The following is a 55,910-nucleotide window of genomic DNA, read 5'->3' as shown; positions in this document are numbered from 1 at the left end:
ACTTACCGGCGCTGCGTGTTCCGTTAGGAACGGGCGCTGCCCCGGCCTCTCATTACTGCTGTAACGGGCTTACCCGTCCGGTTCTACTGACGCCCCCTGCCCTGCGGGCGGGGTGGCGCGTTCTTCCGGAAGCTCACCGGTGATAGCCGGGTCATAGCCACTCCCGAGTCTACTATTGCGGCAGCGCCAGTGCCATTCAGGCGGCCCCTTGCCTAGACTCGATTCATGGCAGCTTCCGCGGCACCCGGGACGGGGCGGCGCACTGCCCGGATCTGCAGGTGGCTGTTCGTTCCCGTCGCCGCTCCGGTTGCCCTGGTGTCCACGTTCCGTGCCCTGCCTGTGGAGTGGCCCGTCCTTGCCGTGCAACTGGTGGCCTTTACGCCGTGGCTGGCCGCGCCCGCCGCCGCGGCAACGCTCCTGGCGTTCCTGGGGCGGAGCCGCCCGCAGCAGGTCCTCGCGGCCGTGCTGCTGGGATGCCAGGTGTTCTGGCTTTTCCCGCTGGACGCCAGGGAACCGGCCGCTGAAGCAGCCGGCACGCCGGTCAGCCTGGTTGCCATGACCATCAATGCCGAGGTGGGCCGGGCGGATGCCGACGGGATCGTGGCGCTTGTCCGCGGCCGGCATGTGGAACTGCTGGCGGTGGAGGAGTTCACGCCGGAACTGGAAGGCAGGCTCACGGCGGCGGGACTGGATGCGCTGCTGCCCTACCGGATTTCCCATGCCCGGGACGGCGCCGGCGGCAGCGCCATCTACTCCGCGCGCAACCTCACGGCGTCAGGCGTCATCCCGGACACCCGCTTCAGCATGCCTGTTGCCCGCCTCGACCTCGGCGACGGCAATGGCGCGGCACTGCGTGTCGTTGCCGTGCACGCCCTGGCGCCTGCCGGCGACGCCGTGGACCAATGGCGCAGCGACCTCGATTCGGTGGCCGGGGCAGACAATGGCTCCGGGCCGCTGTTGCTGGCCGGGGACTTCAACGCGACGTACGACCACCGGGAGTTCCGGGCACTCCTGGCGGGGACCGGCGGCCGCCGCGCCCTCGTGGACGTGGCGGCCTCGCAGGGCAGCAGACTGGTGCCCACCTGGCCGATGCGGGACTACCGGCTGCCGGGCATAGCCCTCGACCATCTGGTCACCAGCCCCGACATCAGCAGCTCCGGATACTCAGTGCACCGGATCGAAGGCACCGACCACGCAGCCGTGGTGGCCGCCTTGCAGATCCACGTCCCCTAGCCCTTCCTGATGAGCTTGTGGGTGGCGGCCTGCGCCACGGGCCGGATCACGATCTGGTCCAGGTTGACGTGGTGGGGCGCGGTGACAGCGTAGCGGACCACGTCTGCCACGTCCTCCGCCGTCAGCGGCTCCGCCACGCCCTGGTAGACCTTCTCCGCGGCCTGCGCATTGCCCAGCCGGTTGAGGGCGAACTCCTCGGTCTGGACCAGGCCCGGCGCCACCTCAATGACGCGGATGTTGTTCTCCGCCTCCTCCAGGCGGAGCGCGTTGGTCATGGCGTGCTGGGCGAACTTGGCTGCGTTGTAGCCGCCGCCGCCTTCGTAGGCGTCCAGGCCGGCAGTGGAGGTGAGGTTGAGCACCGTCCCCTTGCCGTTGGCCCGCAGCATGGGCAGGAAGGCGCGGGTCAGCTTCATGGTGCCCAGGACGTTGACGCGGTACATCCACTCCCAGTCCTCCGTGCTGGCGTCTCCCACCTTGTCGGCACCGCGGGCACCGCCGGCGATGTTGATGAGCGTGTCAATCCCACCCGCCGCGGTGACCTGGGCAAGGAGCCGGGACACGTCGTCGTCCTCTGCAATGTCGGCAGGAATGGCGACGGCGCCCGTCCCGCTTTCGAGCGCAGCGAGGCGTTCAGCCCGGCGCGCCACGGCGAACACCGTCCATCCGCCGGCGCGCAGCGCGCGGACCGTTGCCTCCCCGATTCCGCTGCTCGCCCCGGTCACCAGTGCTGCCTTGTTCTGCAAGTCCTCAGTCATGGCACCACCCTAACGGTGTCAGCCGGCGCGGCGTCCCCGGACGTAGTCGAGCAGGACACGCGCGTGGTTGGCCTCCGTGTCCCGGGCTGCGTACAGCAGGGTCACACGCCGATGGCCGGCGGCGAGTTCCAACAGGGTTTCCACGGCGGGATTGGAGTCCAGTTCCTGCGTGTAGCGTTCGCTGAAATCGGCAAAACGTTCGGGCCGGTGGTTGAACTCCTTGCGGAGCCCGGTGGAAGGCGCCACGTCCTTCAGCCACAGGTCGACGGCGGCGCCGGCCTTCGTGAGGCCCCGCGGCCAGAGCCGGTCCACCAGCACCCGGCAGCCGTCGTCGTCCTCCGGCGGCTCGTAGATGCGCTTGACGGCAAAGGTTCCCCGCAACTCTCCCATGGGCGCATGCTACCCGTCCCCAGCCCCTCCCGGGCGCTGGTTCGGCGGGACGGAAGCGGACATGAAAGAATTACCCAATGGCTGAAGACACGCAGGGTACAGACACGCCCACCACCGCCCCCATCAACGTTCCGGACAAGCCGGCCCTCGAAGGCCTCGAGACATCGCTCACCCAGCGCTGGCTGGCCGAGGGAACCTACAAGTTCAACCCCGACACCACCCGGGAGCAGGTCTACTCGATCGACACTCCCCCGCCCACCGCATCGGGGTCGCTGCATGTGGGGCACATGTTTTCCTTCACCCAGACGGACGTCCAGGCGCGCTACATGCGCATGACCGGCAAGAACGTCTTCTACCCCATGGGCTGGGACGACAACGGCCTGCCGACGGAGCGTCGTGTCCAGAACTACTACGGTGTCCGCTGCGATCCCGCCATCCCCTACAACGCCGACTACCGGCCGCCGGCCCAGCCGGCCAAGAACCAGCGTGACTTCGACGTCGTTTCCCGCCAGAACTTCATTGAGCTGTGCGAGGAACTCGCTGTCGAGGACGAAAAGGTCTTCGAGAACCTGTTCCAGACCCTGGGCCTGTCCGTGGACTGGGACCTGACCTACCGCACCATTGATGACACTTCCCGCGCGGTGTCCCAGCGTGCCTTCCTGGCCAACCTGGCCGCCGGCGACGCGTACATGGCCGAGGCACCCACGCTGTGGGACGTCACCTTCCGCACGGCGGTTGCGCAGGCCGAGCTGGAGGACCGCGAAGTGCCCGGCGCGTACTACCGGTACCCCTTCTTCACCGAAGAAGGCGACAAGGTCTTTATCGAGACCACGCGTCCGGAACTGCTGGCCGCGTGTGCCGCGCTGGTGGCAAACCCCGACGACGAGCGGTACCAGCCGCTGTTCGGCAAGACCGTGCGGTCCCCGCTGTTCGACGTCGAGCTGGAGGTCAAGGCCCACCCGCTGGCCAAGGCCGATAAGGGCTCCGGCATCGCGATGGTCTGTACCTTCGGTGACCTGACCGACGTCACCTGGTGGCGGGAACTCCAGCTGCCCACCCGGGCCATCATGGGCCGCGACGGCCGCATCATCGCCGAGACCCCGGAGTGGATCACCACCGCGGCAGGCAAGGAAGCGTACGCCGCAATTGCCGGCAAGACGGCTTTCTCGGCGAAAGAGGCCGTGGTGGAGCTGCTCAAGGAAGCGGACCTGCTGGACGGCGAACCGAAGAAGATCACCCACCCGGTCAACTTCTTCGAAAAGGGCGACAAGCCCCTGGAAGTGGTCACGTCCCGCCAGTGGTACATCCGCAACGGCGGCCGCGACGAGGACCGCCGCGAACGCCTCATCGGCCGCGGCAAGGAGATCGACTTCCACCCGTCGTTCATGCGCTCCCGCTACGAGAACTGGATCGCCGGCCTGAACGGTGACTGGCTGGTCTCCCGCCAGCGGTTCTTCGGCGTGCCCATCCCCGTCTGGTACCCGCTCGATGCGCAGGGAAACCCGGACTACGACAACCCCATCCTGCCTTCCGACGAACTGCTGCCCGTGGACCCCGCGGCGGATGCCGCCCCGGGCTTCGACGAAACCCAGCGGGACCAGCCCAACGGCTTCACAGGTGACGCCGACGTCCTGGATACCTGGGCAACGTCCTCACTGACCCCGCAGATCGTCGGCGGCTGGAGCCGGGACGAGGACCTGTTCGGCAAGGTCTTCCCGTTCGACCTCCGACCCCAGGGCCATGACATCATCCGCACCTGGCTGTTCTCGTCCGCGGTACGTGCCGATGCCCTGCAGGACTGCGCTCCCTGGAAGCACGCTGCCATCTCGGGCTGGATCCTGGACCCGGACCGGAAGAAGATGTCCAAGTCCAAGGGCAACGTGGTGGTCCCCACGGATGTGCTGAACGAGTTCGGTTCGGACGCGGTCCGCTACTGGGCCGCCTCGGCACGGCTTGGTGCCGACACCGCCTACGAGATCGCCCAGATGAAGATCGGCCGCCGCTTGGCCATCAAGCTGCTGAACGCGTCCAAGTTCGTGCTGAACCTCGGTGCCACCGAGAACTCAGTGCTTTCCGGTGATCTTTCCGTCCTGACCAACCCCTTGGACCGTGCGCTGCTGGCGCAGTTGGCCGACGTCGTGGCACAGTCCACCAAGGCGTTCGACAACTACGACTACGCCCGCGCCCTGCAGCTCACGGAAACCTTCTTCTGGCAGTTCACTGACGACTACGTTGAGCTGATCAAGGACCGTGCCTACGGCGCCGCCGGCGAAGCGGAGCAGGCATCCGTGCTGGCTGCCCTGGCGACCACCCTGGACACCTTGCTGCGGCTCTTCGCCCCGTTCCTGCCCTTCGCCACCGAAGAAGTCTGGAGCTGGTGGCGGACTGGCTCCGTGCACCGTGCCGCATGGCCGGCTGCGCTGGCGATTCCCGGCGGGGACACCACCATGCTCGCGACGGTGGGCGTTGCGCTCAGCGGTGTCCGCAAGGCCAAGTCCGAGGCCAAGGTCAAGCAGCGCACCGAAGTGTTGTCCGCCACCATCACCGCACCGGAGGGGCTTACCGCCCAGCTGCAGGCCGGGCTGGCCGACCTGAAGGCAGCCTCCAACGCCAGGGACATCACCCTGGTGGTTGGCGACGGCGACCTGGCCGTGACCGACGTCGCCCTGGCCCCGAGCGACGAGCCGGCGAAGGCCTGATACCGGCGAAGCCCTGATGCCGGAGGGCCCCCAAGCATGTGGGAGCCCCGGGCATGTGGGATCAGGGCAAAGGGGAAGCCCCATCAGCGTTTTGCCGTTGGTGGGGCTTCGACTTTTCGGCCATCCGGTGACGTGCTCTGATGGTCTGGCAGGATCCGCTGATTTTCAGGTCTTACTACCCCGTCACTGGTAGCTTGCATTCAACTTTGCCGATGGCTGCGTCAAACTACATATCACTGAATCTTTGGTTCCTGCGTCCCGCTTCTTTCGAAGTGGGTAAGAACCATTCTGGCCCTGCCCCGCGGCACGCGCAAGGGCCCCGGGGAAACTACAAACGCGTAGTTCCCCCGGGGCCCTTGGTGTGCTTCCGGCAGCCGCAGCGCGGCTGCTCACCCGAATTCCGGGCGCTCTGTGCGGCTCCTCTTCAGCTCGAAAAAGTGCGGGTAGGCCGCAATGGCGGTGGTCGCGTCCCACAGCCTTCCGGCCTCCTCGCCGCGGGGAATGCGGGTGAGGACGGGCCCGAAGAACGCTGTTCCGTTGAAGGCCACCACAGGCGTTCCAACATCCTGGCCGACCAGGGAGATGCCTTCCCCGTGGCTGGCGCGAAGCTTGTCGTCATACGCGTCCGTGGCGGCTGCCTCGGCGAGTGATGCCGGCAGGCCGCACTCCGCAAGCGCCTTGGTAATCACCAGGGAGCGGTCCTTTTCGCCCCCGTCATGGATCAGGGTCCCCATGGCGTCGTAGAGAGCCTTGACGGTTTGGTTGCTGTGCTCCTGCTGTGCAGCGATGATCACGCGGACCATGCCCCAGGCGTCATCCATGGACTTCCGGTAGTCAGGGTCCAGGTCGCGCCCCTCATTGAGGACGGCCAGGCTCATGACGTGCCACTCCGTCTCGATGTCGCGGACGGATTCCACCTCGCCGATCCAGCGGGAGGTGATCCAGGCAAAGGGGCACAGGGGGTCGAACCAAAAATCGGCCTTGTTTCCGGCAGGTGCGGTCATGGAGGTCCTCCTCTGATGGTGGCCGCCCTCATGGGGGCGGTCCTGGTGGGCGGGCAGCGCGATGTCAGGCCGCCGGGACCGGGCAGCCGCTGCGGGGGGCGACGGCAGCCGCTGCGGGCAGCGACGCCGGTCAGGCCGACTTACGGCGCTTGGTCTCGTGCGGGATCATGGTGGGTTCGGCACCTCGGAGCACAACGTCCTCGGTGATGACCACGCTGGCTACATCCTCGCGGCTCGGCAAATCGAACATGACGGGAAGCAGGACTTCCTCAAGGATGGCACGGAGACCACGGGCACCGGTGCCCCGTTCGAGGGCTTGGTCGGCAATGGCATCAAGGGCGGCGGGATCGAACACCAGCTCGACGCCGTCGATCTGGAACATCTTCTGGTACTGCTTGACCAGCGCGTTCTTGGGCGTGGAGAGGATCTGGATCAGTGCGTCACGGTCCAGGTTCGACACGGTGGTGATCACGGGGAGCCGGCCGATAAATTCGGGGATCAGGCCGAACTTGAGCAGGTCCTCCGGCATGACCTCGCCGTAGGAGTCCACCTTCTTGCTGGCCTCGTTGAGCGGGGCACCGAAGCCGATGCCCTTGCGGCCCGAGCGGGAGCCGATGATTTCCTCGAGCCCGGCAAAGGCGCCTGCGACGATGAACAGGACGTTCGTGGTGTCGATCTGGATAAATTCCTGGTGCGGGTGTTTCCTGCCCCCCTGCGGCGGAACCGACGCAACCGTGCCTTCCAGGATTTTCAGGAGGGCCTGCTGGACGCCCTCGCCTGAGACGTCCCTGGTGATGGAAGGGTTCTCGCTCTTCCGGGAGATCTTGTCGATCTCGTCAATGTAGATGATGCCCTGCTCGGCCTTCTTGACGTCGTAGTCCGCGGCCTGGATGAGCTTGAGCAGGATGTTCTCCACATCCTCGCCCACATAGCCGGCCTCGGTCAGGGCAGTGGCATCAGCCACGGCGAACGGAACGTTGAGGCGCCGGGCGAGGGTCTGGGCGAGGTAGGTCTTGCCGCACCCGGTGGGGCCGATCAGGAGGATGTTCGACTTGGCGATCTCGACGTCGTCGTGGTGGCCGCCGTCGCCCAGGCTGCCGGACTTCGGTGCATGGCCGGCCTGGATGCGCTTGTAATGGTTATAGACGGCGACGGCGAGGGACCGCTTGGCGGGTTCCTGGCCGATGACGTATTCCTGCAGGAAGTCGAAGATTTCGCGGGGCTTGGGAAGTTCGAAGCTTCCGAGGTCAGCTACTTCCGCGAGTTCCTCTTCGATGATTTCGTTGCACAGCTCGATGCATTCATCGCAGATGTAGACTCCCGGCCCGGCAATGAGCTTGCGCACCTGCTTCTGGCTCTTTCCGCAGAAAGAGCACTTCAGCAGATCCGTGCTCTCGCCAATCCGAGCCATATGTGAACCCCTTAGTATCCTGCTGCCATGCAGCCTTGCACCGTTGCTGAAATCGTTGCCGGCCAGCGGGACCGGTTTGTGACATCTTCCACTCTAGGTCACATTCGCTCCCAAGGGTGGAAAGAAAAGGCCGGTGCGGCCAAATGAACTGGGCCGCACCGGCTTTCCGTACTGCTACCTCGTGATTGCCTGGGGCTTGATCTTCCGTGAATCCAGGACCTGGTCGATAAGGCCATAGGCCTGGGCCTCGTCCGCGGTGAGGATCTTGTCACGCTCGATGTCGTTGTTGACCTGCTCCGACGTGCGCCCGGAGTGCTGGGCCAGCGTGTCCTCGAGCCAGGAACGCATCCGCATGACCTCGGCGGCCTGGATCTCCAGGTCGGAGGCCTGGCCGCCCTGGCCGCCGGAGAGAGCCGGCTGGTGGATCAGGACACGGGCGTTGGGGAGGGCGAGGCGTTTGCCCGGAGTACCCGCGGCCAGCAGCACTGCAGCGGCGCTGGCGGCCTGGCCCAGGCAGACTGTCTGGATTTCGGGCCGGATGTACTGCATGGTGTCGTAGATCGCGGTCATCGCGGTGAACGAACCGCCCGGGGAGTTGATGTACAGCGTGATGTCCCGGTCCGGGTCGGTGGACTCGAGGACCAGCAGCTGGGCCATGATGTCGTCGGCTGAGGCGTCGTCCACCTGCACGCCGAGGAAGATGATGCGGTCCTCGAAGAGCTTGGTGTACGGGTCCTGGCGCTTGAAGCCGTAGGGCGTGCGCTCCTCGAACTGCGGCAGGACGTAGCGGCTGGATGGAAGATTGCCGGCGGACCACCCGAAGTTGTAGTTCATTGTGTTTGCTCCTGATCGAAAGGGTTCTGGTTGCCGGTTAGTTCTGGGACGCTGATTCGCCGGAGGACCCGTTGGAGGTTCCGCCGCCGCCCGACACGGAGCCGGCGTGCGCGGCGATCTTGTCGAAGAAGCCGTATTCAAGGGCCTCGGTGGCCGTGAACCACTTGTCGCGGTCGTTGTCCTTGAGGATGGTCTCCACGGTCTGTCCGGTCTGCTCTGCCGTCAGCTCCGCCATGACCTTTTTCATGTGCAGGATGAGCTCCGCCTGGATCTTGATGTCGGAGGCGGTACCGCCGATGCCGCCCGAGGGCTGGTGCATCAGGACGCGGGCGTTGGGGGTGGCGTAGCGCTTGCCCTTGGTGCCGGAAGACAGCAGGAACTGGCCCATGGATGCGGCCAGGCCGGTAGCAACGGTCACGACGTCATTGGGGATGAACTGCATGGTGTCGTAGATCGCCATGCCGGCCGTGACCGAGCCGCCGGGAGAGTTGATGTAGAGGTAGATGTCCTTTTCCGGGTTCTCGGCAGAGAGGAGCAGCAGCTGTGAGCAGATCGCGTTGGCGTTGTCGTCCCGCACCTCCGAGCCGAGCCAGATGATCCGCTCCTTGAGGAGGCGGTTGTAAATGTAGTTGTCCTGGGCTGCAGGATCGACAGTCGCCATCCGGGGGGCCTCCTGGTGCTGTGACATGTTTACTTACCTCTCGCTGGTGACGGTGACATCACTGAAAATCACTACTTGGACACTAACCGGTTTCACCGACATTTTGTTCGCGTCCCAGCGGCTGTTCGCTGACGGCGCACGATGATCAGACCCCGCGCCGCCAGGCCCCGCCAAACGGCAACGGCCCCCGGATCACGGGGATCCGGGGGCCGTTGCTCTGGCGTGGTAAGGACTAGGCCTTGGCTGCTGCAGTGTCCTCGGCCTCGGCAGCTTCGGCCTCAGCCTCGACAGCTTCGGGAGCCTCTGCAGCCGGACCTTCTTCACCGGCGGGGCGGACGAAGTCGCTGAGGTCAACGGCGTTGCCCTCGGAGTCGGTCACCGTGGCCTGGCCCAGCACGACTGCCAGGGCCTTGCGGCGGCGGACCTCGGACACCATCATGGGGACCTGGCCGCTCTGGTCGATGATCTGGGCGAACTGGTTCGGGTCCATGCCGTACTGGCTGGCCGTGCTGACGATGTAGTCGATCAGCTCGTTCTGGCTGACGTTGACTTCTTCCTTCTCCGCGATGGCGTCGAGGATGATTTCGTTCTGGAAGGCGCGGGCCGTGTTGGCACGGACCTCTTCGCGGTGCTCTTCGGTGTCGTGCTCGCCCTCGCCGTGGCCGTTGCCCTCCTGGAAGTGGGCTTCGAGCTGCTCTTCGACGACGGAGTCCGGAACGGGCACCTCAACCAGCTCGACGAGCTTGTCCAGGACCTTGTCGCGGGCTTCAACGCCCTGCTCAACGATCTTGGAGCTGGCTGCCTGCTTGGCCAGGTCTTCGCGGAGTTCGGCGATCGTGTCGAACTCGGAGGCCAGCTGGGCGAAGTCATCGTTCGCTTCGGGCAGTTCGCGTTCCTTGACGGCCTTCACGACGACCTTGACCTGCGCGGCTTCGCCGGCGTGCTCGCCACCTACGAGGGTGGTGTCGAAGATGGCGTCCTCGTCGGCGCTGAGGCCGGTGACGGCTTCGTCCATGCCTTCGAGCATGGTGCCTGCGCCCACCTGGTAGGAGAGGCCGGAGGCCGAGTCAACTTCTTCGCCGTCGATGCTGGCGGTGATGTCGATGGTGAGGAAATCACCTTCGGCAGCCGGGCGGTCAACGGACTTCAGGGTGCCGAAGCGGCCACGCAGTTCGTCCAGGGCCTTGTCGACGTCGGCCTCGGAGGACTCGGCGGCGGCCACCTGGACCTCGATGCCGGCGTAGTCCGGAAGTTCGATCTCGGGGCGGACGTCCACCTCGGCGGCGAACTTCAGGCCGCCGTCGGTGGCGGAGGGGTCCGGAACCTCGGTGATCTCCACCTCGGGACGGCTCAGCGGGCGGATGCCGGATTCCTGCACGGCAGCCTGGTACCAGCCGTTGAGGCCGTCGTTGATGGCGGTCTCCAGGACGTAGCCGCGGCCGACGCGCTGGTCGATGAGCTTGGCGGGGACCTTGCCCTTGCGGAACCCGGGAACCTGGATCTGCGAAGCAACAGTCTTGTAGGCCGAGTCGATGCTGGGCTTCAGTTCCTCAAAGGGGACCTCAACATTGAGCTTGACCCGCGTGGGGGTGAGGTTCTCGACAGCGCTCTTCACGGTCTAAGTACTCCTGGGTTGTGGGATGGGGTTCTGCAAACGCAATATGTCCGGAACCGAAGGGTCCGGGCCGCAGAGTCGGGGTGACAGGATTTGAACCTGCGACTTCCTGCTCCCAAAGCAGGCGCTCTAGCCAAGCTGAGCTACACCCCGTTAGTGCACAGGCAAGTCTACGGTGATACGCGTCGCGATTGCACATTTGACACGTAGGCCATGGATTAGGTTTAGTTGTATCCGGCTTGGACAGCCAGCCCGAAGTTTCCGCCAAGACGGATCTTCCTTCGGGGACGTAGCTTAATGGTAAAGCCTCAGTCTTCCAAACTGATTACGCGGGTTCGATTCCCGTCGTCCCCTCCAGTTACCCAGAAGGCCCCCTCGATCGAGGGGGCCTTCTGTCTTTTACCTGGCTAATCCGGCGACTGGCAGGTTGGGCACCAGTAGAGGTTGCGTCCGGCAAGGTCCGCCATCAGCAGGATGGTCCGGCAGACGCGGCAGGGCAGCCCGTGCCGCTTGTAGACGAAGTGGGCGTCGTCGCGTCCCGGGAAGCCTGCGTTCCTGGGCGGGACGGGCAGCCCCGCAGCGGCCGCTTTGGCGGCCGTGGTGCCGTCGAAGGCCCAGTACTTGGGCGGCGTGGTGATGATGCGCCCGTCCGCTACGCCGTCGTTCATGACGGCGGCAATGTCGCGCCAGAGCCTGCGCGCCACACCCTCCGGTACCGCGGCACCGGGCAGCCAGGGATCCAGCCGACGGCGGAACAGGACTTCCGCGCGGTAGACGTTCCCGACGCCGGCAATCACCTTCTGGTCCATCAGCAGTGCGGCCAGCGGGGTTTTCTTGCCTTGGAGATTGGCTGCGAACCGGCCGGCGTCACCGCGCAGGTTGCGCAGCGGGTCCGGCCCCAGGCGGGCCAGGACGGCCTCTGCCTCGGCAGTGGTGATGGTTTCGCACGTGGTGGCGCCGCGCAGGTCCGCCCACCCGTGGGTTCCGGCGAGCCTGACCCGCACCGCCCCCACGGGTGCCGGCGGGCCGGCGTAAGGTGCGTTCCCGCCGTCGTCCCCGCCAGCAAAGGACTCCTGCTCCCCCAGCCGGCGCGGGGCGCCGATACTCGAGGCGCCGGCGAAGGTGCTGTCCCCGCCAAAACTCCAGGCGCCGTACAGGCCGAGGTGCACGTGCAGCACCAGCGCGTTGTCGAAGTGCAGGAACAGGTGCTTGCCGTGGGCTTCGGCGGCGAGGAGGGTATGTCCGTCCAGCAGCGCCGCTCCCCCGCTGAACCTGCCCTGCGGGCTGGAAACGGCCAGTGCCTCGCCGGCAAAGACGTCGCCGAACTGCCGGGCGAGCCTGCGGACGGAATGGCCCTCGGGCACTACTCGATGACCTCGCCGGTTGCCTCGAACACCGCGATCTTTTCGATCCTGCGGATGTGGCGCTCGTCATTACTGAACGGCTCGGCAAGGAACGCCTCGACCAGTGCGGTGGCTTCCTCAACGGTGTGCTGGCGGCCGCCCAGGGCGACCACATTGGCGTCGTTGTGCTCGCGGGCCAGGGTGGCCGTGGAAAGGTTCCACGCGAGGGCCGCGCGGATGCCCTTGACCTTGTTGGCGGCGATCTGCTCACCGTTGCCGGAGCCGCCCAGTACGATGCCGAGGGCGTGGATGCCGGCTTCCCGGTCGGCAACCACGGCAAGCGCGGCGTTGATGCAGAACGACGGGTAGTCGTCCTGGGCGTCGTAAACCTTGGGTCCGTGATCCACCACCTCGTACCCTTTGCCGGTCAGGTGGGACACAAGGTGGGCGCTGAGCTCCATGCCTGCGTGGTCGGTGGCGATGTGGACCCGCGGGGAATCAGGGGCAGTGGTCACGTGCTAAGTCCGTTCATTGGTGGGGCTGGCGGGGGCTGTCGAGGCTGGAACGACACCGATAAGGATACTAGGACTGCCCGGCCTGCGGGTTCGGGCCACCCGGCGCAGGCGGACCTGCAGCGCGGCGGGCCCGTGCGGCCACCCGGGTGAGGACTTCCGCGAGCCGCGCGGCGGAGGCCGGACTGCCGCCGCTGACGGCGAGGCGCTGGCCGTCCGTCTTGCTCACGACGACGGCGGGGCCGCTGCTGACGAGCATGGCGGCGGTACCGCGGTGGTGCCGGTAGCCCCACCCGCCATAGTCGGCCGCCCGCACATCCGCGGCGCTGGCGTCCGAAATTGCGGCGGCGGGGACGTCCATGACAGGCACGACGCCGGCGAGGAGCACCTTCAGCCCGCGCCGGTCCGCCCTGACCCGGGCGCAGAGGAACGCGGCACCCACGACGACGAGGACCACGAGCAGGATGCCAAGCCACGGCACGGCAACGGCGATGAGTGCCGCCGGGAACAGGACGATGGTGATCATGACAAAGACAGAGCTGCGGGCGTGCACCCAGAGCCGGATGCTGTCCCGGGCAAGGTCCGGGTCCAGTTCCCTGGTGATGGCGTCCTGGAGGGCCCGGTCGTCGTCGGGCGACCACTGCCGGTCTGCCTTGTAGACCATGGCCATGGTGACCCCGAGGGAGACGGCAGCGCCGCTGCCGAGCGCCAGTACGGTCATGTCCACCCGCGATTCGTGGGCGTCCGCCAGGCCGGCCTGGCCCACAAGCCCGGCGGCGAGGGCGGAGGTGATGAAAAGGCTCAGGAAGAGACCGGCGCCCATCATGATCCTGCGCATGAGCACCGGCCTGCTGAGCGGCACTGCCTGCAGCAGGACCAGCCAACCCGCGACGATAACCGCGGCGGCGCCCACCCCCACATAGGCGCCGAAAGGCGCAAAGGAGGCACCGCCGTCGTCCGTCCACCGGATGGCGAGCGGCTCCGGCAGGTCCTTGCGCAGCAGTGACGCGCAGAAGACGAAGGCGGCGGCGAGCACCACCGGGAAACCGATGGCGAAACGCAGGGCCTTGCCGTCCACCGAATCCAGGAACTTACCCATGCTTTAACGCTACCCCTGTGCGGTACGGCGGGCGGCAGTGGACCAGCCGCCCGCTGTGACCGGCATAACTTGCCAAGCGGTCAGGGAATGGAAGAATGCATCACAGTGCCGGGCACGGGATTCCCGCCGGCAGCCGAACTTCTCTGGAGGCCCCCCTTTTGCCAGGCATGAACCTGACGCGCGCCGAAGCCCGTGAGCGCGCCGAACTGATCACCGTCGAGTCCTACGATGTCAGCCTGGACCTGACCCGCGGCGCAGAAGTCTTTGGCAGCACCACCACCGTGAGGTTTACCGCGCCGCCGGGGACCGCCAGCTTCATCGACGCCGTGACCCGGAAGGTACACAGCGTCACCCTGAACGGCGCCGCCCTTGATCCGGAGTCCGTGTCCGACGGCGTGCGGATCCAGCTGCCCGGCCTGGCGGAGCACAACGAGCTGACCGTCGTCGCCGACATGCCCTATATGAACACCGGCGAGGGCCTGCACCGCTTCGTCGACCCGGTGGACAACGAGGTGTACCTCTACACGCAGTTCGAGGTTCCCGATTCACGCCGGATGTTCGCCGTCTTCGAGCAGCCCGACCTGAAGGCCACCTTCGCGTTCACGGTCACGGCCCCTTCGCACTGGGATGTCATCTCCAACTCCCCCACGCCTGTTCCGGCGGACGCGGCGCCAGCGGAGGACGGGACCGCCCGGTCCCTATGGGCCTTTTCCCCGACTCCGCGGCTGTCCTCCTACGTCACTGCGCTGATTGCCGGGCCGTACCAGGCCGTGCGCAGCGAGGTCACCAGCTCGGATGGCCGCACCATCCCGCTTGGCATCTTCGCGCGGAAGTCCCTGATGCAGTACCTGGATGCGGAGAACATCTTCGAACTCACCCGCCAGGGCTTCGGGTTCTTTGAGGATCAGTTCGGCTGCCCCTACCCGTTCGAGAAGTACGACCAGCTGTTCGTCCCCGAGTTCAACGCCGGCGCGATGGAAAATGCGGGTGCGGTGACCATCCTGGAAGGGTATGTCTTCCGGAGCAAGGTGACCGGCGCACAGGTCGAGCGGCGTGCCATCACGGTGCTGCACGAGCTGGCGCACATGTGGTTTGGGGACCTGGTGACCATGCGCTGGTGGAACGACCTCTGGCTGAACGAGTCCTTCGCCGAGTACATGTCCCATCTTGCAGCCGTGGAAGCGACGCCCTTCACCAGCGCCTGGACCACCTTCGCCTCCGTGGAGAAGTCCTGGGCCTACCGGCAGGATCAGCTGCCCACCACGCACCCCATCTTCGCGGAGATCAACGACCTGCAGGATGTGGAGGTCAACTTCGACGGCATCACCTACGCGAAGGGGGCCTCGGTCCTGCGGCAGCTGGTGGCCTGGGTGGGCCCCGGGCAGTTTATGGCGGGTGTCCGGGAGTACTTCGCCAAGCACTCCTGGCAGAACACCGAGCTGGGCGACCTGCTGGTGGAGCTGGAGAAGGCCAGCGGCCGCGACCTGGACGCCTGGGGCCGGCAGTGGCTGGAAACCGCGGGCGTGAACACCCTGGCACCTGAGCTGGAGGTGGATGCGGACGGGACGCTGCGGTCCTTCGCCATCGTGCAGTCCGCGGTGCCGGAATGGCCCACCATCCGTCCGCACCGCCTGGCCGTCGGGTTCTACAACCTTGACGGCGCGGGCAAGCTTGAGCGGGTGCACCGCGAAGAGCTGGACGTCGACGGCGAACGCACCGAGGTGCCGTCGCTTGCCGGGCATGCCCAGCCGGACCTCATCCTGCTGAACGATGACGACCTGGCCTACGCCAAAGTACGGCTCGATCCGAAGTCGCTCGCGACGGCGACGGCGCACCTGAAGGACTTCGGGAACAGCCTGCCCCGGACCCTGGTCTGGAATTCCGCCTGGGACGCCGCCCGGGACGGGCAGACCCCGGCGCGCAAGTACGTGGAGCTGGTCCTGGCCAACGTCGCCGCGGAAACCGACTCCTCGGTCATCCTGGTCCAGCTCCGCCAGCTGGCCACCACCCTGAACTTCTATGTGGCGGAGGAACACCGGAAAGCCACCACGGCGGCTGCAGTGGACCGGCTGTGGCAGCTGGCTTCCGAGGTTCCGGGCGGCTCCGACGCCCAGCTGCAGTTCATCAAATCCGTCGCCCTGCTGGCCTGCACTGATCCCCAGCTGGACAACGTGGGCGGCCTGCTGGACGGCTCGGTGGTCCTGGAGGGACTGGCCGTGGACCAGGACCTGCGCTGGGAGCTCGTGGCGTCGCTGGTAGCCGGCGGCCGGATGGGGCAGGACGGGATCGACGCCGAACTGGAGCGCGACAACACGTCCACCGGGCAGAATGCGGCCGCCCTGGCGAAGGCCGCCATTCCCACCGCGGAGGCCAAAGCCGCGGCCTGGGAGTCGATCGTGGTCAAGGGCGAGCTGTCCAACGCCCTGCAGGGTTCCGCGGTGACCGGATTCATGCGGATCCTGGACCGGACACTGTTGGAGCCGTACTCGGAAAAGTACTTTGCGGCTGTGCCCGGCATCGTGGCAACGCGCACCCACGCACTTGCCCAGCAAATCGTCGTCGGACTCTACCCTGCGCTGCTGACGACACAGGCCACCATCGACCGCACCGACGGCTTCCTCGCCGCGCTGCCGCCCGAGAGCGCCGCCCTGCGGCGCATGATGCTGGAAAACCGCGACGGCGTTGCCCGGGCCCTGCGCGCCCGCGCCGCCGACATCCTGCCGGGCGGCGACGCCTAGTGGGCCTGGACGAACACCGGTACTCCCTGTCAGTCCAGTGGACCGGCAACAAGGGCGAGGGGACGTCGTCCTACCGCAGCTACTCGCGGGACCACGACGTCCTCATCCCGGGCCTGCCGGTCCTCAAGGGTTCCGCGGACCCCACCTTCCACGGGGACCGTGGAAGGTACAACCCCGAGCAGCTCCTTTTGGCGGCCCTGGCCCAGTGCCACATGCTGTCCTATCTGCACGTGGCCGTGAAGCACGGCGTGGTGGTCATCGACTACCGGGACGAGGCGTCGGGGCTGATGCGGCTCAACCGGGACGGCAGCGGCCAGTTCGAGCGCGTCACCCTGCACCCCACGGTGACAGTGGCGGACGCCGCACAGCTGGAGCTGGCCGGATCCCTGCACCATGAAGCGAACCGGGTGTGCTTCATCGCCCGCAGCGTGAACTTCCCGGTGGAGCACGCGCCCGTCACGGTGGCCGCCCCCCGGTAGCGCCGCGGAGCCCCTCCAGCGGCGCTAGGGTTAAAGGAGAAGCAAAGCCCAACCCCCAAGGAGCTATACCCCTTCATGGTCAGCATGTTGTCGATCCTTCCCCCCGCGAGCCAGCCGGACGGCGTCAGCATTCCGGGCATCGTGATCAGCCTGGGCATTGGCGTGGCTGTCTGGCTGGTGGCCACGTTCGTCATTTCCCGCATTACCAAGCGGGTCGCGGCAGGAAGCAACTTCTTCAAGAAGCCCCGGTTCAAATGGGTGGCACCGGCGCTTCGGGCCCTGGACCATGAACGCCGCGTGCAGCGCGCCGAGACCATCGGCTCGCTGCTGAGCAGCGTGGTGGGCGTCCTGGTGGTGATCATCACCGGCATGTACGTGCTGCAGAACCTTGACATCAATATCGCCCCGCTGCTCACCAGCGTCGGTATTCTGGGTGTCGCGATCGGCTTCGGCGCCCAGCAGCTGATCCGCGACTTCCTGGCCGGGATCTTCATCACCATTGAGGACCAGTACGGGATCGGCGATGTCATCGAGACCAGCGAAGTGGTGGGCGTGGTGGAATCCATGGGGCTGCGCATCACCCGCGTCCGCTCCGATGACGGCGCCATCTGGTACCTGCGCAACGGCGAGATCCTGCGCGTGGGCAACCGGTCGCAGGGCAACTATGTGCCGCTGCACGAGGGACCCGACGGCACCACGGACCAGGGATCCGCCCACGGCCCGGAAACGACGAAGACCAACCAGCAGGCCGGAGAGTAGCCATGACCATTCCCATCGAACCGCAGCGGCCCAAGCAGCTGATGCAGAACGACCCGTTCAGCCAGCCCGGCTACACGGACAGCTTTTATGACGCCGTGGGCGGCCATGAGACGTTCGTGAAGCTCATTGACGTCTTTTACGACGGCGTCGCCACGGACCCGCTGCTGCGGCCGATGTACCCGGAAGAGGACCTGGGGCCAGCCAAACGGCGGTTCCTGATGTTCCTGGAACAGTACTGGGGCGGACCCACCACGTACGGTGAAGAGCGCGGCCACCCCCGCCTGCGCATGCGCCACATGCCGTTCAAGGTGACGCCGGAGGCGAAGGACCGCTGGCTGTATCACATGCGCGCCGCCGTGGACGCCCTGGAGCTGCCCGCGCTGTACGAGGGAACGCTGTGGGACTACATGGAACGGGCAGCCCTGTCCATGATCAACAGCCCGTCCGGAGACTGAAGCGCCGGGCCTTCCGCGGGGCCCGGTGTCCGGCTTTCGTGCCGTATTTCTCCTGCGCGTTTTTCATTTGTCCTGCGCGTTTTTCATTTGTCCTGCGCGTTTTTCCGCGCCGCCGTCCCGTGGTGTGCTGCTATAGCAGGCCGCTGCCGGTCCGGGCGAGGACGTGCCCGCGGGGACCGGTGAGCCGGAACCAGCGTCCGGCGCGGTAGAGCTTTTGGTCGCCGTCGCCCAGGAATCCCAGCGCAAGGGCAGCGAAGGCCGCGCCCAGCGGCAAACCGGTGCTGTCCAGTTCCCGGCCCCAGACGGCAGCACGGGCATTGTTCACGATCAGGGCGCCCGGCTTTTCCGGAACGATCCCCGCCACTTCTGCGATGCCCGCTTCAGCCGCCGTCCGCACGGCAGCGTCGTCCAGGGAACCCACCAGCTCCCATCCGCCCCGCGGGGCGCCCACGCCCGTCCACGATTCGGTGACGGTGGTGGGCGGAACCGGCAGTTCGACGTCGTCCGCGCCCGCGCGTGCCAGCCGGTCCAGGACCGCTGAGAGCTGGACGGTGACGTCCGTGCCCGACGGTTCGGCGAGGGCCATGGTGCGCAGGCCGAGGATGGTGGGGGTCGATTCGCCCAGCAGCCGGGGCCGCAGCACGCACACGTACGCGGCCAGGACGGAACCGGCGGCCTGCAGCCGGATCGCGCCGTCCTCAATGGCTTTGGCACGGGTGGCGAAGGTCTTCAGGTCGGCCAAATCCCGGGGATCGGCGAAACGGAAGGACGAAGTGAGAAGATCAGACACACCAAGAACACTACCGGCTGTGTCCCGGTTGAGTGGTGCAGGGGCGCCGTCTAGAGTCGGACCATGACTGAAGCCGACGCCGGAATCCTGGCGCCCCCCGCCGGAGACCCCACCTCCTCGTTGATCGAACTGCTTGACCTTGGCCAACTTGAGGGCGCCCGGACCGACGAGGATATCTTCCTCGGTCCTTCCCAGCAGCAGCCCCACCACCGCGTCTTCGGCGGGCAGGTGCTGGCACAGTCACTGGTCGCCGCCACGAGGACAGTGGACCCTGGACGCTTTGTCCACTCCATGCACGGCTACTTCCTACGGCCGGGCGATGCGAACCAGCCCATCACGTTCGGCGTCCAGCGCCTCCGCGACGGCCGGTCCTTTTCCGCCCGGCGCGTCCATGCCTACCAGGACGGGGTGCCCATCCTGTCCATGATCGCCTCGTTCCAAGGAGTGGACGAAGGGATCGACCACTCCTCCACCATGCCCGCAGGAATGCCGGACCCCGAGTCGCTGCCCAGCACGGCCGACCTTTTGGGAAAATTCGACCATCCCGTGGCGCGGCACTGGGCCTACGAGCGACCCTTCGACATCCGGCACGTTGACCCGGCGCTGTACGTCTCGGCCAGCGGGCCAAGGGAGGCGCGCAACGCGGTGTGGATGAAGACCTTCGGCCCCATGCCTGACGACGCCAACCTGCACCGCGCTGCCCTGGCATACGCGAGCGATTACACGCTGCTGGAATCCATCCTCCGCCGGCACGGCCTGAGCTGGATCACCCCGGGGATGAGTGTGGCGAGCCTGGACCACGCCATGTGGTGGCACCGGCCGGCCCGCGTGGACGAGTGGCTGCTGTACGTCCAGGAGTCCCCCAGCGCGCAGGGTGCCCGCGGACTGGCCACTGGCAGGATCTTCAACCGGGACGGACAGCATGTTGCCTCCGTGGCGCAGGAGGGCATGATCCGCGTTCCCGGCGCCGCGCCGTCCAGCTAACCCTTCTTTCCGGGCATGCGGCAGGCCGGCACCCGAGGGGTGCCGGCCTGCCGTTGTTTCCTTGCTGCCGCCGCCGGGTAACCGGCGCGGCCCGACCCCTAGTCCCGGGTCAGGCGGCGGTGGGTGACCCGGTGCGGCTTGGCGGCATCGGGGCCCAGGCGGTCCACCTTGTTCTCCTCGTAGGATTCGAAGTTGCCTTCGAACCAGTACCACTTGGAGGGGTTTTCCTCATCACCTTCGTAGGCAAGGATGTGCGTGGCCACCCGGTCCAGGAACCAGCGGTCGTGCGAGACCACCACGGCGCAGCCGGGGAACTCGAGCAGCGCATTCTCCAGGCTGCTGAGGGTTTCGACGTCGAGGTCGTTGGTGGGCTCGTCAAGGAGCAGGAGGTTTCCGCCCTGCTTGAGAGTCAGCGCGAGGTTCAGGCGGTTGCGCTCACCACCGGAGAGCACGCCGGCCTTCTTCTGCTGGTCCGGGCCCTTGAAACCGAACGCTGCCACATACGCACGGGACGGCATTTCGACATTGCCCACCTGGATGAAGTCGAGCCCGTCGGAGACGACCTCCCACAGGGTCTTGTTGGGGTCGATGCCGCCGCGGCTCTGGTCCGCGTAGGAGATCTTGACGGAGTCACCGATCTTCAGCTCGCCGCCGTCAAGCGGCTCCAGGCCCACGATGGTCTTGAAGAGCGTGGACTTGCCCACGCCGTTGGGACCGATGACGCCGACGATGCCGTTGCGCGGCAGGCTGAAGGAGAGCCCGTCGATGAGGACGCGGTCGTCGAAGCCCTTCTGGAGGTTCTTTGCCTCCAGGACCAGGCCACCCAGGCGGGGTCCCGGCGGGATCTGGATCTCCTCGAAGTCCAGCTTGCGGGTGCGGTCCGCTTCGGCGGCCATCTCCTCGTAGCGGGCCAGGCGGGCCTTGGACTTGGTCTGGCGGCCCTTGGCGTTGGAGCGGACCCATTCGAGTTCCTCAGCGAGGCGCTTGGCCTGCTTGGCGTCCTTCTTGCCCTGGATCTCAAGGCGGGCGCGCTTCTTCTCCAGGTAGGTGGAGTAGTTGCCTTCGTACGGGTACAGGTGACCGCGGTCCACTTCAGCAATCCACTCGGCCACGTGGTCCAGGAAGTAGCGGTCGTGGGTGACGGCGAGGACGGCACCGGGGTAGCTGGAGAGGTGCTGTTCGAGCCACAGAACGCTCTCGGCGTCCAGGTGGTTGGTGGGCTCATCGAGGAGCAGCAGGTCCGGCTTCTGCAGGAGAAGCTTGCACAGCGCCACGCGGCGGCGTTCACCACCGGAAAGGTTGGTCACGTCGGCATCGGCCGGCGGGCAGCGGAGGGCGTCCATAGCCTGCTCCAGCTGGGAATCAAGGTCCCAGGCGTCTGCGGCGTCGATGGCCTCCTGCAGCTTGCCCATTTCCTCGAGGAGCGTGTCATAGTCAGCATCGGGGCTGGCCATTTCCTCGGAGATCTCGTTGAAGCGCTGGATCTTGCCGTAGATCTCACCGACACCCTCCTGGACGTTGCCCAGGACGGTCTTTTCCTCGTTGAGCGGCGGCTCCTGGAGCAGGATGCCCACGCTGTAGCCGGGGCTGAGCCTGGCTTCACCATTGGAGGGCGTATCCAGCCCGGCCATGATCTTCAGGATGGTGGACTTACCGGCACCGTTCGGGCCCACAACACCAATCTTGGCGCCCGGGAAGAAGGACATGCTTACGTCATCAAGAATGAGTTTTTCGCCAACGGCCTTACGGGCCTTGGTCATTGTGTAGATAAATTCCGCCATGGTCTCAAATCTAGTGGGTTGGCGGGCAGATCTCACATTTGCAGCGGGAAAGTCCGTGCGGTCAGGAGCCCACGAAGCACTTGCCGCTCGCCAGGACGGGAAGGACCGTGACGGTCACTGCACCTTCGCGCACCTGGCCGATGACGCAGTCCTTGCCTTGGCGGACGGCTGCTTCGATGGCGTCCGCCTCCAAGCCTGTGGGTGTACGGCTCTGCGAAACCTGGAGCGCGCCGGGGTCGATGCCTGCTCCGGCGAGCGCCTCGCCCACTTGGGCAGTGGCAGGCTTTGGGCTTCCGGCCGCCAGCCTGGTGAGCGCGTCGGTGACTGTCCGCTTCATCGCTTCCGTGGCCGCGGCATCTGCCGCTGAAGGACCGGCAGAGGTGTCCGCGGGTGACCCGCCGCTGCGCCCTTCGCCTGGCGCCGCTGAACGCGAAGCCTGGGCCCGGTCCTGGGCCGTCGCCGCCTCCGTGGCCGCCGCCGGCGTCGAAGCCTTTCCGCCGTTGCCCTCCATGGCGGGTTGGTCCGCGGAAGGACCGGGAACACACCCTGACAAGAGGGCTGCCAGGACGGCGCATGCGAGCGCTGCACCGGCCCGGTTGTTGTGCCAGTGGTGAGGGGTGTGACGCATGAGGTCATTCTGCCATGGCCACACGGGACCCCTGGCCGGTTGGGTGGACGGCCCGGCCTCACGGAGGGCTGCGACACGGGGCGGCCGGAATTGGCGGGCGGACGGAAGACGGCCGGGGGGTGCCGCCGTTCCGCCCGCCGCGTTTGAGGGGGAACGCCGATGCTGCTGTTTCGTGGACTTTGTTTCCTGGATGTCCGCGCTTGCTGGGCCCGGTGTTTCCAACGTCCGCGTTTCCTGGACGTCCGCGCTTGCTGGACTCCTGCGTCTCAGGGCTTCGGTGTTTCCTAGACTTCGGCGAGCTCGCCCGTTTCGAGGTCAAGGGAGGCGAGGCCGCCGTCGTTGTCCTCGATAACCACCGCAGGATGGCCCTCGTCGTCGGGATGTTCGTCATCCCTGTCCTCCGGCTCGTCCGGGAACTGCTCAGCGCCGGGCTGGATGTCCGTAGGCGCAGATGATTGTTCAACGAGCGATAGAACGGGCTTCGATGCCGTCCGGATGAAGTTGGCCGAACCAAAAGTGAGGTCATGCCCCACGGCGTCGGCGTCAATAATGGTGGAGTGGTACACACGTCCGTCCTTCTCCCAGGTGCGGATCTTCAGCTTGCCAACCACGATGACCGGCTGGCCTTTCCTGATGCTGCAGCCCATGGCTCCCGCGAGCTGGCGGTAGCCCTGGACCGTGAACCAGTTGGTGTGCCCGTCCGACCAGGTCTTGGATTCACGGTCGAAGCGGCGGGAGGTGGAGCCGAGGCGGAAAGAGGCCGTGGCCACTCCCCCCGGCGTGGTGGAACTCGTTATCTCGGTGGCCACAAAGCCCCGGATGGTGATCGTTTCGCTCATCTCTTCGTCCTGTCTCAATGGTGGCGCCCTTAGCAGGCACGACCAGCATGGCGCTGGCTGGCTGCGGACAGGAGGCACGGATTGGCCTATGTGGATAAAGGGCGTTTCCTGCACCTGTGTGGAGGGGAAGTGGCTCCTTGATGACACCGCCGGCAGCCCGGGCAATGTAGACTTTTTGAGGCGCCGGCCTGCAGGCCGGAAACCGATGCCTCAGTAGCTCAGGGGATAGAGCAGCGGCCTTCTAATCCGCCGGTCGGGGGTTCGATTCCCTCCTGGGGCACCTCACTAAGGACGCCCCGGTCTCTGGACCGGGGCGTCGTCCGTCCAGGGCTAGGCATGGAGCCGGTGCGGCGCCTCAACAAGTGAGCGGATGACGCTGCCCGCAGCACCCAGCAGGGCGCCCGACTCACCCACGGCCGACACGGTGACCTGCTCGGGGGTGTACTTGCCGGGCGCGTATTTCTGCAGGCTTTCCAGCAACGGTTGGCGCAGCCAGGGTTCGAGGACCGCAAAGTGTCCGCCCAGGACCACCGAGTGGATATTGACCACCCTCGCCGTGGACGCCAGTGCTATGCCAAGGGCCCGGCCCGCACGCCTGACGGCGGACAGCGCCTTGGTTTCCCCGGCCTCCAGCGCCTGCCGGAGGGCGGACATGCCGGCAGAACGTGATGCGCCTTCCAGGGCCAGGCCGGCGGCGGCGAAGATGGCATCCTGCCCGGCGATGGTTTCCAGGCAGCCCGTGCCTCCGCACGAACAGCGGCCGCCGTCGGGGTCCACCACGATATGTCCCACTTCTCCGGCATGTCCTTCCGGGCCAGTGAACAGCTCGGACCCAATGACGATCCCGCCACCGACACCAACTTCACCCGACACGAAGAGGAAGTCGGAGGCGCCGTCCGGCCGGTGGCGAAGTTCAGCCAGTGCTGCAGCATTGGCCTCGTTGAAGAGCGCGACGCCCAAGGGAGTTTCGGGCAGCAGGGCATCGAGGTCGAGGTCTGCGTCCACCCAGCCCAGGTTGGGAGCTATGAGAACCCGCCCCGCGGCAGGCTCTACGAGTCCCGGCACCGCCAGTCCACCACCGAGCACCTCCACCCCCTGCTCCCCCGCCGTACTGCGCACCCGGCCGGCCAGGGTTGCCAGGGCTGCCAGCACGGGGGCATCTGCGCTGTTGCGGTTATCGCGCTCCCTCACCTCGCGGATGACGACATTTCCGGCCAGGTCCACCGCGGCCGCCGAGATGTAGTCGACGTTGACCTCCATCCCCATGACTGCGCGGCCGGGGTTCAGCTCCAGCCCGACACCGGGCCGGCCGCGCCCCTGCGGGTTCAGGCCTACCTCGCGGATGATTCCGGCGGCCAGGAGATCGAGCACCAGGCTGGAGACGGAGGCTTTGGTCAGTCCGGTGGCACCCGCTATCTGGGCCCGGCTGGGACAGGTGCCGGGGGGAAACTCGGCAATGGCGCCGAGGACCAGGGCAAGGTTGCTGCGCCGGACATCCCCCACGCTTCCAGGGGCTGCGCCTCCGGGTCCCGCCACTGCGGGTGCCGGCATCACCATCACAAGCTCCTCGGTTCAACGCTGCGTCAATTTTTCCGGCTGTCGCAAGCTGGACTATTGACCCCACCCTACGTCCCCTCATATAGTTCAGGCAATGAACTAAAGCTTCGCAACCCTGCGGAGCGACCGATCGCAAGGACGCATCATGACTCTCTCCCCTAGCCCTGCAGACAAGTTCACCTTCGGCCTGTGGACCGTCGGCTGGACCGGTGCCGACCCGTTCGGCGTTGCTACCCGCTCCCCCCTTGACCCGGTTGAAGCAGTGCACAAGCTCAGCGAGCTCGGCGCCTACGGCATCACCTTCCATGACAATGACCTGGTTCCCTTCGACGCGAGCGCCTCTGAGCGGGACCTGATCCTGAAGAACTTCCGTGCGGCCCTGGCCGAAACCGGGTTGAAGGTTCCGATGGTCACCACGAACCTGTTCAGCCACCCGGTGTTCAAGGACGGCGGCTTCACCTCCAACGACCGTTCCATCCGCCGCTTCGCCCTGTCCAAGGTCCTGCGCAACATCGATCTGGCTGCCGAGCTCGGCGCCGAAACATTTGTCATGTGGGGCGGCCGGGAAGGCAGTGAATACGACGGCTCCAAGGACCTCGCCGCCGCCCTTGACCGGATGAAGGAAGGCGTGGACACGGCTGCGGGCTACATCAAGGAGAAGGGCTACAACCTCCGCATCGCCCTCGAACCCAAGCCGAACGAACCCCGTGGCGACATCTTCCTCCCCACCGTCGGCCACGGCCTGGCGTTCATCGCCCAGCTGGAGCACGGCGACATCGTGGGCCTGAACCCCGAGACCGGGCACGAGCAGATGGCGGGCCTGAACTTCACCCACGGGATCGCGCAGGCCCTGTGGGCCGGCAAGCTCTTCCACATCGACCTCAACGGCCAGCGCGGCATCAAGTACGACCAGGACCTCGTCTTCGGCCACGGCGACCTCACCAGCGCGTTCTTCACCGTGGACCTGCTCGAGAACGGCTTCCCCGGCGGCGGCCCCAAGTACGACGGCCCCCGCCACTTCGACTACAAGCCCTCCCGCACCGACGGCTACGACGGCGTCTGGGAATCCGCCAAGTCCAACATGGCCATGTACCTGCTCCTCAAGGAACGCGCCCTCGCCTTCCGCGCCGACCCGCAGGTCCAGGAAGCCCTGGCCGCCTCCGGCGTCTTCGAACTCGGCGAGCCCACCCTCGCCTCCGGTGAGAGCACCGCGGACCTGCTCGCAGACGCCGCGGCCTTTGAGGATTTCGACGCCGACAAGGCCGCCGAGCGGTCCTTCGCGTTCGTCCGGCTCAACCAGCTCGCCATCGAGCACCTCCTGGGCGCCCGCTAAGCCATGGCCCTGGTCGCAGGCATCGACAGCTCCACCCAGTCCTGCAAGGTGGTGGTCCGTGACGCGGACACCGGAGCACTGGTCCGCCACGGCAGGTCGTCCCACCCCGACGGCAGCGAGGTCCACCCGGACCACTGGTGGACTGCGCTGCAGAAGGCCATTGCCGAAGCCGGTGGCCTGGACGACGTCAGCGCTGTTTCCGTTGGCGGGCAGCAGCACGGCATGGTGTGCCTGGACAGCGACGGAGACGTCATCCGGCCGGCGCTGCTGTGGAACGACACCCGCAGCGCCGGCGCGGCCGCCGAGCTTGTCACGACAGCCGGCGGCGGCGATCCCGCCGCCGGCGCGCAGTACTGGGCCGATGCAACCGGAACCGTCCCGGTGGCTTCCCTGACACTGACCAAGCTCCGCTGGCTCGCGGAGAACGAACCGGACAACGCCGCAAAGGTGGCCGCCGTCTGCCTTCCCCATGACTGGCTGACCTGGCGGCTCGCCGGCTACGGCCCTGGCAGCGGAGCTGAGGGACTGGCCGCCCTCGCCACCGACCGCTCCGACGCATCAGGCACGGGGTACTACTCCACCGCGCAGGGACATTACTTGCCGGATGTCCTGTCCGCGTCCCTGGGCCATGTTCCGGCCCTCCCGCGGGTCCTCGGTCCGCTGGAGGCGGCCGGCAGGACCCCGGGCGGCGCGCTGCTGGCCGCAGGTGCCGGGGACAATGCCGCGGCTGCCCTCGGTGCAGGGGCGGCGCTCGGGGACGTGGTCATGTCGCTGGGCACCTCCGGCACCGTCTTCGCCGTCTCCAGCAGGCCGGCGGCGGACCCGTCCGGCCTCGTTGCCGGATTCGCAGATGCAGCCGGACACTTTCTGCCGCTGGTGTGCACCCTCAATGCCACCCGGATTTTCGACGCAACGGCAGCCCTGCTGGACGTGGACCTGCCCACGTTCAATGAGCTTGCGCTGTCGGCCGGGCACGGCGCCGGAGGACTGACCCTGGTCCCCTATTTCGACGGTGAGCGCACCCCCAACCTGCCGGACGCCACCGGCTCGCTGCACGGCATCACGCGCGCCAACTACACGCCGTCGAACCTGGCCCGGGCCGCCGTCGAGGGTGTGGTCTGTTCGCTGGCCGACGGCCTCGCGGCACTGCAGGAGCAAGGGGTGGAAGCGCGGCGCATCCTCCTCGTTGGCGGTGGAGCGCAATCCACGGCGGTGCAGGCCGCCGCGGCGCGGCTTCTTGGAACCACGGTCTGCGTTCCCCGGCCCGGTGAGTACGTCGCGGACGGTGCGGCGCGCCAAGCCGCCGCGGCCCTCACGGGACGATTCCCGGACTGGACGCTGGACGCCGTCGAACTTTCCCCCGGTACGGACGACGGCGGCGTGCTGGCAAGGTACCGCCGGTTCGCCTCGCTGTACACCTAGGAAAGCACCATGCAGAAGGTCCGGACCGCTGACGGTCCGGACCTTCTGCATGTGGGGCGCAGGCTTCTGCCGGTCACTTTGGAAACGCGGCAGGAGCCCGCGGTCTTGAAATCAGGAGTACGGCAGCACAAGCTCGGCGTAGCGCTCCTTGACCGTCGCCAGGACCGTAGTGCCATCCGTGTCCCAAATCTCCTGATTGAAAATTTCCACCTCGATGTCGCCGGTGTATCCGGCGTCGCGCACCCAGCTGCCGATCGTGGCGAAGTCCACCACGCCGTCGCCCATGTACCCGCGGGACAGCAGCGGATCGGCGGCGATGGGCATGTTGAAGTCGCACACCTGGTAGGAAGCGATCCTGTTCTCCCGGCCGGCGCGCTCGATCTGCGCCTTCAGTTCCGGGTCCCACCAGACGTGGAAGGTGTCGACGGCGACCCCCACCGTTGCGGCGTCGAAGGGCGCTGCGAGGTCCAGGGCCTGCCCAAGGGTGGAGATCAGGGCACGGTCGGCTGCGTACATAGGGTGCAGCGGTTCCAGCACCAGGCGGATACCGTTCCCTTCCGCGAACGGAACCAGGTCGGCCAGGCGGTCCGCGACGCGCTGGCGGGCCGCCACCACATCCTTCTCCCCCGGCGCGAGGCCGCCGACCACCAGGAACAGCTCCCTGGTGTCCAGGGCTGCTGCCTCGAGGATCGCGGCCCGGTTGTCGGCGAGCGCTGCGGCCTGGCCTTCTGCATCTGCCGCGGTGAGGAACCCGCCGCGGCAGAGCGAGGAGACCCGCAGCCCGGCATCCTTGATCAGGCGTGCCGCCTTGTCCAGGCCTGCTTCCTCGACGCGGTCGCGCCAGGGTCCGATGGCGGGGATTCCGGCGTTGACGCAGCCCTCAACCACCTGGGCAAGGGTCCATTTCTTGGTGGTGGCGCTGTTGATGGACAGGCGGGAAAAGTCGGTCATACTCCCACCCCGTTGATCCGCAGGTAGTCGGACATCCGGAAGGCGGCCAGCGCCGGGTCGCGCAACAGGCCGGCCTGGTCGGCCAGTTCGAAGGTCCTGGCCAGGTGGCAGACCGAGCGGCCGGAGTGCAGGCCGCCCACCATCTGGAAGCCGGGCTGCTTGCCGTTGAGCCAGGACATAAAGGCGATCCCGGTCTTGTAGTAGAACGTGGGGGCACTGAAGATGTGCTTGCCCAGTTCCCGGGTGGAGTCCAGAATTTCACGCGCCCTGGCATTGTTTCCGGCGTCGTAGTTCTGCAGGGCCACCGAGGCGGCCGGGTAGATGGCGGCGAAGATGCCCAGCAGGGCGTCCGAGTGGTGGTTGCCGTCGCCGTCGATGAGTTCGGGATAGTTGAAGTCATCACCCGTGTAGAGGCGGACGCCTTCGGGCAGCGCGGACCGCAGGGCTACCTCATGGCTTGCGTCCAGGAGCGAGACCTTGACGCCGTCCACTTTGTCCGCGTTGTCCTTGATGAGGTCCAGGAAGGTTTCCGTGGCGGTGGCGACGTCCTCGGAGCCCCAGTAGCCGGCCAGGGCGGGATCGAACATGGTGCCCAGCCAGTGGAGGATGACCGGCTGGTCCACTTCCTGCAGCAGGGTGGAGTAGACCTTCAGGTAGTCCCCGGGACCAGTGGCAACCTTGGCCAGGGCACGGGAGGCCATGATGATGACCTTCGGCCCGGCCTCGCTGATGACGGCGACCTGCTCGCGGTAGGCCTCGAGGACGGCCTTGATGCCGGCGTCGCCTGCTGGCAGGGCGTCGATGTCCAGCTGGTCGGTGCCGGCGCCGCAGGAGACGAGGTCCCGGACCGATTTGCCGGCGGTAGCCGGGTTGTTGGCGGAGACGACGGACGCTGCTTCTGCACCGGTGCGCTTGATGAGCTGCTGGGTCGCCGCCCAGTCCAGGCCCATCCCGCGCTGGGCGGTGTCCATGGCGTCGGCCACGCCGAGGCCGTAGGACCAGAGCTCGTGCCGGTAGGCCAGGGTGGCGTCCCAGTCCAGCTGGGCGGGAGCGCCTGGGGTGTTGTCGGCCAGGACTTCGGGAATGACGTGGGCCGCGGCGTAGGCGCGGCGTGCGGTCAGCGGCGCGGTGGGACGGGCCCACGTGGTGCCGCCCTGGAGCCGGTATTCCCGGGTACCCCCGTCGGAGGAGGGAAGGATGAGTGATGTCATTAGAGGGTGATCTCCGGGATGTCGATGGTGCGGCGTTCGTCGTTGGAGCGCAGGCCGAGCTCGGCGAGCTGGACACCGCGGGCTGCGGAGAGCAGGCCGAAGCGGTGCTCGCGGCCGGCGACGACGTCGCGGAGGAATTCCTCCCACTGCAGCTTGAAGCCGTTGTCCAGTTCGGCGTTGGCGGGGACTTCCTGCCACTGGTCGCGGAAGGATTCGGTGACGGGCAGGTCCGGGTTCCAGACTGGCTTGGGGGTGTGGGCGCGCTGCTGGGCGACGCACTTGTTCAGGCCGGCGACGGCGGAGCCGTGGGTGCCGTCCACCTGGAATTCGACCAGTTCATCGCGGTAGACGCGCACGGCCCAGGAGGAGTTGATCTGGCCGACGACCTCGTCGCCGGCCGGGGTCTCCAGTTCGAAGATGCCGTAGGAGGCGTCGTCGGCGGTGGCCTTGTATTCCTTGCCGGCTTCGTCCCAGCGGGCGGGGATGTGGGTGGCTGTCTTGGCGTTGACGCTCTTGACCTTGCCGATGATGCCCTCGAGGACGTAGTTCCAGTGGCAGAACATGTCCGTGGTCATTCCGCCGCCGTCCTCCTTGCGGTAGTTCCAGGAGGGGCGCTGGGCGGCCTGGATGTCGCCTTCGAAGACCCAGTAGCCGAACTCGCCCCGGATGGAGAGGATGCGGCCGAAGAAGCCTTCGTCGACCAGCCGGCGGAGCTTGACCAGGCCCGGGAGGTACAGCTTGTCGTGGACAACGCCCGCGGTCACGCCCGCTTCCTTGCCGATCCGCGCCAGCTCGATCGCTTCCTCAAGGGTTTCGGCCGTGGGCTTCTCGGTGAAGATGTGCTTGCCGGCCTGCATGGCCTTCTTCAGCGTTGCGGCGCGGAGGCTGGTCATGGAGGCGTCGAAGACGACGTCGACGGTGGGGTCGTTGATGACGGCGTCGAGGTCGGTGCTCCATTCGGCGACCTTGTGCTTTTCGGCGAGTTCCCGGATCTTGGCTTCGTTGCGGCCCACCAGGATGGGCTCAACCTGGACACGGGTGCCGTCCTCCAGGGTGAAGCCGCCGGCGTCCCGGATGGGGAGGATGGAACGCAGCAGGTGCTGCCGGTATCCCATTCGGCCGGTGATGCCGTTCATGGCGATGCGGATTGTTTTTGTTTCGAAGCCCATGTGTCCTCCACGGTGAGTGAGCGGGTTTGGTAAAGCCGGTCGGGAAAGCGCATTCCCACTGCTTCAATGATGCACGCGCGGCCGCCGCTTGGCAAGCGCTTTCCGAAAAGTCGTGCCGGCTGCCATAATGTGCTTACGTTCGATCCCCTACTGACAACCAGGAGATGGCATGGCCGCAAGTACCCTTACCGAGGTGGCCCGCCTGGCGGGGGTGTCCCCCGCCACGGCGTCGCGCGTGCTGAACGGCTCCGCGCGCAAGCCCGGCCCGGACATCGCGGAGCGGGTCCGGCAGGCGGCGGAGTCCCTGGGCTATGTCCCCAACGCGCAGGCGCAAGGGCTGGCGAAATCCAGTTCGGGGTTGATCGGCTTGATCGTGCACGACATCGCCGACCCCTATTTCTCCGCCATTGCCAGGGGGGTGCAGGAGGCTGCGCGGGAACAGCGCAAAATGGTGCTGCTTGCCACCACCGGAGGAGGCCCGGCCGAGGAGAAGGAGGCGGTGGCGGCATTTGCCGCCCGCCGCGCCGACTCGATCGTGATCGCCGGGTCCCGCTCGCGCCGCCCCGGGGACACGGAGGGCAATGCCGAACTCGCCGCGGAACTGGACCGGTACTGCCGCAACGGGGGCCGCGTGGCCGTGGTGGGCCACCCCGTGGTGGGTGCCACCGCACCGGAGGGGTACCACGTGGTGCAGGTTCCCAACCAGGAACTCGCCGGACAACTGGCGACCGAGTTGGCGAAGGACTGGGACGGAAAGTTTGTCATCATCGGCGGCCCTGAGGGACTTTTCACGTCGGATGACCGGATCCGCGGCTTCCAGGAAGGCCTCGAGCGGGCAGGGCGGCAGCCGGCCGAGGTGCTGCGCAACTCGTTCAACCGGACCGGCGGCTTTGAGGCGGGTCTCCAGTTGGCGGCCCGGATCAAAGCCGAGCAGTCCGAAGGCGGGGAGCATACGAAACTGTGCATCTTTGCCGTCAACGACGTCATGGCGATCGGCGCTGCGGCAGCGCTGCGGGCCGAAGGACTGCGCATCCCCCGCGATGCGGCCATCGCCGGCTTCGACGACATCGAAACACTCCGCGACTTCCGGCCTGCCCTCTCCACCGTCCGCCTGCCGCTGGAAGAGATTGGCCGGATTGCCACCCGTGCCACCGGGCGGCCCGGGGGCCACAGTGCAGACCAGGACAAGGACCATGACCAGGAGTTGGAGCCCGCCGGTACGATCCGTGGCGAGGTGACTCTGCGCCGCAGCACCGAGGTGGCGGCGTGATGGAACCGCGCGGACTGTCTGCCGTTCCGGCACGTACAGCAGCCCCAGGTCCCCGTCCGGCCATCCTTGTCCTGCCTGGCGGCGGATACGCGCGCCAGGCCGGCCACGAGGCTGAGCCGGTAGCGGAATGGCTGGCCTCGCTGGGCCTGCATGCGTTCGTGCTGCGCTACCGCGTTGCCCCGGACCGGCACCCGGCGCCCCTCGAGGACGCCAAAAAGGCCATGCTGCACATCCGCAGCGGCCGGCACGGGCTCGCCGTTGACCAAGGCCGGGTGGGCGTCCTGGGGTTCTCCGCCGGCGGACACCTGGCAGCCACACTGTCTACCGGAGTTGCCACCGGAAGTCCTGGCCTGGATGTCGCCGCCGCCGTCCCGGACCTTTCCGTGCTCTGCTACCCCGTGGTGTCCTTCACCGGAAACGTCCACCCGGGCTCGGTGGACAACCTGCTTGGCGACGCGCCGCCGTCGAACCTTCTCACGGCTCTGTCAGCCGAGCTGCACGTCACGGCCCGCACCCCGCCGGCATTCATCTGGCACACCGCCGATGACGAGGCGGTGCCCGTAAGCCACAGCCTCGCCTACGCCGGAGCCCTGTGCGGGGCCGGGGTGGCAGCTGAGCTGCACGTCTTCCCGGAGGGGCGCCATGGCCTGGGCCTGGCAGGTGGCGAGCCAGGGCCCGGGCAATGGCCGGCGCTGTGCGCGGCCTGGCTGGAGCGGGCGGGGTGGGTGCAAGCCCTTAGTTCATAGCGCCCGAATGGTCCACGCCGCTGAGTGGGACTGGCCGGGCTGCAGGTGGATCAGATCGGTCCCTGAATGCAGTGCGTCCGGCGGGCAGGTCATGGGTTCGACGGCCAACCCGAGCCGGTCCGGGCCGATGGGCTTGTCCCCCGTGTGCACCTGGACCCAGCGCCACTCCGCCCCCCATTCCAGCTCCACGCCTGTACCTGATGGATCCAGCACCCGCACCCGCGCCAGTCCGGCAGCGTCGCGTGAGATGTCAGTAAAGGCGTGATCGATTTCGACCGGTCCCAGGCGGCGCGGCGAACGGAAGTCGAAAGCGTCCCCCTCCACCTTCCGCAATCCCACCGGGAGCAGCCGGTCCGGCGTGACCTCCAGATACGTATTCGCGGGAAGTTCCAGCGACCAGTCATCCAGGGGGGACGGACCAGCCACCACATAGGGATGCGGGCATACTCCGTACGGCGCGGAAACGGAGCCTGTGTTAACCGCCCGCACCGTCCCATGGAGTCCGTCGTCCGAGAGGGCGTACGTGACCGTGAGGTCAAGGGTGCCAGGGTAATCGGGGCCGGACGGTATGCGGCAGCGCAGGACCGCCCGGTCAGCGGCCGCCTCCTGGACCTCCCATGGGAGGTGAATCGCCAGGCCATGGAGGGCGGACCTCCGTTCGGGCTCATTGACGGCGGCGGCATAGGACTTGCCCGCATAGGTATAGGTGCCGTCAGCGAGGCGGTTGGGCCACGGCGCGCAGATGACGCCCCGGTAGTCGGGCACTGCACCTTCCGCCCCAAACCCCACAACAAGGTTCCGGTCCCCGAAGCGCAGTTCACGGAGCGCTCCGCCCCGGACGGTGACGACGGCGGAGTAGCGTCCGTGGGTAAGGTGGACTTCAGTTCCGGTCATGGGTTCCCTCTGGCTCAGAATGTGTTAGCGCTCACCAGCGTACCGCACGCCTTGCGCCGATACTGGCTAAAGTGGCCGCATGGAAACGGCCGCCGACCAGGACCTCGTTGACGCGGTCCGGAGTGCGCTGCGGGACCTCGCCGATCCGGAACGGGCCGCCGGCGCGCAGGCCTACATGAAGTCCTCACTTCCCTTTCTCGGTGTCCGGGTTCCCGCCGTGCGCCAGACCGTGGCCCGGGCCTCCCGGCAGTTTCCGCCGGCCTCCGCCGCACAGCTCCGCGCCACTGTGCTGGAACTATGGCGCACGGCGGCTTTCCGCGAGGAGCGGTACGCGGCCATCGACCTGACGGACCACAGGCTGGCAGCCCGGGACCTGGAGATGCTGCCGGTATACGAGGAGATTATCCGGACCGGCGCGTGGTGGGACCTCGTGGACGGCGTGTCCGGCCGGATCTGCGGCCTGTTGCAGGCACACCCGGCGGAAATGTCCCGGATCCTCCGGCGGTGGAGCCTGGATCCGGATCAGTGGGTCCGAAGGGCGTCCATCACGTCGCAGCTTCGGGCGAAGAAGGCGACGGACCCGTTGCTGCTGGCGGCCGTCATCGAACCGAACCTCCCGGACCGGGGGTTCTTCATCCGGAAGGCGATCGGGTGGGCCCTGCGGGAGTATGCCAAGACGGCACCGGAGTGGGTTGAGGCATTCGTTGCCCGGCATGCGGCCACCATGAGTCCGCTGTCGCGAAGGGAAGCCCTCCGGCGGCCGGCGGCCACACCTGCAACGGAATAAGGGGGACGCCTAGATAACGGGACGTTCGACGACGGGCTCGTGCGTCTTGCGGAAAAGCCGGCGGGTGCGGGGGTCCCAGAAGATCAGGTACAGGGCGAACAACAGGGCGGTCACCGCGGCGGCAATCCGCGCCAGGGCAAGCGCGAAGCCCAGGTCCTGGGTCTGCAGGTACGGGAAGACGTCCAGCTGGTCCGAGATGGCGTAGATCATGAAGAAGGACACAATGAAATACAGCGCCTTGACCTGCCAGTCGTTGCGGATGCCCGTGACGGCGAAGAGCGGGATCAGCCACACCACATACCAGGCCTGGATGATAGGGGCCAGCAGGACCACGGCGGCCAGGCCGAGGGCCAGGCGGCGCATCAACCGGTCGTATTCCCCCCTGAACATCTGCCAGGCGACGACGCCCACGGCCAGCAGCTTGCCGGCGTCAAACACCCACCCGGCAGGCACCGACCCGTCCAGTCCGAAGGCGTTGGCCAGCGAGCCCACCACCATGCCGATCAGGCCTACGGGGGCGTACCAGATGGAGATGCTGCCCGGAGCCGACAGCCCGTTGATCCAGCCGAATCCGAATCCGTTGACCAGGCTAAGAGCCGCCAGGACACCGAGGCTCAGGGCGGCGGTCAGGGCCCAGAACACGCCCTTTCGCACCCAGCCGGCGTCCTTTCCGGCCCACAGGAGCCCGATGAACGGCAGGAAGAGGATCGTGATGGGCTTGACCGCAATGGAGAGCGTCACCAGCAGGATGCCACGGATGGGGCGGTGCGTCGCGGAGTAGTACAGCCCGGCCAGCGCGAGTCCGATCATGAGGGAGTCGTTGTGCACGCTGGCAATGAAATTGGTCAGGAAAAGCGGGTTGGCCACCGTCAGCCAGAGGGCCCGGTGCGGGTTGACACCGTGCAGCTCCGCGAGGCGGGGCACGTAGATCACGCAGAGCACCACGCCCGCCAGTGCCACAAGCCGGAACAGCATGATGCTCGCCTCGGGCTGGACATTGGTCAGCCACACCACGAACTGCTCGATCCACAGGAACAGCTGCCCGTACGGCACCGGGGCTTCGGTCCACATCTTGTCCGCGCCCAGCTGGAAGTAGTTGGAGAGGGCGGAGATGCCGTTTTCGTAGGGATTGAAGCCCTCGACCATCAAACGGCCCTGGCCGATATAGGCGTATACGTCGCGGCTGAACAGGGGCACGCAGAACATCATGGGCAATCCCCAGGCCACCACCGCGGCAAGGGTAGCCCGCCGGGCCTGCAGGCCCCACACCCGGACCTTCTGGCCCAGCCGCAGCCAGGCGCGCACCAGCAGCATGCCCCCCACTGCCAGCAACACGATCGACAAGGCGACGCCGGGCGCTTCAGTGCGCATCCAGATGAAGAGGGGCATGCGGCGCAGTTCCGAAACGGGGGCCAGCCAGCCAACGCCGATGGAACCGAAAAGCATGAAAAGGGAACCGAGGAAGCCGGCAAGCAAGGACGAGCGGGGATTGTCCACTTCGGCACCCCTTGCGCCGGGGATACCGTCCGCCGCCATCTCCCCCGCTGCGGGCACAGGCGCCGTCATCTCAGGATTGTCCAATCTTCTTGCGTTACCGCGTCACGTCCCGTTGTCCGGGGCACGCTCCAAGGCGGAGGGCGACCCGCCGCGTACCCGAAATCCTAGCATCGGCCGGTGGCCGGAGGCTGTAAAGGTACGCTGGTCCGGTGCCTATAACTAACGAACGAATTGTCTGGATCGACTGCGAAATGACCGGTCTGGACATCAAGAACGACGCCCTCATCGAGGTCGCAGCCTTGGTCACGGACTCGGAACTGAACATCCTGGGTGACGGCGTCGACGTAGTGATCAAACCCGACGACGCGGCAGTGGCCCAGATGTCCGACTTCGTCCGTGACATGCACACCAAGTCCGGCCTGCTTGCCGAACTTCCGCACGGCAAGACCATGGCCGAGGCCGAGGCCGCCGTGATGGAGTACATCTCCGCCTGGGTTCCGGACCCCCGGAAGGCCCCGTTGGGTGGCAACTCCGTTGGCACGGACCGTGTGTTCCTCTCCCGCGACATGCCCGCCGTCGTCGAGCACCTCCACTACCGGGTGATCGATGTCAGCACCATCAAGGAACTCTCCCGCCGCTGGTTCGCGCGCGCCTACTTCCAGTCCCCGGCGAAAAAGGGCGGCCACCGCGCCCTCGGCGATATCAAGGACTCCATCGACGAACTCCGCTACTACCGTGAAGCGGTGTTCGTGCCGGCGCCCGGACCCGACAGTGCTGCCGCCCAGAAGATCGCCAGGCGCATCACCGGCGGGGATGCCGGAGCGTAATCTGCGCCACGTTTGCAGGAAATTTGGTGGAAATCGCCAAAAGTGGACAAAGCACCCCTTTCGAGCAGGTAAGCTATTTGAGTTGCGTTTCCAGGGAGCCGGTTGAACGGCCTTCCTTGAAGCTCATGGTGGGCGTAGCTCAGTTGGCAGAGCGCCTGGTTGTGGTCCAGGAGGTCGCGGGTTCAACCCCCGTCGCTCACCCTCACAGGGCGGCACATGCAGCCGTCAAGAAGGAGGCCGCACCGGATATCCGGTGCGGCCTCCTTTGTCATGCATCACTTTTTGCACTGGATACCTCCGGAGGGCTGCGAGATGACCGTTCTGCCGATCACCATCTGGGGTGAACCCGTCCTGCACCGGCGGGCCGCCGAGGTGGAGGTTTTCGACGACGAACTCCGCACCCTGATTGCCGACATGTTCGAGACCAACGACGCCGCCAACGGCGTGGGTCTCGCGGCTCCCCAGATTGGGGTGGGCAAACGCATCTTTGTCTACAAATATGCCAATGACGACGGAGCTCCCCCCACGGGCGTGCTGGTCAATCCCGTGCTGACCCTGTCCAAGGTCTCCGGCGCTGCCCCCGACCCGGATGAAGAGGAAGAGGGCTGCCTGTCCTTCCCCGGGGAACAGTTCCCGCTCAAACGCGCCGAGTGGGCGCGCGTGGAGGGGTTTGACGGCTTTGGCCGGCCAGTGAAGTTCGAGGCCACCGGCTGGTTTGCCAGGGTCATCCAGCACGAGTACGACCATCTCGACGGCAAGCTGTACGTCAACAGGCTGATTGACCGCTACGCCCGCAAAGCAAAGAAGCAGGCAAAGAAGAACGGCTGGGGCGTGCCGGGGCTGACCTGGCTGCCGGGCGTCGACCCTGACCCGTTCGGCCACTGACCATCCGCGGCGGGGGTCGGCATGTACTGATGGTTGGCGTCAGCGCGTACTGATGGTTGGCTGCTCCGGGCAGGAGGAGAGGACCCGCTTCATGGCGTCCTTTTCCGCTTCCGTGACCCACAGTCCGTAGGCGGCCTTCACCGAAATCTGGCGGGCCACGTAATGGCAGCGGATCGCGGTGTTCTTCGGCAGCCACGTAGCAGCATCGCCCGAGCTTTTTTGCTGGTTCGCCGGACCATCAACGGCAATGAGGTTCAGCGGATCGTTGGCCAGGCTCTGCCGGTCCTTGGCAGCGAGCCCCTGCGCGCCCTTCTGCCAGGCATCGCCCAGGGCCACCACATGGTCGATCTGCACCGCGCGGCTGCTCTCTGAGCCGCGCCGGAAGTCCACCGCCTGGCCTGTATAGGGCTCCCTGAAATGCCCCGCTGTCACCCTGCAGCGCGATCCTTCCGCGAACACCACATCCGCGAGGTCCCGCCGCAGGATGTCATTGCGGGTGTCGCAGCCGTTGCGGTCAACATCCAGCCAGGCCTGGCCGAATGCCTCACGGTCGTAGCCGGTGTTCGCAGCCCGGCCCTTCACGGCCAGCCTGTCCAGCGCGGAGAGTGCCGGACCGGCGGGAACCGCATGCGGTTGCGCCACCGGTTTCATCCAGGCGGGGTCGATGACCGGCGCCTCTGTGGGCGCGTCCGGCGCAGGTCCGGCGGCGGCGAACTGGCCGGCGGTGAAAAACCAGAAGACGGCGGCGAGTACTGCTGCCGCGCACGTTGCGAGGACAGCCCAGGCCTGGCGGGAACGCCGGCGTGCACGGCGGTAGGCGGACCAGCTGATGCTCATGCGGCCAGGGGGCGGGAGTCAGGCATCCCATGAGCCTAGGACACAGGATGTGCCAGGCCGCCGATATCCACACTGTTGAGGACGAGTGATGGATCACACCCTGCCCTGCTATTGCTCGCGCATGACCCTTCGCAGGTCTTCCTCGGCGATGGCCAGGAGCCCCTCAAGCTGGCGGACCCGGTCCTCGGTGACATCGCCGGTCTTCTGCGCGGCCCGGGCACGCTCAAGCAGCCGGACGGCTTCCTTGTGGTTGGCCTTGGCTACGTCGAGTGCGTGTTCCAGGGTGGTCTCGTGCTGAAGCGTCGATTCGTTGTCCATGGGAACAGTGTGGTCCCCTTTCCCGGCTGATTCCAGAGAACCAGCCGGGAATTCGCTGGAACGTGCTAGACGGCGATAGCTGCGAGCGCCGAAGCCGTTTCCTTCGCGGGGAACGACGGCGGGTTCACGCCGGCCATTTCCTCCATGACGCGGACCACCTGGCAGCTGTAGCCGAACTCGTTGTCGTACCAGACGTAGAGGACCAGGTTCTTGTCCGCGGATACGGTGGCGAGGCCATCGACGATGCCGGCGCGGCGGGAGCCCACGAAGTCGGTGGAGACCACCTCGGGAGAGTCGATGTAGTCGATCTGCTTGCGCAGGTCGGAGTGCAGCGACATTTCCCGCAGGTAGTTGTTGACCTCGTCCTTGGTGGTGCCGTTTTCCAGGCTGAGGTTCAGGATGGCCAGGGAGACGTCCGGGGTGGGGACGCGGATGGAGCTGCCGGTCAGCTTGCCCAGGAGTTCGGGGAGGGCCTTGGCCACCGCCTTGGCGGCGCCGGTCTCGGTGATCACCATGTTCAGGGCGGCGGAGCGGCCGCGGCGGTCGCCCTTGTGGAAGTTGTCGATCAGGTTCTGATCGTTGGTGAAGGAGTGGACGGTTTCCACGTGGCCGTGGACCACGCCGAACTTGTCGTTGATGGCCTTCAGGACCGGAGTGATGGCGTTGGTGGTGCAGGACGCAGCGGAGACGATCGTGTCACTGTCCTCGATGTCCCGGTGGTTGATGCCGTGGACGATGTTTTTCAGCTCGCCCTTGCCCGGTGCAGTCAGCAGCACCCGTGCAACACCCTTGCTCTGCAGGTGCTGGGAGAGGCCTTCGGCATCGCGCCAGCGGCCGGTGTTGTCCACCACCAGCGCGTTGTTGATGCCGTAGGCGGTGTAGTCGATCGTGGCGGGATCATTGGAGTAGATGACCTGGATCCGGACGCCGTTGGCCGTGATGGTGTTGGCCGCCTCGTCGATCCGGATGGTGCCCTCGAAGGAACCGTGGACGGAGTCCCGGCGGAGCAGGCTGGCGCGCTTGGAAAGGTCGTTGTCGGATCCGCGGCGTACCACGATGGCGCGCAGGCGCAGGCCGTGCCCACCACCGGCCTTTTCGATGAGGAGGCGCGCCAGCAGGCGGCCGATCCGGCCAAAGCCGTAGAGCACGACGTCGGTGCTGGTGCGCTCGTCTCCGCCGCGCTTGCCGACGATCTCGGCGAGCTCGCCGCGGAGGAACTCTTCGAGGGAGGCGCCGTTGCCTTCCTCCTTGAATTTCTGGTTCAGCCGGGCGATGTCGATGGCGGCCGCACCCAGTTCAAGGCCGGCCAAGGTGTTCAGCAGGGGTGCTGTTTCCTCCAGGAGCAGCTCGTCCTTGCTCATCCGGCGCGCAAAACGGTGCGCCTTGAGGATGTTCATGGTGGACTTGTTGATCAGGCTCCGGCCGTGGATGCTGGTCACCACGTTGTTTTCGCGGTACAGCCTGCCGATCACCGGGATCATGGCCTCGGCGAGGGCCTCCCGGCCCATCCACGTGTCAAGGCAAGAATCAGACGTCTGGCTCACAGAAATACCTTCCTCGGTTCAGCCGTGTACGTCCTCGTACACAGATGTAGGCCACCTGATGATGTCCAGGGGCACCGGCGCCTGCAGGGGTCGGCCCCCAGGCACCTGGATCGCTGCAAAGAAAAACCGCCGGTTGCGAACGCAATTCCCGGCGGAAGAACTCCTGCGTCCTTCCACTATTCTAATTTGGCCCGCACCCCGGAACAGGACCGTATCGCGTGAAATCACTCACACAGCCCCCACCGGATGCGGGCTCTCAGTTGTGGAGTGCCGAATAGAGGTTCAGGCTGGCGGAGAAGACCACCCAGGAGAGATACGGCAGCACCAGGAGCCCGGCGCCGGCACTGGCGGGGCCGAAACGCAGGACCAGGAATGCCAGGGAAACGGCCAGGGCGCAGATCACGGCGAACGCCGCCCATAAAGCGGCCGTTCCCAGGATCGGGAAGAGGCCAAAGAAAGTCGCCGGCCAGGCGGCGTTGAGCAGGAGCTGGGCTGTGTAACCGGCCAGGGTGCCGCCAACCATCGCTCCCCTGCGCCAGACCAGCCACGCGGCGACGGCAACACCGGCATACAGGGCCATCCACATCGAGCGGAACATCCAGCCCGGCGGCATCCAGGGTGCGTTGGCGGCAGCAGCGAACCAGCCGCCAAGATTCAGGATGATGGGGATGGAGGCAAGCGCCCATGCCGCCGCGGAAAGGGCCAGGAAGCCGATGAAGGCGACGGCCTGGAGGCCGTGCGACGGGAGCTGCGGATGGACTTCTGCGGTCACGGTCGGGGGGTCGGTGTTTACGGCCACGGTCCAGCATCCCCAACCCGCAGTGTCAGGTCAAACCGGGATGCCGGCTTGACCCGGGTGTGCGGATGGGACAGCCGGTACGCCGGGTTCTGTTCCCCCGTCCCGTTACCGGAACGGGGGCGACGGCCATCCATCTACGAGTACCGTTGCCGGCACCCTCCAGCGGCCTACCCGGACACTTGGGCGGGCAGCCCTCAAACGTGTCCTGTCTGGCCTTGCTCCGGGTGGGGTTTACCTAGCCTTCCCGGTCACCCGGGAAGCTGGTGGTCTCTTACACCACCGTTTCACCCTTACCCGCGCTCCCCTGTCCGGGGACGGGGAAGGCGGGCGGTCTGTTTTCTGTGGCACTGGCCTGCGGGTTACCCCGAGTGGGCGTTACCCACCACCCTGCCCTGTGGAGCCCGGACGTTCCTCGAGCCACCTGCGTGGCGCGCGGCCGTCTGGCTGTCCCATCCGCCATCCAGTCTACCGGCGCCGGAGGCGATCCCTGTCGCCGGTAGGATCGGACGGTGCTGATTCTGCTTCCCCCTTCCGAAGGCAAGACACCCGCAGTCCGGGGATCCGCCGTCGACTGGCCGTCACTGAGCTTCCCCCAGCTGAACGCGTACCGCGCAAAAGTCCTGGACGCCCTGGGCACGGTGAGTGCGCACGAGGATGCCCTCGCGCTGCTGGGCGTGGGGGCTTCGCTGAAGGACGACGTCGAACGCAACACCCGCCTGCACGCAGAACCGGCCGCCCCGGCACACCGCATCTACTCCGGCGTCCTCTATGACGCCCTGGGCTACCAGTCCCTGACGCAGACCCAGCGGCGCAAGGCGGACGAGTGCGTGCTGGTGGTTTCAGCGCTCTGGGGCGCCATCCGCCTCGGGGACAGCGTGCCCGCGTACAGGCTGTCCATGGGGACCCCGCTGCCCGACGTCGGGCGGCTTGCCACGTTCTGGAAGCCGCAGCTCACCGATGCGCTCAGGGAGGCTGTGTCCGGCCACCTGCTGGTGGACTGCCGGTCCACCACCTATGCGGCGGCGTGGGCTCCGCCGGCGGAGCAGACCGTGACGGTCAACGTCTTCACGGAGGCAGGCGGGGTGCGCAAGGTGGTCAGCCATTTCGCCAAGCACACCCGCGGCGAACTCGCGCGGCACCTGCTGGCGCGCCGCGGAAAGGTGCCCGCAACGCCGTCGGACGTGCTGAAGGCTGCGCGGGAGAAATGGGACGCGGAGCTGGTGCCGGGGTCCGCGCGAAAGCCGCACGCCCTGAACATCATCCTGCCGGGCTGACCTTGCGGCTCAGGACCATTCGTCCGAGCGGACCAGGATAGCGCCGGAGTCAGGGCAAAAGACGACGTCGTCCGCCGCGGCCGTCTTGATCTCCGCCAGGTCGCCGGGGCTCAGTTTCATGCCCGACGCCTCGGAGGTGCCATGGAAGAGCCGGGCCGCACCCACGCCGCGCCTGGCCAGGGTCTTTTCGTAGACGGCCAGCAGGCCGGCGTCCAGGCCCCGGGCGAATTCGTTGCGCCTGTCCTGGACGCCCCGGGCCTCGGCGTCAACCTCTGCCAGCGCGGCGTCAAGCTCCCCGCGGATGCCGGCGAAGGAACCCTGGATGTCATCGACGATCCGCTGCTGGGTGGCCTGCCGCTCCCGCAGCGTGTCCAGCCGCTCCAGGACCTCCAGTTCCACATCCTCCAGGTCCGAGCGCCGCTTGGTCAGCGAGGCGATGTCCTTCTGCAGCGCCACGAGGTCCTTCGACAGGCCGGTGCCGCTGTTCAGCCGCGCCTCGTCGCGTTCGATGCGGGAAGCAACCTGCTCGACGTCGGCCTCCGCCCGCTTCAGTTCGGCCTCGGCATCGTGCACAGCCACCTTCGCCGCGCCCAGTTCGCCGTTGGCGACTGACAGGGCGGCCTCAAGGTCCTTGATCCGGGGGTCGTTTTCCAGCGTGCGGCGGCGGGTGGCGAGGGCTTTCAGGCTGGCGTCCAGGCCCTGCAGTTCGAGCAACTTCAACTGTTCCGCCGGTGCTGCCTTGGCCACTGTTACCTCCGCTTGAGACCTGCCGGCCGGGGCCGGGCGCCTGACCGGCGCTTCCTAGACTCTAGCGCGTGTCCTGTTCCCCTGCCTCGCCGTGCCCCGGGGTTAGCCCGGGGTCAGGATGAAGTCCCAGGGGTCGCTGTTGGTGGTGCTGACCTGGATCTCAACGTCATGGCCCTGGTCCGCCAGCACATTGCCGAGTGCTGCCGCGGCGGCCGGCAGCCAGAGCCATTCGCTGGCGAAGTGCGAGACATCCACCAGGTAGGGCCGGCCGTTGAGGGCAGCTTCGCGTGCCTCGGAAGCGGGATGGTGCCGGAGGTCGGCGGTGACATAGACGTCTGCGTTGCTGGCCCGGACCTCGCTGAACAATGAATCGCCGGCCCCGCCGCAGACGGCGATGCGCCGCACGAGGCCGTCCTTGTCGCCCGAGACGCGCACTCCCCCGGCCACGGATGGGAGGATCCCGAACACCCTGGCGGCGAAGTCGCCCAGGCTCATGGCGTCCGCCAGGTCCCCGACGCGCCCGATGCCCTCTTCCGGCAGCCCGTTGGCGGACACGGCCAGCGGTGCAACGTCCTGGAGGCCCAGGGCGTCGGCAAGGACGTCGGAGACGCCCCCGACGGCGGAGTCCCCGTTGGTGTGCACGGTGAGCAGTGCTGTTCCCGACTCGATCAGCCGGTGCACCGCGCGGCCCTTCGCGGTTGTGGCGGCAACGGATGTGACCCCCTTCAACAGCAGCGGGTGGTGGGTGATGAGCAGTTCGGCGCCCCATTCCACCGCTTCCTCGATCACCTCCAGCGTGGGATCGACCGCGAACATGACCTTGGTCACCGGAGCAGCGGGATGGCCTGCCACCAGGCCCACCTCGTCCCAGTTCTCGGCCAGGGACTCGGGCCAGAGTTCCTCCACGGCGAGGAGCAGTTCGCCCAGCGTGGGCGCGCCCATGCCGGCGGCCGGGCCGCCGGAGGAGCCGCCGGCGTCGTGATCTTCGGCGTCGTGATCTGCCGGGCCGGTAACGTCGGTGTCCACAGGTTCCATAGTCTTAGTTTTACCCCATCGCCCTTGCGCCGCCTTATGTTGCCCGTCCGGGCACCGGCGCCCGGGAATCATCCGACGCCGCCAACCATTGAAGAGGTCATGAAAACTTTTGTTCTTGGCGGAGGCTGCTTCTGGTGCCTTGACGCCGTCTACCAGAAGACCAGGGGCGTCAGCTCAGTGGTGTCCGGCTACACCGGCGGCCACGATCCCCAGCCTGACTACTACTCCGTCTGCAGCGGAACCACCGGGCACGCGGAAGTGGTGGCGGTGACCTTCGATGAGGAGGTCATTCCGTCCGAGGTCATCCTTGACATGTTCTTCGCCCTGCACGACCCCACGACCCTGAACCGCCAAGGATACGACGTCGGCACGCAGTACCGCTCGTCCATGTTCTACGAGACCACGGAGGAGAAGATCCTGTTCGAGGAGGCCATCGAACGGAACCAGGCGCTGTGGGCGCATCCGATCGTCACGGAAGTCAGCCGGCTGCCCCGGTTCCACGTGGCCGAGGAGTTCCACCAGAACTACTACGCAAAGCACCCGGAGCAGGGGTACTGCCAGGTGATCATCAACCCCAAGCTCGCCAAGGCGCGGAAATATTACTCTGCATGGCTTAACGCTTAGCCACCGTTACGCGGCCTCGTTAGGCTGACCTCAGTATTCACCCTTCAGAGATAGGCGTATGTACATGGCACGGATCTATGACGATGTAACGCAGCTGGTAGGCGGAACCCCGCTGGTCAGGCTCAACCGGCTCAGCGAGGGCCTGGGCGCCACCGTCGCCGTCAAGCTGGAGTTCTACAACCCGGCCAACAGCGTCAAGGACCGCATCGGCGTTGCCATCATCGACGCCGCGGAAAAGTCCGGGGCCCTCAAGCCCGGCGGAACCATCGTCGAAGGCACCTCGGGCAACACCGGCATCGCGCTGGCCATGGTGGGTGCTGCCCGCGGCTACAAGGTCATCCTCACCATGCCGGAGACCATGTCCACCGAACGCCGGGTCATGCTGCGCGCCTTTGGTGCCGAAATTGTGCTGACCCCGGGTTCGGAAGGCATGCGAGGCGCGGTCGAAAAGGCCCAGGAGATCGTTGCCAACACGGAGAACTCCATCTGGGCGCAGCAGTTCGCCAACGAGGCCAACCCGGAGATCCACCGCAAGACCACCGCTGAGGAGGTCTGGGCTGACACCGACGGCGAGGTTGACATCTTTGTCTCCGGCATCGGCACCGGCGGGACCATCACCGGCGTCGGGCAGGTGCTGAAGGAACGCAAGCCGGGCGTCCAGATCGTGGCCGTGGAGCCCAAGGATTCCCCGATCCTCAACGGCGGCGCCCCCGGCCCGCACAAGATCCAGGGCCTGGGTGCCAACTTCATTCCGGAACTGCTCGACACCAACGTCTATGACGAGGTCCTGGATGCCACCCTCGAGGACTCCGTCCGCGTGGCCCGGGAGCTTGGCGTCAAGGAAGGCATCCTGGGCGGCATCTCCTCCGGCGCCATCGTCTGGGGTGCCCTGGAGCTGGCAAAGCGTCCGGAAAACGCCGGCAAGCTGATCGTCGCGGTGGTCTGCGACTTCGGCGAGCGTTACATCTCCACCGTGCTCTATGACGACATCCGCGGCTGATTCCAAGCCGTCCTCCGCCCGTTTCCTGTAGAAAGAACTTTGTGGGCTTTTTCGCAAGACTGAAGGAAGACCTCGACGCCGCCCGGTCCCACGACCCGGCGGCTCGAGGTTCTTTTGAGAACTTTTTCGCCTATTCCGGCCTGCACGCCATCTGGATCCACCGGCTGACGCACCGGATGTGGCAGAACCCGGCGCTCCGGTTCCCGGCACGGCTCCTGTCGCAGCTGGGGCGCTCCTGGACCGGCATCGAGATCCACCCCGGCGCCACCATCGGCAGGCGGTTCTTCATCGACCACGGCATGGGCGTGGTCATCGGCGAGACAGCCGAGATCGGTGAAGACGTCATGATGTATCACGGCGTGACGCTCGGCGGCCGGTCGCTGGCGCGGATCAAGCGCCACCCCACCATCGAAGACCGCGTGACCATCGGCGCGGGCGCCAAAATCCTGGGCCCCATCACCATCGGCCGTGACAGCGCCGTCGGAGCCAATGCCGTAGTGGTCAAGGACGCCCCGCCGGAATCGATCGTCACGGGCGTTCCCGCCAAGTGGCGCCACAGGGATGCGCAGCGGGAGACCAAACCCGCCGTCGACCCGGCCGAGTACGACATCGAATACCGCATCTGACACCTGGCCGCGGGCCGCTTCGCCGCAGCCACCGCCAGCCATGCAAAAGGCGGGCAGTTCCCGGATTTTCCGGGAACTGCCCGCCTTTCGTGCTGCTGCTGCAGGTCCTAGTGGGTGTCCACCGCTGCGATTTCGGACTTGTCCTCGCCCCAGAGGGTGTGGAACGTGCCCTCGGCGTCAACGCGGCCGTACGTGTGGGCGCCGAACAGGTCGCGCTGGCCCTGGATCAGGGCGGCGGCCACGCGCTTGCGGCGCAGGCCGTCGTAGTAGGCCAGGGAGGAAGAGAAAACCGGCACCGGGATGCCGAGCTGCACCGCCGTGGCAACCACGCGGCGCCATGCCGGCAGGGCCTCGGCAATCGCCTTGGTGAAGGCGGGGGCGAACAGCAGGTTGGCCGGCTTTTCGTCCGCGGCGTAAGCCTTGGTGATGTCCTTGAGCAGTTCGGCGCGGATGATGCAGCCCGCACGCCACAGGGAAGCAATCTCGTCCAGCTTCAGGTCCCAGCCGTACTCCTTGGCTGCGGAGGTCAGCATGTCCAGGCCCTGGGCGTAGGAGACGAGCTTTGACGCGTACAGCGCCTGGCGGACGTCCTCCACGAAGGTTTCAGGGATTTCGACGGCGGATTCCCCGCCTTCGAGCAGTTCCTGGCCCAGCTTGCGCTGCGCAGCCTGCGAGGACAGCGCACGGGCGAAGACCGATTCGGCGATGCCGGAGACCGGGGAGCCCAGCTCAAGCGCGGAGATGACGGTCCAGCGGCCGGTGCCCTTCTGGCCCGCGGCGTCCACCACGACGTCGACGAACGGCTTGCCGGTCTTCGCGTCGACGTGGCCGAGGACTTCGGCGGAGATCTCGATCAGGAAGGACGACAGGTCGCCCTTGTTCCACTCGGTGAAGATCTTGGCCTGCTCGGCGGGTTCAATGCCGGCACCGGAGCGGAGCAGGTCGAAGGCCTCGCCGATGACCTGCATGTCGGCGTATTCGATGCCGTTGTGGACCATCTTGACGAAGTGGCCCGCGCCGTCGGTTCCGATCCATGCACAGCAGGGTTCGCCGTCGACTTTGGCGGAGATCTTTTCCAGCAGCGGGCCGAGGGCCTTGTAGGACTCCTTCGATCCGCCGGGCATGATGGACGGACCTTTCAGCGCGCCCTCCTCGCCGCCGGAGACGCCAACGCCCACGAAGTGCAGGTCCTTCTTGGCCAGCGCGGCCTCGCGGCGGCGGGTGTCCTCGTAGTGGGAGTTGCCGGCGTCGATGATGATGTCACCCGGCTCCAGGAGCGGCTCAAGCTGCTCGATGACGGAATCAACCGGCTTGCCGGCCTTGACCATGATGAGCACGCGGCGCGGCTTCTCCAGGGAGTCGACCAGTTCCTGCAGGCTTTCGGTCCGGATGAAGTCGCCCTCGGAGCCGTACTTCTCCAGCAGGGTGTCGGTCTTTTCCACCGACCGGTTGTGCAGGGCAACCGTGAAGCCGTTGCGGGCCAGGTTGCGGGCCAGGTTGGCGCCCATCACTGCGAGGCCGGTGACACCGATGTGTGCAGACATCAATAACTCCAATTCATTGTGTGCGACGGATGCTGCCTTCCACGGGCGGAAGACGCCGAGGCATATCAGGGGGTCGGAATAAAGCATATATATTCCGGCGGCGACTGGAAAGTAACGGCCGCGTAATGGAACTGTTTGTGTCGCGGCCAGTCTACGACCGCTGCCGCCCGGCATCGCCGCCCGCACTAGGCTTAGCAGCATGACCAGCAGCCTGCACCACCGTGCCATCGAGAACCTTGGCACCCGCATCATCTCGGGCGACCTTCCCGCTGGCCACATCATGCTCGCCGAACAGCTGGAGGACGAGCTGAAGGTATCCCGGTCCGTGGTCCGCGAAGCGGTGCGGGTCCTGCAGTCACTGGGGCTGGTGGAGACCACCAAACGGGTGGGCATCCGGGTATTGCCGCCGAGCCGGTGGAACCCCTTCGATCCGCAGGTCATCAGGTGGCGCCTGGCCAGCGACGCCCGAGGTGCCCAGCTGCGCTCCCTCGCGGAGCTGCGCGCCGCCGTCGAACCCGCCGCCGCTGAGCTCGCCGCGCAAAATGCCCCGGCGCCACTGCGGCTCGAGCTCGTCGACGTTGCCCGCGCCATGCGCGAAGCCGGCAACAACGGCGAGACCGCACGCTTCCTGGAACTGGACATCCGGTTCCATTCGCTGCTGCTCTCCGGGTCCGGCAACGAAATGTTCGCCAACCTCATGGGGCAGGTGGCTGAGACCCTGACGGGCCGGACCGTCCATGGCCTGATGCCGGACCACCCGCACCAGGCGGCGCTGCAGTGGCATGTGGACGTGGCAGAGGCGATCGCACGGGGCGACGCCGCGGCTGCACGGGAAGCTTCGGACCGCATCATGCGCCGGACCATGTCCCAGATGTCGGACACCTGGACCGAGCAGCCGCGGGTCTTCATTCCCGTGCACCACTGACCACAAGCCCCACGCCGCTGCCTGTTCAGTACTTTTGCCGCTATTCAGTATGATGAACAGCATGACTCCAATTACTACCGTGGCCATCGCCGTCCCGCTCGAGGCCGAGTTCGTGGACCAAATCCGCGCCGTGGACCCCTCCGTGACTGTCCTGTACGAGCCCGACCTGCTGCCGCCTGAGCGGTACCCCGCCGACCACGCGGGGGACCCCGCCTTCCAGCGGACCGCCGAACAGGAAGAGCGCTACTGGGACATGCTGAACAGCGCCCAGGTGCTGTACGGCTTCCCGAACGAGAGCCCGTCCGGGCTGGCGCGCGTCGCCGTCGAAAATGGACACCTGCAGTGGGTCCACGCGATGGCCGCCGGAGCAGGCGGAGCCGTGAAGGCCTCCGGATTGGACCAGGAGGTCCTGCAGAAATTCAAGGTCACCACCTCGGCCGGCGTCCACGCCCTGCCGCTGGCGGAGTTCGCGACCATGGGGATCCTCAACGGCTTCAAGCGCACGGCCGAGCTGGTGCGGGACCAGGAAGCCAAGGCCTGGCCCGCGCTCCGCACCCCGACCCGGCTGGCCAGCGGCTCACGGCTGGTGATTGCCGGCCTCGGAGAAATCGGCCTTGAAACAGCGCGCCTGGCCCGCGCCCTCGGCATGCAGGTCAGTGGAACCAAGCGCACGCTGGAGCCCCTGGAAGGCATCGCGGAAGTGGCCGGCAACGAAGCCCTGCCGCGCCTCCTGGCCACCGCCGACGCCGTGGTTAACACCCTTCCCGGAACGCCCTACACGGAGAACCTCTTCAACCGCGACGTCTTCGCCGCCATGAAGCCCGGCACCGTCTTCGTCAACGTGGGGCGGGGAACCGTGGTGGATGAGGAGGCGCTGCTGGAAGCACTGGACAACGGCCAGGTCTCCTACGCCTGCCTGGACGTCTTTGCCGTGGAGCCGCTCCCCCACGACAGCCCGCTGTGGAGCCACCCCAAGGTCCTGGTTTCTCCGCACACCTCCGCCTTGAGTGCAGCGGAAAACCGGCTGATTGCCGAAAGGTTCTGCAGCAACCTGCGCACCTTCCTGGACGGCGGCGAACTGCCGCACCTGGTGGACACAGTCCACTTCTACTGAGCCCCGCAGCTGACAGGCCCAGCGCCTGCCCAGCAGCAAAACGCCCGGCCGGAGTAAACCGGCCGGGCGTTTTAGTGAAAGCTGTCAGCTGGCGTCCTCGACCAGGACCAGGTCCCGGCCACCTGCTTCCGGAGTGAAGAAGGTGGTGAGGAACGAGATCAGCGCAAGCACCAATGAATACAGCGCGGGCACCAGCCAGGAGTGGTTCGTGGCGGCAAGGAGTGCGACGCCGATCATGGGGGCGAACCCGCCGGCGAGGACGGCGGAGATTTCCCGGCTCAGGGCAACACCGGTAAAGCGGTGCTGGGAACCGAAGAGTTCGGGCAACAGGGCGCACTGCGGACCAAGCATGGACTGTACGCCCAAAGCGATGCCCACCACCATGACCACCCAGACGAGCGCCACGTTGCCAAGCGTTACGAGGTAGAACGCCGGAAGCGCGATGACGGCCTGGAACAGTGCGCCATAACGGTACACGGGGACACGGCCGTAACGGTCGGACAGCGCACCAAAGGTAACCACCATGAGTGCAGCGAAGGCTGCGGCGATGAGGAGGCCGGTGGGGCCGATGAACTTGTCCCCGGCGAAGACGCCGGCAGGCATGCTGATGAACGACACCAGGAGGGCGGAGTAGATCGAGGAGTTACCGTTCTCCCCCATGCGCAGGCCGATGCCCACCAGGACGCTTTTCTTTGAATGCTTCCAGATCTGGCCGACAGGGTTCTTCACCACAGCCTGGTGCTTTTCCAGTTCCTGGAAGACGGGCGTCTCCTTCAGGCGCAGGCGGATGAATACCGCAATCACGATCAGGATAAAGCTGGCCAGGAACGGCACGCGCCACAGCCAGCCCTGCAGGACGGCCTTGTCGGCCAGGGCCATCAGCGCGAATGTTCCGGCCCCGAGCAGGGTACCCAGTTGGATGCCGACGAACGGCAGTGAAGCGAAGAAACCACGACGGCGGCGCGGCGCCACCTCGGAGATCAGGGTGGTTGCGCCTGCCTGCTCAGCACCGGCCCCCAGCCCCTGGATAATCCGCAGGGTCACCAGGAGGACCGCCCCGAGCATGCCGGCCTGTTCAAAAGTTGGCAGCAGGCCGATGGCAAAGCTGGCCATGCCCATCAGGCCGATCGTGAGGATCAGGACCATCTTGCGGCCGAACCGGTCCCCGACATGGCCGAAGACGATGCCGCCGAACGGCCGCGCCGCAAATCCCACACCATAGGTGGCAAAGGAGGCGATGACCGCTCCACTTTCGCCGAGCGGAGCGAAGAAGAGCGGCCCGAAGATCAGCGCCGACGCCAGGCCGTAGATATAAAAGTCGTAGTACTCCAGAGCGGAACCGACAGAGCTGGCAAGAGTTGCCCTTCGCAGCTGGTCCGGATCGACAGCGGTATCGTCGGCGGCCCGCGGTGCATTAGTACGAGTTGTCACAAGAACTCCCTCATCACGCGCCAGGCCCCCGTTGGCCTGGCAGGTCAGCGACAGCATCGACCATGCTGATCACTATGATGAACAGCGTACAGCAAGTTGAACGGGTGGCAAGTGACGGACCCGATATGTTGCCCGCGGCTTCTTCTCCGTTACGAACCCATGGGGTTGCCCAGCGAGTGGGCCAGTTCCCGCAGTTCCTTGACCATCTGCGCTCCCTGCTCCGGGGTGTACGTTGCCTTGAGTGCGGTGACGGACAGGCCCAGGCTGGGCCCGTGGGCGCCCCTGGTGGGAACGGCTACGCCCAGGCAAACCACGCCGGTGGTCGATTCCTCATCCTCGAAGGCGTAGCCCTGCTCCCGGATGACCTGAAGCTGGGCCTTGAGTTCACGGCCGGTGCGGAGGGACTTGGGTGTCATCACCGGAAGCTGCGCATCATCGGGGAACATGTCGTCAAGGTCGTGGTCCCGCAGCCTGGCGATCAGGGCCTTGCCCACGGCGCACAGGGACACAGGCATCTTGTCCCCGATGTTTGACGTCAGCCGGACGGCAGGATGGCCTTCGTACCGGGCGAGGTAGATGACGTTGGTACCGTCCAGCATGGCGATCCGGACGGTTTCACCTGACAGGGTGGGTGCCTGCTCGCAGTACCGATAGAACTCCTGGACCTCGTCCAGCCGGCTCAGGTAGGCGGCGCCCAGCTCCACGAGCTTGCGTCCCAGGGTGAATTCGGAACCCTGCCGGCTGATCAGGCGGGCCTCCTCCAGCGCGAGCAGCAGATTGGACGTGGAGGATTTGGGAATGCCAAGTTCGCGGGAGAGGTCGCTCAGGGTGAGCCTTCCGCCCGCCGAGGCGGCAAGGGCATCCAGCACGGCAGCGGCGCGGGTAACGGCCGGCGCCGGCGACGAGCTTCCCAGTCCGTCGGAAGAGCGGGTGGTGCGGGAATCGGCCATGATTCTCCTTCGGTAGGCGCCTGCGCTTGTGGTGCTGTCCATCCAGCTGAACACTAACCATGATAGTGGCGGGGCGAAGGCCTCCTGCGGCCGCGAAAGGCCAAGGGAGGCATGGGCGCGACATGAAACGGCGCGTGACTTTTTGTTTCCGGCGGTTCACGGTATATTCATCCCAGGCCCTTCACCGCGGCATCCCCCAATAGCCGCGGTGGAGGGTTTTCCAATGCCCGAAAGCCCTGGGTCACGCCGCGTTAACAGTCGATTCGCGGAGCCGCCAGCCGCCGCCGAGGCCGTCCCGCTGCAGGTACATCGTGGTGAGGGCGGACCTGCTGTTGCTTCCCAGCCTCACCTGCAACTGAAGGACTTCGACGTCCACCCTGCTGTTGCCCTTGGGCATCCTGCGGTTGGTCTCCCACCAGTTGACCCGCTCGAACCACCTGACCGGCTCGGCGCCCACAGACCATTGCCTGCCTTGGGCCAGTACCGCCGTCGGCATCCCATTGTTGTCAGTGCGCACTATGACGTGTTCCATGCCTGCAATCTAGGACAGGGGTCCGACAATCACGCCGGGCCCCCGGGGGCGACGGCGGACAAGCAAAAAACCCCGCTGTACCCGCGGGCAGCGGGACAACGGGGTGTTTCCTGTGGGTCCTACCGGGATCGAACCGATGACATCCACGGTGTAAACGTGGCGCTCTACCAGCTGAGCTAAAGACCCAAAATCTGTGGTTTCCGGCGATTCCCGCCGCAACCAACGAACATAGACTCTACCCGACGTCCGGCCCCAAACGCGAATCCGCACGAATGCCGGCAGCGGCTAGCGGGGCGGAAGTTCGCCTGCCAGGTAGGCGAGGGCCTGGCTGACCCCGGCTTCAAGCTTGATGGTGGCTTTGTCATCGCCGCGCGTGGCTCCCCTGTTGATGATGACGACGGGCTTGGCTTCCTTGGCGGCATGCCGGACGAACCTCAGCCCGCTCATCACCGTCAGCGACGAGCCTGCCACCACCAGTGCCGCCGCTTCATCCACCATGGCGTAGGACCGTTCCACCCTGTCCTTGGGAACGTTCTCGCCGAAGTAGACGAAATCAGGTTTGAGCGTCCCGCCGCAGGCGGGGCACACTGCAACCACGAAACTGCCGATGAGTTCCTGGTCCTCCACCGTTGAATCGGCATCCGGTGCCATTTCCACCAGGCCGCTGGCTGCTGCCCGCTCCAGGAACCCGGGGTTCAGTTCCTCCAACATGCCGGCCACCAGGCGGCGCGAATACGTCCGCCCGCAGTCCAGGCACACCACCTGGTCGTACCTGCCATGCAAATCCACGACGTTGGAGCTGCCCGCGTCCTGGTGCAGCCGGTCCACGTTCTGCGTGATGAGGCCGGTCAGGTAGCCGCGGCGCTCCAGTTCGGCGGCGGAGTAGTGGCCCTGGTTGGGGTCCGCGTGGCGGAGGTGGGACCAGCCGATGTGGTTCCTTGCCCAGTAGCGCTGCCGGTTGCCGGCCTCCCGCACGAACTCCTGGTAGGTCATGGGTGAGCGGGGCGGCGAGTCCGGGCCGCGGTAATCCGGGATGCCGGAATCCGTGCTGAGGCCGGCGCCGGTCAGCAGGGCAAAACGGGAGCCGGCAAGCAGGTCCCGGATCCGGACCAGCACCTCAAGGTCGCTGGCGGACGGCGGGTCCGGCACGACGGGCGGCAGGCTGGCAAACCCCGTAAGGCCTGTCCCCTGCCGCCGCCCAGCCACGGTTCCCTTAGGCCCGTTTCAGGCCGGCGAGGGCGGAGCGGTACTCGGCGAAGTCGCGGGCCTGGCCCCGGGGATTCACGACGCTGTAGCGGACCTTGCCCTCGGCATCAATGATGAAGGTGGCACGTTTTGCCATGCCGCTGTCTGCATCGAAGACGCCATAGGCCTCGGCGACACCACCGTGGGGCCAGAAGTCGGCGAGCAGATCAAAGCCGTAGCCCTCCTGTGCCGCGTAGGCCCGCAGGCTGAACTTGCTGTCCACCGACACTGCCAAAACCACGGCGTCGGCATCCTCGAAAGTGGCGAGGTTGTCCCGTATCTCGCAAAGTTCGCCGGTGCAGATGCCGGAAAAGGCAAATGGATAGAAGACCAGTGCCACATTCTGCCCGCGGAAGGACGACAGCCTGACCGGCTCACCGTACTGGTTGGCGAGCTCGAAGTCCGGTGCTGCCGACCCGAGGGCGGGAAGAGCTGCGGTAGCTGCCTCGACCGCTGCCGTCACTTGTTCTTCCTGCTGACCAGGCGGGTTGCGCTCCAGTCCTTGGAGACGCCGGCCGAAGTGGTGACGTGAAGGCCGGCGGTGGGAGCGGCCTCCTGGATGTCCGCGGGCGAGACGTACCCGTCCCTTCCGGACTTGGGGGTAAGAATCCAGACAACGCCCTTTTCACTGAGGGTGGTGAGGGAATCCACCAGGCTGTCCACCAGGTCCCCGTCGCCCTCGCGCCACCACAGGATGACGGCGTCAGCTACTTCGTGATCGTCCTCGTCCAGCATTTCCGAGCCGGTGAAGTCCTCAATATCGTCACGCAAGTCGAAGTCGACATCGTCGTCGTAACCGAACTCCTGAATCAGATCCCCATTCTTGAAACCCAATTTTTCCGCCACATTTACCGAAGTGGCGGCGTCGGCCTCGCTCACGTGTACCTCCAATACCTCATTTATGCGGTGTGCATAGTGATTTCCGTTACTCCCAAGCCAACACCCTTTGTGCCTGCGCTTCAAGCTGCCGCCCCCGGAACTGCGCATATTCTGCGTCACATCCGGTTCCGAAAGCCCTGCCGCAGCGGCTTTTCGTCACACACCAAGTATGACGAACGAAATACAACCGCAGGGTCCGGGCCGCGGCTACGCATCGTGTTGTGGTCAGGGCTAGAGTGGCTGGTGACAACTATGCCTGCGGACGACGACCTTGTGACTCCGCGCGGACATAGGAGCGCTAGGAAGCTGCCCGGCACACATGACCGGGCTGTTGTAACCGATACGTCGCACATGGCGTATGTACGCCGGGCAGTCACCCTGCCTGGCCTGAGTGCGCCGATTCATGCGCGCAAAGAGAGGTTGGACGTGGCTGCAGGAGAAGATACCTCCCATATCCTCAGCGGGTTGACTAACCAGCTGCCTGATCGTGATCCGGAAGAGACTGCCGAGTGGGTTGAGTCCCTGGATGCGTTGATCAGGGAACAGGGCACCGAGCGTGCCCAATACATCATGCGGAGCCTGCTGCAGCGCGCGGGCGCGCAGAGCGTCGGGGTGCCGATGGTGACCACCACGGATTACGTGAACACGATCCCGGTGGACCAGGAAGCCGAATTCCCCGGCAACGAGGAATACGAGCGCCGCTACCGGGCCTACATGCGGTGGAACGCCGCGGTCATGGTGCACCGGGCGCAGCGGCCCGACATCGGCGTTGGCGGGCACATCTCCACCTACGCCGGCGCGGCGACCCTCTACGAGGTCGGCTTCAACCACTTCTTCCGCGGCAAGGACGCCCCCGGCGGCGGGGACCAGGTGTTCTTCCAGGGCCACGCCTCCCCCGGCATGTACGCCCGGGCGTTCATGGAAGGCC

53 protein-coding genes, 5 tRNA genes, 1 other RNA gene and 1 pseudogene are annotated in these 55,910 nt (G+C 66.5%); 24 read left to right on the top strand and 36 right to left on the bottom strand.

Features of this window, described 5'->3' with window-relative positions:
- Nucleotides 1–225: 225 nt before the first annotated feature.
- The gene (locus tag K4G53_RS11450; protein ID WP_221385833.1) at nt 226–1,233 is read left to right on the top strand and encodes an endonuclease/exonuclease/phosphatase family protein; all 1,008 of its coding nucleotides are present in this window, start codon (nt 226–228) and stop codon (nt 1,231–1,233) included.
- Here the strand turns inward: K4G53_RS11450 and K4G53_RS11445 are convergent.
- Both K4G53_RS11445 and K4G53_RS11440 read right to left on the bottom strand, forming a co-directional pair.
- Nucleotides 1,230–1,988 carry an SDR family oxidoreductase gene (locus K4G53_RS11445; protein ID WP_221385832.1) on the bottom strand — a complete coding sequence of 253 codons (759 nt, stop codon included), beginning with the start codon at nt 1,986–1,988 and terminating at the stop codon, nt 1,230–1,232. The genes K4G53_RS11450 and K4G53_RS11445 overlap by 4 nt on opposite strands.
- An 18-nt stretch (nt 1,989–2,006) precedes the next feature.
- Entirely contained in the window at nt 2,007–2,378 is a 372-nt protein-coding gene (locus tag K4G53_RS11440) for a DUF488 domain-containing protein (protein WP_221385831.1), read from the bottom strand.
- A gap of 77 nt (nt 2,379–2,455) precedes the next feature.
- On the opposite strand from K4G53_RS11440, the gene valS reads away from it, so the two are divergent.
- A complete protein-coding gene (gene valS, locus K4G53_RS11435; protein WP_221385830.1) occupies nt 2,456–5,077 on the top strand; it encodes a valine--tRNA ligase in 2,622 nt (873 codons plus the stop codon).
- Between the two features lie 389 nt (nt 5,078–5,466).
- On the opposite strand, the gene K4G53_RS11430 is transcribed toward valS, so the two are convergent.
- From K4G53_RS11430 to K4G53_RS11405, 6 genes are all read right to left on the bottom strand, one after another.
- Nucleotides 5,467–6,081 (bottom strand): DsbA family protein, encoded by a 615-nt coding sequence (locus K4G53_RS11430; protein ID WP_221385829.1) that lies wholly within the window; start codon nt 6,079–6,081, stop codon nt 5,467–5,469.
- Between the two features lie 130 nt (nt 6,082–6,211).
- A complete protein-coding gene (gene clpX, locus K4G53_RS11425; protein WP_221385828.1) occupies nt 6,212–7,492 on the bottom strand; it encodes an ATP-dependent Clp protease ATP-binding subunit ClpX in 1,281 nt (426 codons plus the stop codon).
- A gap of 174 nt (nt 7,493–7,666) precedes the next feature.
- Nucleotides 7,667–8,326: an ATP-dependent Clp protease proteolytic subunit gene (locus tag K4G53_RS11420; protein WP_138606612.1), complete on the bottom strand. Its 660-nt coding sequence runs from the start codon at nt 8,324–8,326 to the stop codon at nt 7,667–7,669.
- Between the two features lie 37 nt (nt 8,327–8,363).
- Nucleotides 8,364–8,987, bottom strand: a complete 624-nt coding sequence (locus tag K4G53_RS11415; protein WP_018761581.1) for an ATP-dependent Clp protease proteolytic subunit — start codon at nt 8,985–8,987, stop codon at nt 8,364–8,366.
- A 232-nt stretch (nt 8,988–9,219) separates the two neighbouring features.
- Complete coding sequence (gene tig, locus K4G53_RS11410) at nt 9,220–10,602, bottom strand: trigger factor (protein WP_221385827.1); 1,383 nt, start codon at nt 10,600–10,602, stop codon at nt 9,220–9,222.
- A gap of 78 nt (nt 10,603–10,680) precedes the next feature.
- Nucleotides 10,681–10,755, bottom strand: a tRNA-Pro gene (locus K4G53_RS11405).
- A gap of 130 nt (nt 10,756–10,885) precedes the next feature.
- Between K4G53_RS11405 and K4G53_RS11400 the strand changes: the two genes are divergently transcribed.
- Nucleotides 10,886–10,959, top strand: a tRNA-Gly gene (locus K4G53_RS11400).
- Nucleotides 10,960–11,009: 50 nt separating this feature from the next.
- Here K4G53_RS11400 and K4G53_RS11395 read toward each other — a convergent pair.
- The 3 genes from K4G53_RS11395 to K4G53_RS11385 form a co-directional block, all read right to left on the bottom strand.
- On the bottom strand, nt 11,010–11,966 hold the full coding sequence (locus K4G53_RS11395) for a DNA-formamidopyrimidine glycosylase family protein (RefSeq protein ID WP_221385826.1): 957 nt from the start codon (nt 11,964–11,966) through the stop codon (nt 11,010–11,012).
- Nucleotides 11,966–12,460, bottom strand: a complete 495-nt coding sequence (locus K4G53_RS11390) for a ribose-5-phosphate isomerase (RefSeq protein WP_221385825.1) — start codon at nt 12,458–12,460, stop codon at nt 11,966–11,968. Before K4G53_RS11390 ends, K4G53_RS11395 begins: the two co-directional genes overlap by 1 nt.
- Nucleotides 12,461–12,527: 67 nt before the next feature.
- Nucleotides 12,528–13,556 carry a hypothetical protein gene (locus tag K4G53_RS11385; protein ID WP_221385824.1) on the bottom strand — a complete coding sequence of 343 codons (1,029 nt, stop codon included), beginning with the start codon at nt 13,554–13,556 and terminating at the stop codon, nt 12,528–12,530.
- Between the two features lie 167 nt (nt 13,557–13,723).
- Here K4G53_RS11385 and pepN point away from each other — a divergent pair, with 167 nt between their 5' ends.
- From pepN to K4G53_RS11365, 4 genes are all read left to right on the top strand, one after another.
- A complete protein-coding gene (gene pepN, locus K4G53_RS11380) occupies nt 13,724–16,294 on the top strand; it encodes an aminopeptidase N (RefSeq protein WP_221385823.1) in 2,571 nt (856 codons plus the stop codon).
- A complete protein-coding gene (locus K4G53_RS11375; RefSeq protein WP_221385822.1) occupies nt 16,294–16,773 on the top strand; it encodes an OsmC family protein in 480 nt (159 codons plus the stop codon). Before pepN ends, K4G53_RS11375 begins: the two co-directional genes overlap by 1 nt.
- 75 nt (nt 16,774–16,848) lie before the next feature.
- Nucleotides 16,849–17,532 (top strand): mechanosensitive ion channel family protein, encoded by a 684-nt coding sequence (locus K4G53_RS11370; RefSeq protein WP_221385821.1) that lies wholly within the window; start codon nt 16,849–16,851, stop codon nt 17,530–17,532.
- 2 nt (nt 17,533–17,534) lie between these two features.
- Complete coding sequence (locus tag K4G53_RS11365) at nt 17,535–17,987, top strand: globin (protein WP_308287867.1); 453 nt, start codon at nt 17,535–17,537, stop codon at nt 17,985–17,987.
- Between the two features lie 130 nt (nt 17,988–18,117).
- On the opposite strand, the gene K4G53_RS11360 is transcribed toward K4G53_RS11365, so the two are convergent.
- The gene (locus tag K4G53_RS11360) at nt 18,118–18,777 is read right to left on the bottom strand and encodes a hypothetical protein (RefSeq protein ID WP_221385820.1); all 660 of its coding nucleotides are present in this window, start codon (nt 18,775–18,777) and stop codon (nt 18,118–18,120) included.
- 63 nt (nt 18,778–18,840) lie between these two features.
- On the opposite strand from K4G53_RS11360, the gene K4G53_RS11355 reads away from it, so the two are divergent.
- Nucleotides 18,841–19,761, top strand: a complete 921-nt coding sequence (locus K4G53_RS11355; RefSeq protein WP_221385819.1) for an acyl-CoA thioesterase II — start codon at nt 18,841–18,843, stop codon at nt 19,759–19,761.
- Between the two features lie 98 nt (nt 19,762–19,859).
- On the opposite strand, the gene ettA is transcribed toward K4G53_RS11355, so the two are convergent.
- The 3 genes from ettA to K4G53_RS11340 form a co-directional block, all read right to left on the bottom strand.
- Nucleotides 19,860–21,542 (bottom strand): energy-dependent translational throttle protein EttA, encoded by a 1,683-nt coding sequence (gene ettA, locus K4G53_RS11350; RefSeq protein WP_221385818.1) that lies wholly within the window; start codon nt 21,540–21,542, stop codon nt 19,860–19,862.
- A 61-nt stretch (nt 21,543–21,603) separates the two neighbouring features.
- Entirely contained in the window at nt 21,604–22,170 is a 567-nt protein-coding gene (locus K4G53_RS11345; RefSeq protein ID WP_221385817.1) for a hypothetical protein, read from the bottom strand.
- A 284-nt stretch (nt 22,171–22,454) separates the two neighbouring features.
- Nucleotides 22,455–23,009 (bottom strand): single-stranded DNA-binding protein, encoded by a 555-nt coding sequence (locus K4G53_RS11340; protein WP_221385816.1) that lies wholly within the window; start codon nt 23,007–23,009, stop codon nt 22,455–22,457.
- A gap of 207 nt (nt 23,010–23,216) precedes the next feature.
- Between K4G53_RS11340 and K4G53_RS11335 the strand changes: the two genes are divergently transcribed.
- Nucleotides 23,217–23,289: transfer RNA gene (locus tag K4G53_RS11335), tRNA-Arg, on the top strand.
- Nucleotides 23,290–23,339: 50 nt separating this feature from the next.
- Here the strand turns inward: K4G53_RS11335 and K4G53_RS11330 are convergent.
- Nucleotides 23,340–24,566 (bottom strand): ROK family protein, encoded by a 1,227-nt coding sequence (locus tag K4G53_RS11330; protein ID WP_221385815.1) that lies wholly within the window; start codon nt 24,564–24,566, stop codon nt 23,340–23,342.
- Nucleotides 24,567–24,711: 145 nt separating this feature from the next.
- Here K4G53_RS11330 and xylA point away from each other — a divergent pair, with 145 nt between their 5' ends.
- Both xylA and xylB read left to right on the top strand, forming a co-directional pair.
- Nucleotides 24,712–25,899: a xylose isomerase gene (xylA, locus tag K4G53_RS11325; RefSeq protein WP_221385814.1), complete on the top strand. Its 1,188-nt coding sequence runs from the start codon at nt 24,712–24,714 to the stop codon at nt 25,897–25,899.
- Between the two features lie 3 nt (nt 25,900–25,902).
- Nucleotides 25,903–27,321 carry a xylulokinase gene (gene xylB / locus K4G53_RS11320; protein ID WP_221385813.1) on the top strand — a complete coding sequence of 473 codons (1,419 nt, stop codon included), beginning with the start codon at nt 25,903–25,905 and terminating at the stop codon, nt 27,319–27,321.
- 111 nt (nt 27,322–27,432) lie between these two features.
- Here the strand turns inward: xylB and K4G53_RS11315 are convergent, their stop codons facing one another.
- From K4G53_RS11315 to K4G53_RS11305, 3 genes are read right to left on the bottom strand one after another with little or no spacing between them, the layout of a single operon-like run.
- The gene (locus tag K4G53_RS11315; RefSeq protein ID WP_221385812.1) at nt 27,433–28,272 is read right to left on the bottom strand and encodes a sugar phosphate isomerase/epimerase; all 840 of its coding nucleotides are present in this window, start codon (nt 28,270–28,272) and stop codon (nt 27,433–27,435) included.
- Complete coding sequence (locus K4G53_RS11310; protein WP_221385811.1) at nt 28,269–29,483, bottom strand: dihydrodipicolinate synthase family protein; 1,215 nt, start codon at nt 29,481–29,483, stop codon at nt 28,269–28,271. The genes K4G53_RS11315 and K4G53_RS11310 overlap by 4 nt, the downstream gene beginning before the upstream one ends.
- Nucleotides 29,483–30,652 carry a Gfo/Idh/MocA family protein gene (locus K4G53_RS11305; protein WP_221385810.1) on the bottom strand — a complete coding sequence of 390 codons (1,170 nt, stop codon included), beginning with the start codon at nt 30,650–30,652 and terminating at the stop codon, nt 29,483–29,485. The genes K4G53_RS11310 and K4G53_RS11305 overlap by 1 nt, the downstream gene beginning before the upstream one ends.
- A 169-nt stretch (nt 30,653–30,821) precedes the next feature.
- Between K4G53_RS11305 and K4G53_RS11300 the strand changes: the two genes are divergently transcribed.
- Together K4G53_RS11300 and K4G53_RS11295 are read left to right on the top strand one after the other, a co-directional pair.
- Nucleotides 30,822–31,922, top strand: coding sequence for a LacI family DNA-binding transcriptional regulator (locus K4G53_RS11300; RefSeq protein WP_221385809.1), 1,101 nt, complete (start codon nt 30,822–30,824; stop codon nt 31,920–31,922).
- Nucleotides 31,922–32,668: an alpha/beta hydrolase gene (locus tag K4G53_RS11295; RefSeq protein ID WP_221385946.1), complete on the top strand. Its 747-nt coding sequence runs from the start codon at nt 31,922–31,924 to the stop codon at nt 32,666–32,668. Before K4G53_RS11300 ends, K4G53_RS11295 begins: the two co-directional genes overlap by 1 nt.
- On the opposite strand, the gene K4G53_RS11290 is transcribed toward K4G53_RS11295, so the two are convergent.
- Nucleotides 32,663–33,562 (bottom strand): aldose 1-epimerase family protein, encoded by a 900-nt coding sequence (locus K4G53_RS11290; RefSeq protein WP_221385808.1) that lies wholly within the window; start codon nt 33,560–33,562, stop codon nt 32,663–32,665. The genes K4G53_RS11295 and K4G53_RS11290 overlap by 6 nt on opposite strands.
- Before the next feature lie 79 nt (nt 33,563–33,641).
- On the opposite strand from K4G53_RS11290, the gene K4G53_RS11285 reads away from it, so the two are divergent.
- Nucleotides 33,642–34,349, top strand: coding sequence for a DNA alkylation repair protein (locus K4G53_RS11285; RefSeq protein WP_221385807.1), 708 nt, complete (start codon nt 33,642–33,644; stop codon nt 34,347–34,349).
- 9 nt (nt 34,350–34,358) lie between these two features.
- On the opposite strand, the gene mptB is transcribed toward K4G53_RS11285, so the two are convergent.
- Nucleotides 34,359–35,915 (bottom strand): polyprenol phosphomannose-dependent alpha 1,6 mannosyltransferase MptB, encoded by a 1,557-nt coding sequence (gene mptB / locus K4G53_RS11280; RefSeq protein ID WP_221385806.1) that lies wholly within the window; start codon nt 35,913–35,915, stop codon nt 34,359–34,361.
- A gap of 140 nt (nt 35,916–36,055) precedes the next feature.
- Here mptB and orn point away from each other — a divergent pair, with 140 nt between their 5' ends.
- From orn to def, 3 genes are all read left to right on the top strand, one after another.
- Nucleotides 36,056–36,673 (top strand): oligoribonuclease, encoded by a 618-nt coding sequence (gene orn, locus K4G53_RS11275; RefSeq protein WP_221385805.1) that lies wholly within the window; start codon nt 36,056–36,058, stop codon nt 36,671–36,673.
- Between the two features lie 128 nt (nt 36,674–36,801).
- Nucleotides 36,802–36,874 (top strand) — tRNA-His (locus tag K4G53_RS11270).
- 111 nt (nt 36,875–36,985) lie between these two features.
- A complete protein-coding gene (gene def / locus K4G53_RS11265) occupies nt 36,986–37,558 on the top strand; it encodes a peptide deformylase (protein WP_221385804.1) in 573 nt (190 codons plus the stop codon).
- 39 nt (nt 37,559–37,597) lie between these two features.
- Here def and K4G53_RS11260 read toward each other — a convergent pair whose 3' ends face one another.
- The 5 genes from K4G53_RS11260 to rnpB form a co-directional block, all read right to left on the bottom strand.
- Complete coding sequence (locus tag K4G53_RS11260; protein ID WP_221385803.1) at nt 37,598–38,395, bottom strand: HNH endonuclease family protein; 798 nt, start codon at nt 38,393–38,395, stop codon at nt 37,598–37,600.
- Between the two features lie 108 nt (nt 38,396–38,503).
- A complete protein-coding gene (locus tag K4G53_RS11255; RefSeq protein ID WP_221385802.1) occupies nt 38,504–38,713 on the bottom strand; it encodes a hypothetical protein in 210 nt (69 codons plus the stop codon).
- Between the two features lie 65 nt (nt 38,714–38,778).
- Nucleotides 38,779–40,257 (bottom strand): glyceraldehyde-3-phosphate dehydrogenase, encoded by a 1,479-nt coding sequence (locus K4G53_RS11250; RefSeq protein ID WP_221385801.1) that lies wholly within the window; start codon nt 40,255–40,257, stop codon nt 38,779–38,781.
- Nucleotides 40,258–40,513: 256 nt separating this feature from the next.
- Nucleotides 40,514–41,029 carry a TspO/MBR family protein gene (locus tag K4G53_RS11245; RefSeq protein ID WP_308287866.1) on the bottom strand — a complete coding sequence of 172 codons (516 nt, stop codon included), beginning with the start codon at nt 41,027–41,029 and terminating at the stop codon, nt 40,514–40,516.
- An 89-nt stretch (nt 41,030–41,118) separates the two neighbouring features.
- An RNA gene (gene rnpB / locus K4G53_RS11240) (RNase P RNA component class A) lies at nt 41,119–41,508 on the bottom strand.
- A 57-nt stretch (nt 41,509–41,565) separates the two neighbouring features.
- Here rnpB and K4G53_RS11235 point away from each other — a divergent pair.
- Nucleotides 41,566–42,330 carry a YaaA family protein gene (locus K4G53_RS11235; protein ID WP_221385799.1) on the top strand — a complete coding sequence of 255 codons (765 nt, stop codon included), beginning with the start codon at nt 41,566–41,568 and terminating at the stop codon, nt 42,328–42,330.
- A gap of 9 nt (nt 42,331–42,339) precedes the next feature.
- On the opposite strand, the gene K4G53_RS11230 is transcribed toward K4G53_RS11235, so the two are convergent.
- Nucleotides 42,340–43,077, bottom strand: a complete 738-nt coding sequence (locus K4G53_RS11230; protein WP_221385798.1) for a zinc ribbon domain-containing protein — start codon at nt 43,075–43,077, stop codon at nt 42,340–42,342.
- Nucleotides 43,078–43,179: 102 nt separating this feature from the next.
- Nucleotides 43,180–44,112 (bottom strand): Nif3-like dinuclear metal center hexameric protein, encoded by a 933-nt coding sequence (locus tag K4G53_RS11225; protein WP_221385797.1) that lies wholly within the window; start codon nt 44,110–44,112, stop codon nt 43,180–43,182.
- 99 nt (nt 44,113–44,211) lie between these two features.
- On the opposite strand from K4G53_RS11225, the gene msrA reads away from it, so the two are divergent.
- The 3 genes from msrA to epsC all read left to right on the top strand — a co-directional run bounded on the left by msrA (nt 44,212) and on the right by epsC (nt 46,362).
- On the top strand, nt 44,212–44,736 hold the full coding sequence (gene msrA, locus K4G53_RS11220) for a peptide-methionine (S)-S-oxide reductase MsrA (RefSeq protein WP_221385796.1): 525 nt from the start codon (nt 44,212–44,214) through the stop codon (nt 44,734–44,736).
- A 64-nt stretch (nt 44,737–44,800) separates the two neighbouring features.
- Nucleotides 44,801–45,736: a cysteine synthase A gene (gene cysK, locus K4G53_RS11215; RefSeq protein ID WP_221385795.1), complete on the top strand. Its 936-nt coding sequence runs from the start codon at nt 44,801–44,803 to the stop codon at nt 45,734–45,736.
- 41 nt (nt 45,737–45,777) lie between these two features.
- Entirely contained in the window at nt 45,778–46,362 is a 585-nt protein-coding gene (gene epsC, locus K4G53_RS11210) for a serine O-acetyltransferase EpsC (protein WP_221385794.1), read from the top strand.
- A 107-nt stretch (nt 46,363–46,469) separates the two neighbouring features.
- Here epsC and gndA read toward each other — a convergent pair whose 3' ends face one another.
- Nucleotides 46,470–47,906 carry an NADP-dependent phosphogluconate dehydrogenase gene (gndA, locus tag K4G53_RS11205; RefSeq protein ID WP_221385793.1) on the bottom strand — a complete coding sequence of 479 codons (1,437 nt, stop codon included), beginning with the start codon at nt 47,904–47,906 and terminating at the stop codon, nt 46,470–46,472.
- Between the two features lie 199 nt (nt 47,907–48,105).
- Between gndA and K4G53_RS11200 the strand changes: the two genes are divergently transcribed.
- The gene (locus K4G53_RS11200) at nt 48,106–48,831 is read left to right on the top strand and encodes a FadR/GntR family transcriptional regulator (protein WP_221385792.1); all 726 of its coding nucleotides are present in this window, start codon (nt 48,106–48,108) and stop codon (nt 48,829–48,831) included.
- Nucleotides 48,832–48,880: 49 nt separating this feature from the next.
- A complete protein-coding gene (locus K4G53_RS11195; RefSeq protein ID WP_221385791.1) occupies nt 48,881–49,945 on the top strand; it encodes a D-2-hydroxyacid dehydrogenase in 1,065 nt (354 codons plus the stop codon).
- A gap of 84 nt (nt 49,946–50,029) precedes the next feature.
- On the opposite strand, the gene K4G53_RS11190 is transcribed toward K4G53_RS11195, so the two are convergent.
- The 7 genes from K4G53_RS11190 to K4G53_RS11160 form a co-directional block, all read right to left on the bottom strand.
- Nucleotides 50,030–51,376 carry an MFS transporter gene (locus K4G53_RS11190; RefSeq protein ID WP_221385790.1) on the bottom strand — a complete coding sequence of 449 codons (1,347 nt, stop codon included), beginning with the start codon at nt 51,374–51,376 and terminating at the stop codon, nt 50,030–50,032.
- Nucleotides 51,377–51,525: 149 nt separating this feature from the next.
- Entirely contained in the window at nt 51,526–52,326 is an 801-nt protein-coding gene (locus tag K4G53_RS11185; RefSeq protein WP_221385789.1) for an IclR family transcriptional regulator, read from the bottom strand.
- A gap of 241 nt (nt 52,327–52,567) precedes the next feature.
- Nucleotides 52,568–52,858, bottom strand: coding sequence for a hypothetical protein (locus K4G53_RS11180; RefSeq protein WP_221385788.1), 291 nt, complete (start codon nt 52,856–52,858; stop codon nt 52,568–52,570).
- 113 nt (nt 52,859–52,971) lie between these two features.
- Nucleotides 52,972–53,044, bottom strand: a tRNA-Val gene (locus K4G53_RS11175).
- Between the two features lie 99 nt (nt 53,045–53,143).
- A complete protein-coding gene (locus K4G53_RS11170; protein WP_221385787.1) occupies nt 53,144–54,064 on the bottom strand; it encodes an NAD-dependent protein deacetylase in 921 nt (306 codons plus the stop codon).
- Between the two features lie 7 nt (nt 54,065–54,071).
- Nucleotides 54,072–54,566, bottom strand: a complete 495-nt coding sequence (locus tag K4G53_RS11165; RefSeq protein WP_221385786.1) for a peroxiredoxin — start codon at nt 54,564–54,566, stop codon at nt 54,072–54,074.
- Nucleotides 54,563–54,982 (bottom strand): DUF3052 domain-containing protein, encoded by a 420-nt coding sequence (locus tag K4G53_RS11160; RefSeq protein ID WP_221385785.1) that lies wholly within the window; start codon nt 54,980–54,982, stop codon nt 54,563–54,565. Before K4G53_RS11160 ends, K4G53_RS11165 begins: the two co-directional genes overlap by 4 nt.
- Nucleotides 54,983–55,408: 426 nt before the next feature.
- Between K4G53_RS11160 and K4G53_RS11155 the strand changes: the two are divergent.
- Nucleotides 55,409–55,910 (top strand): annotated as a pseudogene (locus tag K4G53_RS11155) (pyruvate dehydrogenase (acetyl-transferring), homodimeric type); the annotation flags it as partial.

It is taken from the genome of Arthrobacter sp. MAHUQ-56, assembly GCF_019710585.1.
Lineage (GTDB): Bacteria > Actinomycetota > Actinomycetes > Actinomycetales > Micrococcaceae > Arthrobacter.
Note: the sequence above shows the minus strand (reverse complement) of the source record. Positions and strands in the feature narration are given on the sequence as shown.

Coding starts and splice junctions, on each gene's coding strand:
- K4G53_RS11450 (WP_221385833.1), top strand. CDS start 226: ATGGCAGCTTCCGCGGCACCCGGGACGGGGCGGCGCACTGCCCGGATC.
- K4G53_RS11445 (WP_221385832.1), bottom strand. CDS start 1,988: ATGACTGAGGACTTGCAGAACAAGGCAGCACTGGTGACCGGGGCGAGC.
- K4G53_RS11440 (WP_221385831.1), bottom strand. CDS start 2,378: ATGGGAGAGTTGCGGGGAACCTTTGCCGTCAAGCGCATCTACGAGCCG.
- valS (WP_221385830.1), top strand. CDS start 2,456: ATGGCTGAAGACACGCAGGGTACAGACACGCCCACCACCGCCCCCATC.
- K4G53_RS11430 (WP_221385829.1), bottom strand. CDS start 6,081: ATGACCGCACCTGCCGGAAACAAGGCCGATTTTTGGTTCGACCCCCTG.
- clpX (WP_221385828.1), bottom strand. CDS start 7,492: ATGGCTCGGATTGGCGAGAGCACGGATCTGCTGAAGTGCTCTTTCTGC.
- K4G53_RS11420 (WP_138606612.1), bottom strand. CDS start 8,326: ATGAACTACAACTTCGGGTGGTCCGCCGGCAATCTTCCATCCAGCCGC.
- K4G53_RS11415 (WP_018761581.1), bottom strand. CDS start 8,987: ATGGCGACTGTCGATCCTGCAGCCCAGGACAACTACATTTACAACCGC.
- K4G53_RS11385 (WP_221385824.1), bottom strand. CDS start 13,556: ATGGGTAAGTTCCTGGATTCGGTGGACGGCAAGGCCCTGCGTTTCGCC.
- pepN (WP_221385823.1), top strand. CDS start 13,724: ATGAACCTGACGCGCGCCGAAGCCCGTGAGCGCGCCGAACTGATCACC.
- K4G53_RS11370 (WP_221385821.1), top strand. CDS start 16,849: ATGGTCAGCATGTTGTCGATCCTTCCCCCCGCGAGCCAGCCGGACGGC.
- K4G53_RS11365 (WP_308287867.1), top strand. CDS start 17,535: ATGACCATTCCCATCGAACCGCAGCGGCCCAAGCAGCTGATGCAGAAC.
- K4G53_RS11355 (WP_221385819.1), top strand. CDS start 18,841: ATGACTGAAGCCGACGCCGGAATCCTGGCGCCCCCCGCCGGAGACCCC.
- ettA (WP_221385818.1), bottom strand. CDS start 21,542: ATGGCGGAATTTATCTACACAATGACCAAGGCCCGTAAGGCCGTTGGC.
- K4G53_RS11345 (WP_221385817.1), bottom strand. CDS start 22,170: ATGCGTCACACCCCTCACCACTGGCACAACAACCGGGCCGGTGCAGCG.
- K4G53_RS11340 (WP_221385816.1), bottom strand. CDS start 23,009: ATGAGCGAAACGATCACCATCCGGGGCTTTGTGGCCACCGAGATAACG.
- K4G53_RS11330 (WP_221385815.1), bottom strand. CDS start 24,566: ATGGTGATGCCGGCACCCGCAGTGGCGGGACCCGGAGGCGCAGCCCCT.
- xylA (WP_221385814.1), top strand. CDS start 24,712: ATGACTCTCTCCCCTAGCCCTGCAGACAAGTTCACCTTCGGCCTGTGG.
- xylB (WP_221385813.1), top strand. CDS start 25,903: ATGGCCCTGGTCGCAGGCATCGACAGCTCCACCCAGTCCTGCAAGGTG.
- K4G53_RS11315 (WP_221385812.1), bottom strand. CDS start 28,272: ATGACCGACTTTTCCCGCCTGTCCATCAACAGCGCCACCACCAAGAAA.
- K4G53_RS11310 (WP_221385811.1), bottom strand. CDS start 29,483: ATGACATCACTCATCCTTCCCTCCTCCGACGGGGGTACCCGGGAATAC.
- K4G53_RS11305 (WP_221385810.1), bottom strand. CDS start 30,652: ATGGGCTTCGAAACAAAAACAATCCGCATCGCCATGAACGGCATCACC.
- K4G53_RS11300 (WP_221385809.1), top strand. CDS start 30,822: ATGGCCGCAAGTACCCTTACCGAGGTGGCCCGCCTGGCGGGGGTGTCC.
- K4G53_RS11295 (WP_221385946.1), top strand. CDS start 31,922: ATGGAACCGCGCGGACTGTCTGCCGTTCCGGCACGTACAGCAGCCCCA.
- K4G53_RS11290 (WP_221385808.1), bottom strand. CDS start 33,562: ATGACCGGAACTGAAGTCCACCTTACCCACGGACGCTACTCCGCCGTC.
- K4G53_RS11285 (WP_221385807.1), top strand. CDS start 33,642: ATGGAAACGGCCGCCGACCAGGACCTCGTTGACGCGGTCCGGAGTGCG.
- mptB (WP_221385806.1), bottom strand. CDS start 35,915: ATGACGGCGCCTGTGCCCGCAGCGGGGGAGATGGCGGCGGACGGTATC.
- def (WP_221385804.1), top strand. CDS start 36,986: ATGACCGTTCTGCCGATCACCATCTGGGGTGAACCCGTCCTGCACCGG.
- K4G53_RS11260 (WP_221385803.1), bottom strand. CDS start 38,395: ATGAGCATCAGCTGGTCCGCCTACCGCCGTGCACGCCGGCGTTCCCGC.
- K4G53_RS11255 (WP_221385802.1), bottom strand. CDS start 38,713: ATGGACAACGAATCGACGCTTCAGCACGAGACCACCCTGGAACACGCA.
- K4G53_RS11225 (WP_221385797.1), bottom strand. CDS start 44,112: ATGGAACCTGTGGACACCGACGTTACCGGCCCGGCAGATCACGACGCC.
- msrA (WP_221385796.1), top strand. CDS start 44,212: ATGAAAACTTTTGTTCTTGGCGGAGGCTGCTTCTGGTGCCTTGACGCC.
- cysK (WP_221385795.1), top strand. CDS start 44,801: ATGGCACGGATCTATGACGATGTAACGCAGCTGGTAGGCGGAACCCCG.
- gndA (WP_221385793.1), bottom strand. CDS start 47,906: ATGTCTGCACACATCGGTGTCACCGGCCTCGCAGTGATGGGCGCCAAC.
- K4G53_RS11200 (WP_221385792.1), top strand. CDS start 48,106: ATGACCAGCAGCCTGCACCACCGTGCCATCGAGAACCTTGGCACCCGC.
- K4G53_RS11195 (WP_221385791.1), top strand. CDS start 48,881: ATGATGAACAGCATGACTCCAATTACTACCGTGGCCATCGCCGTCCCG.
- K4G53_RS11185 (WP_221385789.1), bottom strand. CDS start 52,326: ATGGCCGATTCCCGCACCACCCGCTCTTCCGACGGACTGGGAAGCTCG.
- K4G53_RS11180 (WP_221385788.1), bottom strand. CDS start 52,858: ATGGAACACGTCATAGTGCGCACTGACAACAATGGGATGCCGACGGCG.